The organism is Nonomuraea helvata (assembly GCF_039535785.1).
GTDB classification, from domain to species: domain Bacteria; phylum Actinomycetota; class Actinomycetes; order Streptosporangiales; family Streptosporangiaceae; genus Nonomuraea; species Nonomuraea helvata.
Map to the genome: position 1 here is coordinate 2775043 of NZ_BAAAXV010000001.1, position 56409 is coordinate 2831451.

55 protein-coding genes (2 of these 55 cut by a window edge) are annotated in these 56409 nt (G+C 70.9%); 28 read left to right on the top strand and 27 right to left on the bottom strand.

What is annotated here, in order from left to right:
* The 3 genes in view from ABD830_RS12840 to ABD830_RS12850 are tightly spaced (at most 27 nt apart) and all read left to right on the top strand, a layout consistent with a single transcriptional unit that may run on beyond the window.
* Positions 1 to 333, top strand: partial view of an ABC transporter substrate-binding protein gene (locus ABD830_RS12840; RefSeq protein ID WP_344986914.1) — the end only. The gene continues 609 nt to the left of window position 1, outside the view; 333 of the gene's 942 nt are visible here — the last part of the coding sequence; its start codon lies beyond the left edge, outside the window; its stop codon occupies positions 331 to 333.
* Positions 330 to 1955, top strand: a complete 1626-nt coding sequence (gene betA, locus ABD830_RS12845; protein WP_344986915.1) for a choline dehydrogenase — start codon at positions 330 to 332, stop codon at positions 1953 to 1955. The genes ABD830_RS12840 and betA overlap by 4 nt, the downstream gene beginning before the upstream one ends.
* A 27-nt stretch (positions 1956 to 1982) precedes the next feature.
* On the top strand, positions 1983 to 2420 hold the full coding sequence (locus ABD830_RS12850; RefSeq protein WP_344986916.1) for a GbsR/MarR family transcriptional regulator: 438 nt from the start codon (positions 1983 to 1985) through the stop codon (positions 2418 to 2420).
* A gap of 3 nt (positions 2421 to 2423) precedes the next feature.
* On the opposite strand, the gene ABD830_RS12855 is transcribed toward ABD830_RS12850, so the two are convergent.
* Positions 2424 to 3188, bottom strand: a complete 765-nt coding sequence (locus tag ABD830_RS12855) for a TetR/AcrR family transcriptional regulator (RefSeq protein ID WP_344986917.1) — start codon at positions 3186 to 3188, stop codon at positions 2424 to 2426.
* Positions 3189 to 3272: 84 nt separating this feature from the next.
* On the opposite strand from ABD830_RS12855, the gene ABD830_RS12860 reads away from it, so the two are divergent.
* Both ABD830_RS12860 and ABD830_RS12865 read left to right on the top strand, forming a co-directional pair.
* Positions 3273 to 4205, top strand: a complete 933-nt coding sequence (locus ABD830_RS12860; RefSeq protein ID WP_344986919.1) for an ATP-binding cassette domain-containing protein — start codon at positions 3273 to 3275, stop codon at positions 4203 to 4205.
* The gene (locus tag ABD830_RS12865; RefSeq protein ID WP_344986920.1) at positions 4202 to 4981 is read left to right on the top strand and encodes an ABC transporter permease; all 780 of its coding nucleotides are present in this window, start codon (positions 4202 to 4204) and stop codon (positions 4979 to 4981) included. The genes ABD830_RS12860 and ABD830_RS12865 overlap by 4 nt, the downstream gene beginning before the upstream one ends.
* Before the next feature lie 19 nt (positions 4982 to 5000).
* Here ABD830_RS12865 and ABD830_RS12870 read toward each other — a convergent pair whose 3' ends face one another.
* Complete coding sequence (locus ABD830_RS12870) at positions 5001 to 5453, bottom strand: MarR family transcriptional regulator (RefSeq protein WP_344986921.1); 453 nt, start codon at positions 5451 to 5453, stop codon at positions 5001 to 5003.
* A 71-nt stretch (positions 5454 to 5524) separates the two neighbouring features.
* Between ABD830_RS12870 and ABD830_RS12875 the strand changes: the two genes are divergently transcribed.
* Positions 5525 to 6313, top strand: coding sequence for a nitroreductase/quinone reductase family protein (locus ABD830_RS12875; RefSeq protein ID WP_344986922.1), 789 nt, complete (start codon positions 5525 to 5527; stop codon positions 6311 to 6313).
* A gap of 12 nt (positions 6314 to 6325) precedes the next feature.
* On the opposite strand, the gene ABD830_RS12880 is transcribed toward ABD830_RS12875, so the two are convergent.
* The 7 genes from ABD830_RS12880 to ABD830_RS12910 all read right to left on the bottom strand — a co-directional run bounded on the left by ABD830_RS12880 (position 6326) and on the right by ABD830_RS12910 (position 14681).
* Positions 6326 to 6877: a GTP-binding protein gene (locus ABD830_RS12880; RefSeq protein WP_344987674.1), complete on the bottom strand. Its 552-nt coding sequence runs from the start codon at positions 6875 to 6877 to the stop codon at positions 6326 to 6328.
* Between the two features lie 7 nt (positions 6878 to 6884).
* Positions 6885 to 7247 carry a DUF742 domain-containing protein gene (locus ABD830_RS12885; RefSeq protein ID WP_344986923.1) on the bottom strand — a complete coding sequence of 121 codons (363 nt, stop codon included), beginning with the start codon at positions 7245 to 7247 and terminating at the stop codon, positions 6885 to 6887.
* Between the two features lie 26 nt (positions 7248 to 7273).
* Positions 7274 to 7696 (bottom strand): roadblock/LC7 domain-containing protein, encoded by a 423-nt coding sequence (locus ABD830_RS12890; protein WP_344986924.1) that lies wholly within the window; start codon positions 7694 to 7696, stop codon positions 7274 to 7276.
* A gap of 21 nt (positions 7697 to 7717) precedes the next feature.
* Positions 7718 to 10498, bottom strand: coding sequence for a sensor histidine kinase (locus ABD830_RS12895; protein WP_344986925.1), 2781 nt, complete (start codon positions 10496 to 10498; stop codon positions 7718 to 7720).
* A gap of 225 nt (positions 10499 to 10723) precedes the next feature.
* Positions 10724 to 12949, bottom strand: a complete 2226-nt coding sequence (locus tag ABD830_RS12900) for a [protein-PII] uridylyltransferase (protein WP_344986926.1) — start codon at positions 12947 to 12949, stop codon at positions 10724 to 10726.
* A gap of 86 nt (positions 12950 to 13035) precedes the next feature.
* Positions 13036 to 13374, bottom strand: coding sequence for a P-II family nitrogen regulator (locus ABD830_RS12905; protein ID WP_344986927.1), 339 nt, complete (start codon positions 13372 to 13374; stop codon positions 13036 to 13038).
* A complete protein-coding gene (locus ABD830_RS12910; RefSeq protein ID WP_344986928.1) occupies positions 13371 to 14681 on the bottom strand; it encodes an ammonium transporter in 1311 nt (436 codons plus the stop codon). The genes ABD830_RS12905 and ABD830_RS12910 overlap by 4 nt, the downstream gene beginning before the upstream one ends.
* 205 nt (positions 14682 to 14886) lie before the next feature.
* On the opposite strand from ABD830_RS12910, the gene ABD830_RS12915 reads away from it, so the two are divergent.
* Positions 14887 to 15813: an ABC transporter substrate-binding protein gene (locus ABD830_RS12915; RefSeq protein ID WP_344986929.1), complete on the top strand. Its 927-nt coding sequence runs from the start codon at positions 14887 to 14889 to the stop codon at positions 15811 to 15813.
* 6 nt (positions 15814 to 15819) lie between these two features.
* Here ABD830_RS12915 and ABD830_RS12920 read toward each other — a convergent pair whose 3' ends face one another.
* Positions 15820 to 16593: an MOSC domain-containing protein gene (locus ABD830_RS12920; RefSeq protein WP_344986930.1), complete on the bottom strand. Its 774-nt coding sequence runs from the start codon at positions 16591 to 16593 to the stop codon at positions 15820 to 15822.
* Between the two features lie 10 nt (positions 16594 to 16603).
* Positions 16604 to 17407: an alpha/beta fold hydrolase gene (locus ABD830_RS12925; RefSeq protein ID WP_344986931.1), complete on the bottom strand. Its 804-nt coding sequence runs from the start codon at positions 17405 to 17407 to the stop codon at positions 16604 to 16606.
* A gap of 131 nt (positions 17408 to 17538) precedes the next feature.
* On the opposite strand from ABD830_RS12925, the gene ABD830_RS12930 reads away from it, so the two are divergent.
* A complete protein-coding gene (locus tag ABD830_RS12930) occupies positions 17539 to 18105 on the top strand; it encodes a TetR/AcrR family transcriptional regulator (RefSeq protein ID WP_344986932.1) in 567 nt (188 codons plus the stop codon).
* Positions 18106 to 18159: 54 nt separating this feature from the next.
* Here the strand turns inward: ABD830_RS12930 and ABD830_RS12935 are convergent, their stop codons facing one another.
* Both ABD830_RS12935 and ABD830_RS12940 read right to left on the bottom strand, forming a co-directional pair.
* Positions 18160 to 19218 carry a glycosyltransferase gene (locus ABD830_RS12935; RefSeq protein ID WP_344986933.1) on the bottom strand — a complete coding sequence of 353 codons (1059 nt, stop codon included), beginning with the start codon at positions 19216 to 19218 and terminating at the stop codon, positions 18160 to 18162.
* A gap of 25 nt (positions 19219 to 19243) precedes the next feature.
* Complete coding sequence (locus ABD830_RS12940) at positions 19244 to 19963, bottom strand: CPBP family intramembrane glutamic endopeptidase (RefSeq protein WP_344986934.1); 720 nt, start codon at positions 19961 to 19963, stop codon at positions 19244 to 19246.
* A 313-nt stretch (positions 19964 to 20276) separates the two neighbouring features.
* Between ABD830_RS12940 and ABD830_RS12945 the strand changes: the two genes are divergently transcribed.
* The 13 genes from ABD830_RS12945 (at position 20277) to ABD830_RS13005 (ending at position 33302) form a co-directional block, all read left to right on the top strand.
* A complete protein-coding gene (locus ABD830_RS12945) occupies positions 20277 to 21251 on the top strand; it encodes an LLM class flavin-dependent oxidoreductase (protein ID WP_344986935.1) in 975 nt (324 codons plus the stop codon).
* A 10-nt stretch (positions 21252 to 21261) separates the two neighbouring features.
* Positions 21262 to 22299, top strand: coding sequence for a daptide biosynthesis RiPP recognition protein (gene mpaB / locus ABD830_RS12950; RefSeq protein ID WP_344986936.1), 1038 nt, complete (start codon positions 21262 to 21264; stop codon positions 22297 to 22299).
* Positions 22296 to 23114, top strand: coding sequence for a daptide-type RiPP biosynthesis methyltransferase (mpaM, locus tag ABD830_RS12955; RefSeq protein ID WP_344986937.1), 819 nt, complete (start codon positions 22296 to 22298; stop codon positions 23112 to 23114). The genes mpaB and mpaM overlap by 4 nt, the downstream gene beginning before the upstream one ends.
* Entirely contained in the window at positions 23111 to 24379 is a 1269-nt protein-coding gene (gene mpaD, locus ABD830_RS12960) for a daptide-type RiPP biosynthesis aminotransferase (RefSeq protein WP_344986938.1), read from the top strand. Before mpaM ends, mpaD begins: the two co-directional genes overlap by 4 nt.
* Positions 24376 to 25611, top strand: a complete 1236-nt coding sequence (gene mpaC, locus ABD830_RS12965; RefSeq protein ID WP_344986939.1) for a daptide-type RiPP biosynthesis dehydogenase — start codon at positions 24376 to 24378, stop codon at positions 25609 to 25611. The genes mpaD and mpaC overlap by 4 nt, the downstream gene beginning before the upstream one ends.
* The gene (locus ABD830_RS12970; RefSeq protein ID WP_344986940.1) at positions 25608 to 25805 is read left to right on the top strand and encodes a daptide-type RiPP; all 198 of its coding nucleotides are present in this window, start codon (positions 25608 to 25610) and stop codon (positions 25803 to 25805) included. The genes mpaC and ABD830_RS12970 overlap by 4 nt, the downstream gene beginning before the upstream one ends.
* 48 nt (positions 25806 to 25853) lie before the next feature.
* Positions 25854 to 26027 (top strand): daptide-type RiPP, encoded by a 174-nt coding sequence (locus ABD830_RS12975; protein WP_344986941.1) that lies wholly within the window; start codon positions 25854 to 25856, stop codon positions 26025 to 26027.
* Between the two features lie 112 nt (positions 26028 to 26139).
* Complete coding sequence (locus tag ABD830_RS12980) at positions 26140 to 26325, top strand: hypothetical protein (RefSeq protein WP_344986943.1); 186 nt, start codon at positions 26140 to 26142, stop codon at positions 26323 to 26325.
* The gene (gene mpaP / locus ABD830_RS12985) at positions 26318 to 27964 is read left to right on the top strand and encodes a daptide biosynthesis intramembrane metalloprotease (RefSeq protein WP_344986944.1); all 1647 of its coding nucleotides are present in this window, start codon (positions 26318 to 26320) and stop codon (positions 27962 to 27964) included. Before ABD830_RS12980 ends, mpaP begins: the two co-directional genes overlap by 8 nt.
* A 15-nt stretch (positions 27965 to 27979) precedes the next feature.
* Positions 27980 to 30514, top strand: coding sequence for a class III lanthionine synthetase LanKC (gene lanKC / locus ABD830_RS12990; RefSeq protein ID WP_344986945.1), 2535 nt, complete (start codon positions 27980 to 27982; stop codon positions 30512 to 30514).
* 13 nt (positions 30515 to 30527) lie between these two features.
* Positions 30528 to 31445, top strand: coding sequence for an ABC transporter ATP-binding protein (locus tag ABD830_RS12995; RefSeq protein ID WP_344986947.1), 918 nt, complete (start codon positions 30528 to 30530; stop codon positions 31443 to 31445).
* A gap of 3 nt (positions 31446 to 31448) precedes the next feature.
* Positions 31449 to 32183 (top strand): hypothetical protein, encoded by a 735-nt coding sequence (locus ABD830_RS13000; RefSeq protein WP_344986949.1) that lies wholly within the window; start codon positions 31449 to 31451, stop codon positions 32181 to 32183.
* A 24-nt stretch (positions 32184 to 32207) separates the two neighbouring features.
* Complete coding sequence (locus ABD830_RS13005) at positions 32208 to 33302, top strand: DegT/DnrJ/EryC1/StrS family aminotransferase (RefSeq protein WP_344986950.1); 1095 nt, start codon at positions 32208 to 32210, stop codon at positions 33300 to 33302.
* Here the strand turns inward: ABD830_RS13005 and ABD830_RS13010 are convergent.
* Positions 33297 to 33896 (bottom strand): dTDP-4-dehydrorhamnose 3,5-epimerase family protein, encoded by a 600-nt coding sequence (locus ABD830_RS13010; protein ID WP_344986952.1) that lies wholly within the window; start codon positions 33894 to 33896, stop codon positions 33297 to 33299. The two genes, ABD830_RS13005 and ABD830_RS13010, sit on opposite strands and share 6 nt — an antisense overlap.
* Positions 33889 to 35106: a methyltransferase domain-containing protein gene (locus ABD830_RS13015; RefSeq protein WP_378520948.1), complete on the bottom strand. Its 1218-nt coding sequence runs from the start codon at positions 35104 to 35106 to the stop codon at positions 33889 to 33891. The genes ABD830_RS13010 and ABD830_RS13015 overlap by 8 nt, the downstream gene beginning before the upstream one ends.
* 14 nt (positions 35107 to 35120) lie before the next feature.
* Here ABD830_RS13015 and ABD830_RS13020 point away from each other — a divergent pair, with 14 nt between their 5' ends.
* Positions 35121 to 36395, top strand: a complete 1275-nt coding sequence (locus ABD830_RS13020) for an NDP-hexose 2,3-dehydratase family protein (protein WP_344986953.1) — start codon at positions 35121 to 35123, stop codon at positions 36393 to 36395.
* On the opposite strand, the gene ABD830_RS13025 is transcribed toward ABD830_RS13020, so the two are convergent.
* The 8 genes from ABD830_RS13025 to ABD830_RS13060 form a co-directional block, all read right to left on the bottom strand.
* Entirely contained in the window at positions 36346 to 37368 is a 1023-nt protein-coding gene (locus ABD830_RS13025; protein ID WP_344986955.1) for an NAD-dependent epimerase/dehydratase family protein, read from the bottom strand. The genes ABD830_RS13020 and ABD830_RS13025 overlap by 50 nt on opposite strands.
* Entirely contained in the window at positions 37329 to 38153 is an 825-nt protein-coding gene (locus ABD830_RS13030; protein ID WP_344986958.1) for a DivIVA domain-containing protein, read from the bottom strand. The genes ABD830_RS13025 and ABD830_RS13030 overlap by 40 nt, the downstream gene beginning before the upstream one ends.
* Positions 38150 to 39328: a globin domain-containing protein gene (locus tag ABD830_RS13035; protein WP_344986959.1), complete on the bottom strand. Its 1179-nt coding sequence runs from the start codon at positions 39326 to 39328 to the stop codon at positions 38150 to 38152. The genes ABD830_RS13030 and ABD830_RS13035 overlap by 4 nt, the downstream gene beginning before the upstream one ends.
* Before the next feature lie 171 nt (positions 39329 to 39499).
* Positions 39500 to 40441 carry a sigma-70 family RNA polymerase sigma factor gene (locus ABD830_RS13040; protein WP_344986961.1) on the bottom strand — a complete coding sequence of 314 codons (942 nt, stop codon included), beginning with the start codon at positions 40439 to 40441 and terminating at the stop codon, positions 39500 to 39502.
* 103 nt (positions 40442 to 40544) lie between these two features.
* Positions 40545 to 41693: an imidazolonepropionase gene (gene hutI, locus ABD830_RS13045; RefSeq protein WP_344986962.1), complete on the bottom strand. Its 1149-nt coding sequence runs from the start codon at positions 41691 to 41693 to the stop codon at positions 40545 to 40547.
* A gap of 66 nt (positions 41694 to 41759) precedes the next feature.
* A complete protein-coding gene (locus ABD830_RS13050; RefSeq protein ID WP_344986963.1) occupies positions 41760 to 43082 on the bottom strand; it encodes a formimidoylglutamate deiminase in 1323 nt (440 codons plus the stop codon).
* Positions 43073 to 44296: an allantoate amidohydrolase gene (locus ABD830_RS13055; protein ID WP_344986965.1), complete on the bottom strand. Its 1224-nt coding sequence runs from the start codon at positions 44294 to 44296 to the stop codon at positions 43073 to 43075. Before ABD830_RS13055 ends, ABD830_RS13050 begins: the two co-directional genes overlap by 10 nt.
* 26 nt (positions 44297 to 44322) lie before the next feature.
* On the bottom strand, positions 44323 to 45009 hold the full coding sequence (locus tag ABD830_RS13060) for an SDR family oxidoreductase (RefSeq protein ID WP_344986966.1): 687 nt from the start codon (positions 45007 to 45009) through the stop codon (positions 44323 to 44325).
* Positions 45010 to 45065: 56 nt separating this feature from the next.
* Between ABD830_RS13060 and ABD830_RS13065 the strand changes: the two genes are divergently transcribed.
* From ABD830_RS13065 to ABD830_RS13075, 3 genes are read left to right on the top strand one after another with little or no spacing between them, the layout of a single operon-like run.
* Positions 45066 to 45596: a PadR family transcriptional regulator gene (locus ABD830_RS13065; RefSeq protein WP_344986967.1), complete on the top strand. Its 531-nt coding sequence runs from the start codon at positions 45066 to 45068 to the stop codon at positions 45594 to 45596.
* A gap of 17 nt (positions 45597 to 45613) precedes the next feature.
* Complete coding sequence (locus tag ABD830_RS13070) at positions 45614 to 46567, top strand: ATP-binding cassette domain-containing protein (protein WP_344986968.1); 954 nt, start codon at positions 45614 to 45616, stop codon at positions 46565 to 46567.
* A complete protein-coding gene (locus tag ABD830_RS13075; RefSeq protein WP_344986970.1) occupies positions 46564 to 47313 on the top strand; it encodes an ABC transporter permease in 750 nt (249 codons plus the stop codon). Before ABD830_RS13070 ends, ABD830_RS13075 begins: the two co-directional genes overlap by 4 nt.
* Here the strand turns inward: ABD830_RS13075 and ABD830_RS13080 are convergent.
* The 3 genes from ABD830_RS13080 to ABD830_RS13090 all read right to left on the bottom strand — a co-directional run bounded on the left by ABD830_RS13080 (position 47293) and on the right by ABD830_RS13090 (position 51942).
* Positions 47293 to 48129 (bottom strand): MurR/RpiR family transcriptional regulator, encoded by an 837-nt coding sequence (locus ABD830_RS13080; protein WP_344986972.1) that lies wholly within the window; start codon positions 48127 to 48129, stop codon positions 47293 to 47295. The genes ABD830_RS13075 and ABD830_RS13080 overlap by 21 nt on opposite strands.
* Positions 48130 to 48337: 208 nt before the next feature.
* A complete protein-coding gene (gene hutU / locus ABD830_RS13085) occupies positions 48338 to 49987 on the bottom strand; it encodes a urocanate hydratase (protein ID WP_344986974.1) in 1650 nt (549 codons plus the stop codon).
* A gap of 248 nt (positions 49988 to 50235) precedes the next feature.
* Positions 50236 to 51942, bottom strand: a complete 1707-nt coding sequence (locus tag ABD830_RS13090; protein WP_344986976.1) for an ABC transporter ATP-binding protein — start codon at positions 51940 to 51942, stop codon at positions 50236 to 50238.
* Positions 51943 to 52170: 228 nt separating this feature from the next.
* Here ABD830_RS13090 and ABD830_RS13095 point away from each other — a divergent pair, with 228 nt between their 5' ends.
* From ABD830_RS13095 to ABD830_RS13105, 3 genes are all read left to right on the top strand, one after another.
* A complete protein-coding gene (locus ABD830_RS13095; protein ID WP_344986978.1) occupies positions 52171 to 53547 on the top strand; it encodes a DUF4331 domain-containing protein in 1377 nt (458 codons plus the stop codon).
* Positions 53548 to 53711: 164 nt separating this feature from the next.
* Positions 53712 to 54914, top strand: coding sequence for a tetratricopeptide repeat protein (locus ABD830_RS13100; protein ID WP_344986980.1), 1203 nt, complete (start codon positions 53712 to 53714; stop codon positions 54912 to 54914).
* Complete coding sequence (locus ABD830_RS13105) at positions 54911 to 56362, top strand: nickel/cobalt transporter (protein ID WP_344986982.1); 1452 nt, start codon at positions 54911 to 54913, stop codon at positions 56360 to 56362. The genes ABD830_RS13100 and ABD830_RS13105 overlap by 4 nt, the downstream gene beginning before the upstream one ends.
* A 23-nt stretch (positions 56363 to 56385) precedes the next feature.
* Here the strand turns inward: ABD830_RS13105 and ABD830_RS13110 are convergent, their stop codons facing one another.
* Positions 56386 to 56409: the 3' portion of a hypothetical protein gene (locus ABD830_RS13110; protein ID WP_344986984.1), read on the bottom strand. The gene runs 732 nt beyond the window's last position; 24 of the gene's 756 nt are visible here — the last part of the coding sequence; the start codon falls outside the window, past its right edge; its stop codon occupies positions 56386 to 56388.

A 56409-nucleotide genomic window follows, 5' to 3' on the forward strand; every position in this document is an offset into this window, starting at 1 on the left:
CCGCTGCTGATGTATTTCTACGAGCCGCAATGGCTCTTCACCAAGGTCAAACTGGCCAAGGTCGCGCTGCCGCCCTATGCCGTGGGCTGCGACGACGACGCGAAGAAGGTCGCCTGCGACTACCCGCCGTACCTGCTCGACAAGATCGTCAGCCGGCGGTTCGCGCAGACCGGCGGCAAGGCGTACGACCTGGTCCGCAACTTCACCTGGACCAACGACGACCAGAACGCGGTGGCCGGCGACATGATCAACGAGAAGATGACCGCCGAGCAGGCGGCGGAGCGGTGGGTGCAGGAGAACAAGATCATCTGGAAGGACTGGATCCCCCGTTGAGGTTCGACTACGTCATCGTCGGCGGCGGCAGCGCGGGCTGCGCGCTGGCCAACCGGCTGAGCGCCGACCCCTCGGTGTCAGTCCTGGTGCTGGAGGCCGGCCGGCCCGACCACCTGTGGGACGTGTTCATCCACATGCCCGCCGCGCTGATGTTCCCCATCGGCAGCCGCTTCTACGACTGGCGGTACGAGTCGGAGCCGGAGCCGTACATGGAGGGGCGGCGGATCTACCACGCCCGTGGCAAGGTGCTGGGCGGCTCCAGCAGCATCAACGGCATGATCTTCCAGCGCGGCAACCCGCTCGACTACGAGCGCTGGGCGGCCGATCCCGGCATGAGGCACTGGGACTACGCCCACTGCCTGCCGTACTTCAAGAAGATGGAGAACTGCCTGGCCGACCCGGGCACGCCCTTCCGCGGCGGCGACGGCCCGCTGAAGCTCGAACGCGGCCCGGCGCAGGGGCCGCTGTTCGAGGCCTTCTTCGAGGCGGTCCAGCAGGCCGGCCACCGGCTCACCGACGACGTGAACGGCCACCGACAGGAGGGATTCGCGGCCTTCGACCGCAACATCCACCGCGGCCGCCGCCTCAGCGCCGCCCGCGCGTACCTGCATCCGGTACGCGGCCGGCGCAACCTCACGGTCAGGACCCGCGCCTTCGTCGAGAAGGTCCTCTTCGAGGGCACGCGAGCCGTCGGCGTGCTCTGCGGCGGGAAGCGCGTGGAGGCCGGCGAGGTCATCCTGTGCGGCGGCGCGATCAACACCCCCCAGCTCCTGCAGCTGTCGGGTGTCGGCCCCAGGGCGCTCCTGGAGGGGGTGGGCGTGCGCGTGGTCCACGACCTCCCGGGCGTCGGGGAGAACCTGCAGGACCACCTCGAGGTGTACGTCCAGCACGCCTGCAGGCAGCCGGTCTCCCAGCAGTCGTCCCTGGCCCTGTGGCGCAGGCCCTTCATCGGCGCCCGCTGGCTCTTCCTCAGGGGCGGCCCCGGGGCCACGAACCACTTCGAGGCGGGCGGCTTCATCCGGTCGAACGACGACGTGGCGTACCCGAACCTGATGTTCCACTTCCTGCCGATCGCGGTCCGCTACGACGGCTCGGCCCCGGCCGGCGGCCACGGCTACCAGGTGCACATCGGCCCGATGTACTCCGACGCCCGGGGCTCGGTCCGCATCAGGTCGGCCGACCCCCGCGAGAAGCCGGCCCTGCGCTTCAACTACCTCTCCACCGACCAGGACCGCCGGGAGTGGGTGGAGGCCGTCAGGCACGCCCGGGCGATCCTGTCCCAGCCCGCCTGGTCGGACCTGGACGGCGGCGAGATCTCTCCCGGGCCAGGCGTGCGGACGGACGAGGAGATCCTCGCGTGGGTGGCCAGGGACGGCGAAACCGCCCTCCACCCCTCCTGCACCTGCAGGATGGGCACGGACGACAGGTCCGTCGTGGACCCCGGCACCATGCGGGTCCACGGCCTGGACGGGCTGCGCGTCGTGGACGCCTCGGTGATGCCGTACGTCACGAACGGCAACATCTACGCCCCGGTCATGATGCTCGCCGAGAAGTCCGCCGACCTCATCCTCGGCAACACACCTCTGCCCCCCGAGCCGGTGGAGTTCCACCGGCATCAGTGACAGACGGTTCAGCCTAAACTGAACGCCATGGCTCCTGACGACGACCGCGAGCGCATGCTCGAGTGGGTCGAGCGCGTGGCGATGTTCTGCGGCGACGCCTGGGGCCTGGCGCCCATCACCGGCCGCATTCTGGGCTGGCTGCTGATCTGCACGCCCGCCGAGCAGTCGGCCGGCGAGATCGCCGACGCGATCGGGGCCAGCCGGGCGTCCATGACGTCCAACATGCGCCTGCTGACCTCCGTCGGCCTCGTGCGCCGCCGCACCCGGCAGGGCGAGCGCACCACGTACTACCGGATCGAGGACGACGCGTTCGAGAAGGTCGTGCGCCAGAGGCTGGCCGCGTTCGCCGCGTTCGGGGAGATCGCCGAGGAGGCGCTGCAGTTCGGCGGGGAGGACGGGGAGCGCACCCGCCGCATCCGCTCGGCCCAGCAGTCCATCGCCCTCCTCACCGGCCCCGTGGCGTAGCGCTCACGCGGCGCGGCTGTTCACCAGGGTCTCGATGCCGTCGAGGACGCGCTGGAGGCCGAACTCGAAGGCGTGCTCCGGGCTGTAGGCCGCGTTGAGCGCCTCCCCTGCCGACTGGCCGACACGTGCGGCGACAGGGTAGCGGTCGGCGTCAGCGATCCGGCTCAGGAAGGGCGCGTGCGCGGCCCACCACTGCTCGTCGGTCATGCCCGTCTCGCTCTCGGCCTGCGCCGCCTCCACGGCGCCCCGCGCCGTCCCGTGCACGAAGCCGGTGATCAGCGTGATCACCGAGTCCATCTCGACGTCCGACAGCCCGATGCCGTCCACGGCCCGCAGCTCGTAGTCGTACTTGGCGGTGACGTTGGGCCCGAGCACCGGGCGGTTGGCCGCCACCTGCAGCAGCCACGGATGACGCAGGTAGAGCGCCCAGTTCTCCCTGGCGATCTGCTCCAGCCTGCCCCGCCAGCCGCCGGGCACGTCCTCCGGCTTGGCCGTCTCTCCGTAGACGGTGTCGAGCATGACGTCGAACAGCTCGGGCTTGCCCGGCACGTACGTGTAGAGCGACATCGTCCCGACGCCCAGCCGCTCGGCCACGCGGCGCATGGACAGCGCCTGCAGCCCTTCGGTGTCGGCCACGTCGATGGCGGCGCGCACGATGCGGTCGACGTTCAGCTCCGGCTTGCCCTTGCGGCTGACGCGCTCGCTGGTCCGCCAGAGCAGCGCCAGGCTGCGCGCGGGATCGCCCTTTCCCGAGTACTCAACGGTCACATGCGTACGGTACACCGTACGGTTGCGTGCGTGAACCCGTATCCTGTACGGTACGCCGTACGATCCAGGGGAAAGGGAGCACGTATGTCAGCGGTGCTCGCGCAGGACCTGCGCAAGACGTACGGCGAGAAGGCGGCGCTGGACGGCATCGATCTCGACGTGGGCCGGGGCACGGTCTGTGGCCTGCTCGGCCCCAACGGCGCGGGCAAGACCACAGCCGTCCGCATCCTCACCACGCTCCTGCGGGCCTCGGGCGGCCGCGCGGAGGTGGCGGGGTTCGACGTGGCGGCCCAGCCCCGCCAGGTACGCCGCAGCATCGGCCTGGTCGGCCAGCACGCGGCGGTGGACGAGATCCTGACAGGGCGGCAGAACCTCGAGCTGTTCGGCCGCCTCTACCACCTCGGCGCGAAGCAGGCCCGGGCCAGGGCGGACGAGCTGCTCGACCGGTTCGGGCTGGACCACAAGGGGCCGGCCAAGGAGTACTCGGGCGGCATGCGGCGCAGGCTCGACCTCGCGGCCAGCATGATCCTCGCCCCACCCGTGCTCTTCCTCGACGAGCCGACGACGGGGCTGGACCCCCGGAGCCGCACGGAGATCTGGCGCGCGGTGCGCGACCTCGTGGCGGGCGGCACGACCGTGCTGCTGACCACCCAGTACCTGGAGGAGGCCGACCAGCTCGCGGACCGGATCTCGGTGATCGACACCGGTCGGGTGGTGGCCGAGGGCACGCCGGACGAGCTCAAGTCCAAGCTCGGCGGCGACCGGCTCGACGTGGTCATCCACAACCCGGCGCGGCTGGAGGAGGCCGCCGGGGTCGTCGGGAGGGTGGCACCCGGGCCGGTCGAGGTCGACCGGGACACCCGGCACGTGAGCGCGCCGGTGAGCGAGCGGGTGCAGGCCCTCACGGAGGTGCTGGCGGCCCTGGCGGCGGCCGGGATCGAGGTCGAGGACGTCGCGCTGCGCCGCCCCACGCTGGACGAAGTCTTCCTGAACCTCACCAACAGGAGCACGAAATGAGATGGGCTCTGGTAGACGGCTGGACGGTCACCCGCCGCGACCTGATCCACTGGGCCAACCAGCCGATGACGGTGATCTTCGGGGTCCTCTTCCCCATCATGATCACGCTGGCCTTCGGCTACCTGTTCGGCGGCGCGGTGGAGGTGCCCTCGGGGGCCGACTACTTCGCCTTCCTCATGCCCGGCATGTACGGCATGACGATGCTCTTCGGGCTGAGCGCCACCATGATCGCCGTCACCACCGACGCGTCCAAGGGCGTCACCGACCGCTTCCGCTCGATGCCCATGGCACCCTCGGCGGTCCTGATCGGCCGGGCCGTCGCGGACCTGCTCAACTCGGTCCTGATCCTGGCCGGGCTCCTGGTCTGCGGCCTGGCGGTGGGCTGGCGCCCGTCCTCGCTCCCCGGCGCGCTGGGCGCGGTGGGCCTGCTGCTGCTCCTGCGCTTCGCGCTGCTCTGGGCCGGCATGTACCTGGGGCTGGTCGTCAAGGACGCGGGGGCGGTGGTGGCGGTGCAGACGCTGGAGTTCCCGGTCGGCTTCCTGTCGAACGCCTTCGTCGCGCCCGGCACGATGCCGGGCTGGCTCGGGGCGATCTCGGAGTGGAACCCGCTGTCGTCCACGGTCGCGGCGACCAGGGAGCTCTTCGGGAACCCGGGGTGGGGCGGGGACTCGTGGGTGGCCCAGCACGCGATCCTGATGGCGGTCGTCTGGCCGGTGGCCATCACCGTGGTCTTCTTCGTCCTGTCGGTACACCGCTACCAGTGCCTCGACCGCTGACTCCTGGAGGGTGGGGCGGTCAGGTGCCGGACAGTGCCTGCTCGTAGGCCAGGAGGGTGTCCACGAACATCCGGCGCTGCTCCGGTGTGAGCGGCTCCAGGGCCTGGCGCCAGGCTGTGGCGCCGTACCCGAGCCACTCGTTGATCGACTCCGCGTGCCGGTGGCCGATGCTCACGATCGTGCGGCGCCGGTCGGCATCGTCCTCGCGCCGGTCGAGGACCTCCTTCCGGCTCAGCTCCCCCACCATCAGGCTGACCGTCGCGGGCGCCACCTCCAGCCGCGACGCCAGCTCGTTCACCGTCATCGGCCCGTCGAAGAGCAGATACGCCAGCAGTGACAGATGCCGGGGCGCCAGCGAGAGCGACTGCAGCTCAGGGGGCACCCCCATGCGCTTGGCCCGTCCCACCATGCGCGGCATCAGCAGCAGCAGCGTCCTGATCCCGTCGTCCACGCTCAAGCCGTCAGTTGACATCCCCAATACCTTGCTGTCTAAATTAGCTTTGGTTGCAAAGCAAATACGAAGCCTCGTCCAAGGATAATGACGTGTCTGACTTCAATCAGCAGGTGATCGAGGAGTTCCGGGCGAACGGCGGCACGGTGGGCGGCATGTTCGAGGGCGCGCCTCTCGTCCTGCTCACCACCACCGGCGCCAGAACGGGCCGCCGCCGCACCAACCCGGCCGTCTACCTGCGGGACGGCGAGCGGGTCCTGGTGTTCGCCTCCAACGCGGGCGCCGACGCGAACCCGGCCTGGTACCACAACGTGCTGGCCAACCCCAGGGTGATCGTCGAGCTGGGAGCGGAGCGGTTCGCGGCCAGGGCGGTGCCGCTGGAGGGCGAGGAGCGCGACCGCATGTACGCCAGGCAGAGCGCGATCGACCCGGCCTTCGCCGCGTACCAGGAGGGCACCGCCCGGGTCATCCCGGTCGTCGCGCTCCATCCCGAGGCCGAGCGGCTGCAGGCGTTCGGGGACGAGCTGGTCAGGATCCACGACTACCTCAGAGGCGAGCTGGCCAAGGTGCGCGAAGGGGCGCCGGCAGCCGATCTGCGGGCGCACTGCCTGGCGTTCTGCGACGCGATGGCCTTCCACCACAACGGCGAGGACCGGGTGGCGTTCCCCCATCTGGACAAGCTCTTCCCCGAGCTGAAGGAGCCCCTCGACCGGCTGCGCGCCGAGCACGCGGTGATCGCCGAGCTCGTCGGGAAGCTGCGCGATGCGGTCGAGCCCGAGACGCTCGACCGCATCGCGAACGAGTTGGAGGCCCACTTCGCCTATGAGGAGGAGCGCCTGGTCCCGGTGCTCAACTCGCTGGAGAGCGTCCCCTGGGCCTAGCGGACGCGCTCCTTAACGTACGGGCGCGGCGCGCAGCCGTACGACGTGCTCGACCAGCGAGATCAGCGTCGCCTTGACCGACTCGCGGTGCCGGGCGTCGGTGCGCACGATCGGCACGTTCGGCGACAGCGCGAGCGCCTCCCTGACCTCGTCGTCGGAGTGCGGGAACTGCCCGTCCCAGCCGTTGATGCCGACCACGAACGGCAGCTTCGCCTCTTCGAAGTAGTCGATCGCGGGGAAGCTGTCGGCCAGCCGCCGCGTGTCGAGCAGCACCACCGCCCCGATCGCGCCGCGCACCAGGTCGTCCCACATGAACCAGAACCGGTGCTGTCCGGGCGTGCCGAACAGGTACAGGATCAGGTCACGGTCCAGGGAGACCCGGCCGAAGTCCATGGCCACGGTCGTGGTCTGCTTGTTCGGGGTGAGTCCGAGGTCGTCGATGCCCGCGGACGCGTCGGTCATCACCGCTTCTGTCGTGAGCGGGAGGATCTCGGACACCGCCCCCACGAACGTCGTCTTGCCGACGCCGAACCCACCGGCGACGACGATCTTCGTCGACGTCAGCCCGGGGCTAGAGCCTGCGTAGTCCACTGAGCACCCTTTCGAGCATGTTGAGGTCTGGCTGTCCCTGGCTGAGGCGTGGCTGGTGCAGGCGGACAAGCCCTTCGTCGGACATGTCCGCCACGAGCACCCTGGCCACGCCCAGCGGGACGCGGAGCAGGGCCGAGATCTCGGCGACCGACCGGAACGACCTGCACAGCTGCATGATGGCCTCCTGCTCGGGGGTGAGCATGGCCATCTCGTCGTCCGGGATCGACATCGACGAGATCAACGTCTCCATCGCTAGGTGATAGCGCGGCTCGGATCGGCCGCCGGTCACCGCGTAAGGACGGAACAGGGGCTCGTCGTCCCCGTTGCCGTCAACGCCATACACGGCCCGCTCCCATCAGTTCCATCACATCACCGGGTCCTGGCGGCCTGGAGCTCGGCCCGCAGGGCCGGTGTGAGCGCCTGTCCGGCTCTGTCCACCAGCAACGTCATCTGGTACGCCACCAGCCCCATGTCACAGTCGGGGCCCGCCAGCACCGTGAGCACGGAGCCGTCGCTGATCGCCATGACCAGCAGCAGGCCACGCTGCATCTCGACGACCGTCTGCGTCACCGCGCCGCCCTCGAACACCCTGGAGGCGCCCACGGTCAGGCTCAGCAGGCCGGCGGAGACGGCGGCGAGCTGGTCGGCCCGGTCCGGCGGGAAGCCTTCAGAGGCGGCCAGGCACAGGCCGTCGGCCGAGACCACGACGGCGTGCGCGACTCCGGGCGTGTTACGCACGAAGTCGGTGATCAGCCAGTCGAACCTGTTCGCCTCATGGCTAAGGGTTGTCACGCATCCTCCCCGGCGGGACGCTCACTCACTCTGTTCCTCCTGTCCACGAACTTCCTGGCGGCCCCGTCGCACACCCTGCTGGTAGCTGGCCATCCGGCTGCGTATCCGGTCCGCCGAGACCGGCGGGGTCGGAGCCGGCCGCTGCGGCTGCTGCGGCTGCGCCGGCTGGCTCGCCGTACCGGGAACCAGGTTGGCCTTGGGGGTGCGCTTCGGGAGCCCGGCGGCGGTGATGCCGCCGAGGCTGGGCTCGACGGCCGCGGCCGCCGCGCGCCAACCGGCGTCGGCCGCCGTCCGCCACGCTTCCTCCCCAGAGGGTACGGCTTGCGCGGACTTGTCCTCACCGGGACCTGCCGGCCGCGGCGCCGCCTCGCGCACCGGCGGCTCGTTGGGCGGCCTGCGGAACCAGGCGGACTCCACCGACGCGAAGATCGGCAGGTACTCCTCCTGCTCGGGCTCCATCGGCGACACGTCGACCGAGGGCGTGGGCTCCGGCCTGCGCACGTCGTTCGTGGAGAACGACGGAGCCGGCGGGGGCGTCTGGAACGCGCCATTACCGGATGGGCGCGGGGCCTGGTTCGGGAACGACGGGTAGGCGCCCGAGTCGAACGAGGCCGGCTGCCTGCGGTAGGAGCCGCCGTCGGTGTCGGCGCCGAAGCCGTTCACGCCGGCCCTGCCCGGGTCGGAGTGGAACGGCGCGCTGTCGAACGAGCGCGGCTCCGGCGTGCCCTGAGGGGGCCGGAAGCCGTGCCGGGGCGCGGGGGCGCCGGGCCGGGGGCCGGCGTCCAGGGAGTCGAAGCTGCCGAACGACCTGAAGGTCCCGTTCTGCACGGACGGGGCCGCCGGGGTCGGCACGGTGCCGCCGCCGAAGGCCGGCCGCTGCGGCATGGGCGGCTGCGTGCCGTCGCTGATGAGCGCGGGCGGGAGCAGCACCATGGCGATCAGCCCGACGCCCTCGCCCTTCCTGAGCTGCACCCGGATGCCGTGGCGCAGCGCCAGCCGGCCGACCACGAACAGGCCCATGCGCCGCGAGACCGACACGTCCACCACAGGCGGCTCGGCCAGACGGCGGTTGGCCTCGGCCAGCTCCTCCTCGGTCATGCTGATGCCGGCGTCGCTCACCGACAGCAGCGCGCCGCCGCCCTCGATGAGGCTGCTGGTGACCGTGACCTGGGAGTTGCTCGGGGAGAACTGGATGGCGTTCTCGACCAGCTCGGCGACCAGGTGGACCAGGTCGTTCGCGGCGCTGCCCAGGACCGAGGTGGCCCGGTGCACCTTGACCTGCACGCGCTCGTAGCCCTCGACCTCCGACAGCGCGGCGCGTACGACGTCGACCAGCTTGGCGGGCTGGCTGCGCCGGCGGGTGGCCTCGTGACCGGCCAGGACCAGGAGGTTCTCGGAGTTGCGGCGCATGCGGGTGGCCAGGTGGTCGAGCTTGAACAGGTCGGCCAGCCGGCCGCCGTCCTGCTCGCCCTTCTCCAGGCCGTCGATGAGCGAGATCTGCCGCTCGACCAGCGTCTGGGTGCGGCGCGAGAGGTTGACGAACATCGAGCTGATGTTGCTGCGCAGCTCGGCCTCCTCGCCCGCCAGGCGTACGGCCTGCCGGTGCACCTGGTCGAAGGCCCTGGCCACTTCACCGATCTCGTCGTTGCCCTCGACCTCGATCGGCCGGACGTCGGCCGTGGAGGCGTCGCCGTTGGCCCGCAGCCGGTGGACCACGTCGGGCAGCCGGAAGCCGGCCACCTCCAGCGCCTCCGTACGCAGCCTGCGCAGCGGGCCGACCATGGAGCGGGCGATGGCCACGGTGAGCAGCAGGACGAGCAGCAGCAGCGCCAGGATCAGGGCGCCTGCGATGATCGCGTTGCGGATCTCGGACTCGCGCAGCTCCTGGCTGCGCAGGCCCACCTGGCCGGCCAGCTCCTTCTCGATCCCGTTCAGCACCTTGATGGCGGCCGTGTTGTCGTTGAACCACTGGTCGCGGCTGCCGTTGGCGGAGATCAGGTTGTCGGCGATCCGCAGGCCCGGGGTCCGGTCGCGGGCCAGCGCCTGGCTGCTGACCAGCGTGACCGCGCGGGACTTGGTGAGCTGGGCGTTGACGTACTGGGTGTTGGAGGTGAGCGCCCTGGACAGCTTGAGGCCGACCTCGGCGCCGGCCTCCGCCCCGACGTCGGAGATGTCGCTCAGCTGGCGGGCGTTGGAGGCGATGAACCCCTCGACCTCCTTGGCGTCCACGTCATCGGGGTGGTACGAGGCCTTGAGCAGCTGGATGCGCTGCTGGGAGATCTCCTCCTTGGCCGCCGCGAGCGCGTTCAGGGCGCGGAACTGGCCGATGATCTGGGAGTCGTCGGACAGCAGGCTCAGCTCGTCGTGCAGCTTGAGCAGGGTGTCGGTGAGGAAGTCGTACCGGATCGTGTCGGCCTGGCCCTCGGCCCTGATCTGCGGCAGCCGGCTGAGGTCGTGCTTGGCCTGCTGGGCGGCCTTGACGATGCGGGGGCCGTACGAGTCGTCCATCGCGTCGAGGTCGGTGTTCACGACCTTGACCAGCGCGTCCACCGCTGCCTTGCGCTGCTCGAGCGGCCCGGCGAGCTTCTTGCGCATCGCGCGGCTCGCGCCGAGCCAGCCGCTCGTGTCACGCTCCAGACCGAGCGCCTGGACGAGGTCACGGACGTGGCCCGCCTGCTCGGCGCCGGTCGCCGTACGGTCGTAGTCGCCGATGCTCTGGACCGAGCCCACCACACGGGCTCCTCCGAGCACGACGCCGGCCATCGTGGGCACCAGGATGAGCGCGGTGAGGCGCCATCTCACGCGCCAGTTCCGCAGACCGAGGCGTGGCAGTGACCGCTTCCCGCGGTCCCGCTTCGCGGCGACGCCGCTGTCGGAGTTCCCCGTTGTCACTGCTTCCTGTACCCCTCAATCGTCCCGCCCGCCACGGGCCTTAAAGCCGTCACACAAGGTATCCGCAGCTACTGACTTAACCGGCAATTCGGACAAATTGTCGTAGAAATGTGACCGGCAGTCGTGTGCTGTTGGTTATCGCAGCGCGGCAAGGACCTGATCGCGGACTTGTGCCCTCTGCCCGGCGTCGCTGAGGGGGCGACCGGCGCGATCCACGACATAGAAGACGTCCACCGCCTCCGCGCCGAGAGTCTCTACGCGAGCGGCCCTCACGTCAAGACCACACTCCCCGAACGCCCGTCCAATACGCCACAGAAGTCCCGGTCTGTCATGGGCCCTGACTTCCACCACAGTGGCGGTCGCGGAGGCGTCGTCGACCAGTGTTACGCGAGGTGGAGCCACAGGCACCCGGGGCGGCCTCATGGAGCGGGCGCGGCGGGCCAATCTCTGTTCGATGTCAAGACGCCCAGCAAGGACGAGACGGAGATCGGACTCCAGCGTCGCGGGGTCCGGCGGGGAGCCGTACTCGGGGATGACCGAGAACTCGATCACCGCCGTGGAGCCCGCGGAGGCGGACGAGGCGGAGCGCACGATGAGCCGGTGCGCCGAGAGCACGCCGGCGGCGCTCCACAGCAGTCCCACCCGGTCGGGGGCGACGACCGTGACCGCTCCCCCGTTGACGCGTACGGCCCCGCCGCCGTGCCTGGCGAGCCCGGCCTGCTCGGGCGACAGGGTGGGCGGCTTGGGCGGCGGCGAGCCGGCCAGCACGGACCTGACGCGGCGCACGAGGTCGGCGACGAGCCCCGCCTTCCAGCCGTTCCAGGCGGCGGGACCGGTCGCGTGGCCGTCCGCGACCGCCAGCGCGGCCAGCAGGTCGAGGACCTCGCGCGTGCCGACGGTGGCGGCGACCTTCTCGATCGTGACGGGGTCGTCGAGGTCCCTGCGGGTGGCGGTCTCGGGGAGCAGCAGATGGTGGCGTACGACGGTGGCGAGGGTCTCGACGTCCTGCGGGGGCAGGCCGATGCGGGTGGCGATGTCGCGTACCACGACCTCGCCCGTGGCGGAGTGGTCCCCTGGCCAGCCCTTGCCCACGTCGTGCAGGAGCGCCCCGATCAGCAGGAGGTCCGGACGCGAGACGTCGCGGGTGTGGCTGGCGGCGTTCGCGGCGGCCTCGATCAGGTGCCGGTCGACTGTGAAGCGGTGGATGGGATTGCGCTGGGGACGGTGGCGTACGCGTTCCCAGTCAGGAAGGAGTTTGACAAGAATGCCCGCCTGGTCGAGCTCCTCCCACACGGGCACGGCGGCGCGGCCCGCGCCGAGGATCGACACCAGGCAGTCGCGCGCCTCTTCCGGCCACGGCACCGGCATGGGCGGTGACTGAGCTGCGAGTACGGAGACCGTGGCGGGGGCGAGCGGCAGCCCGGAGTCGGCTGCCGCGGCGGCGGCACGCAGCACCAGGACGGGGTCCTTGCGCGGATCGACCCCTCTGGCGAGCACCACCTCGCCGCCGTGCTCGACCACGCCGTCCGCCAGCGGGCGGCGGCCTCGTGGAGCGGGCCCTGACAGCAGCCTGTCAACGGTGCGCCAGGTGCCGTCGAAGGCGTGGGAGACGGTCCGGCCCGCCTCGGCCAGCCTGCGCATGAGCGCCTCGGCGTCGAGCAGGCCGAGCAGCCCGGCCACGGCGTCCTGCTCCTGGAGTACCAGCCGGTCGGTGCCGCGGGCGGTGACGACGTGCAGCGCGTGCCGCACGTCCAGGATGAACTCGTACGCCTCGCGCGCCCTGGGGCCGGGGGCCGAGGCGACCCAGGCGGCGGCCACCGCCTGCATGGCCTGGACGTCGCGGAGCCCGCCGCGACCGTCCTTGAGATCGGGTTCGAGCAGGAAGGCCAGCTCGCCGCTGACCTGGGCCCGCTTGTCGGACGCGTCACGCAGCTCGCCGAGCCTGCGCCGGGAGTCGGCCCGCCACTCGGCCAGCACCGCCTCCCTGGCCTTCCTGGTCAGCTCGGGGTCGCCGGCCACGTGCCTGGCCTGGATGAGGCCGAGCACGGCCTTCAGATCCTGCCTGGCGACGCTCACCGCCTCCTCGACCGTCCGCACGGAGTGGTCGAGATTGACCGCGGAGTCCCAGATCGGATACCAGATCCGGTCCGCGACCCGCGCCACGTCGGCCCGGCCGTTGTGCAGCAGGACCAGGTCGAGGTCGCTGCCGGGGGCGAGCTCGCCCCTTCCCAGGCTCCCGACGGCGACCAGTGAGACGTGGTCGCCGTCGCTCGCCGTTCTGAAGAGATCCTTGAGCCAGCGGTCGATGTCCGCCGCCCGCTCCTTGCGGGCCGCGGCGTACGAACGGGCCTCTCCCCTCACTACTGTGCCCCCTTGCCGAGCTCCGCCCGGACGCCGTCGTCCGGGCTTCGCGTTGTCATTGGCCTCACCCTCCGTCCGGAGGGCGTCTACAGGGCTTCCGGACCGCGTTCTCCCGTGCGTACCCGGACGACGGCGTCCACCGGGACGGACCAGACCTTGCCGTCGCCGATCTTTCCGGTGTGCGCCGCCTTGACGATGACGTCGATCACGTCCTCGGCGTCATCCTCTTCCGTGAGGACCTCCAGGCGGACCTTCGGCACCAGGTCGACCTGGTACTCAGCGCCGCGGTAGACCTCGGTGTGGCCGCGCTGGCGGCCGTAGCCGCTCGCCTCGCTGACCGTCATGCCCTTGATGCCGAACTGCTCCAGTGCGGCCTTCACGTCATCCAGCTTGAACGGCTTGATGATCGCTGTGATGAGCCTCATGCGTCCACCTTCTTAGCGGCCGGGGCGGTGGGCCCGTTGGGGGAGGTCACGCCGGAGGCGTAGACCGTGCCGAGGTCGTACCCGGTTTCGGCGTGCGTGGTGACGTCGATGCCGGTCATCTCTTCCTCGGTGGAGATACGGAAGCCCATCGTCTTGTCGATGATCTTCCCGAGGATCCACGTGACGATGAAGGAGTAGCCGCCGATGGCGACCGGGCCGAGGACCTGCAGGCCCAGCTGGCCGAAGCCGCCGCCGTAGAGCAGGCCCTTGCTCTGCTGGTCCAGGAAGGGGTACGCGGCCAGGAAACCGAGCGAGACGGCGCCGATGACGCCACCCACCAGGTGCACGCCGACCACGTCGAGGGAGTCGTCGAAGCCGAGCTTGTACTTCAGGCCGACGGCGTAGGCGCAGATGACGCCGGCGAGCAGGCCGATGAGGATCGCGGCCCACGGGTCCACGAAACCGCAGGCCGGGGTGATGGCGACCAGACCGGCGACCGCGCCGGAGGCGACGCCGAGGCTGGTGGCGTGCCCGTCACGCATCTTCTCCACGATGAGCCAGGCGCCCGCGGCGACCGCGGTGGCGATCTGGGTGTTCATGAAGGCGAGGCCGGCGGTGCCGTCCACGGCCAGCTCGGAGCCCGCGTTGAAGCCGAACCAGCCGAACCACAGCAGGCCCGCGCCGAGCAGGACGAACGGGAGGTTGTGCGGCCGCATCGGCTCCTTGCGCCAGCCGTGGCGCTTGCCGAGCACGAAGCACAGTGCCAGGCCCGCGGCGCCGGCGTTGATGTGGACGACCGTGCCGCCCGCGAAGTCCTCGATGCCCATCGTGTTGAGCCAGCCGGTGCCCCACACCCAGTGCGCGACCGGGAAGTAGACGATCGTCGCCCACAGGATGCTGAAGAGGATCCACGCGCCGAACTTCGCCCTGTCCGCGATCGCACCGCTGATCAGCGCGACCGTGATGATGGCGAACGTCAGCTGGAAGGCGGAGAAGACCAGGTTCGGCATGCCGGTGCCGTCGGTCTTGGTGGCGGTGTCCACCAGGCTCTGCAGGCCGAGCGCGTCGAAGCCGCCGACCACGTTGTTGATCGCCCCGATGGGGTTGTCGGTGAACGCCAGCGAGTGTCCGAAAAGCACCCAGGCGATGGTCACCGTGATGATGGCGCCGAACGACATCATCATCATGTTCAGGACACTCTTGGCCCTGGTCATGCCCCCGTAGAAGAAAGCGAGGCCCGGAGTCATCAGCAGCACCAAAGCGGTGGCCGCGAGCATCCAGGCTGTGGTGCCGCTATCGATCTTCACGACGCGACCCTCCTTACATGTGACGTGTGGCCACAGCGTGTTCGCCCGGGGTTTCATGGCTCGACCAGGCGTGTTTCACATTCGTGAATCTCGCCGGACGGGTGTTTCGCGTAGGTTTCGGAGTCCTCACTGATGCGTTTTCGGCTCGGCTATATCGGCCGTGAGATACTTAGGATTGCCTAACCTAAAAGATCAAGGAATGCCCATGCGCCTCCGCCTGGCCGTCGCCGCCATGCTCCCCGTCCTCGCCCTCTCCGCCTGCGGGACATCGACCTCCTCCCAGGAGACGGGCCCGACCCGGACCGTCAAGCACGCCATGGGAGAGACGAAGGTGCCGATGACCCCCAAGCGGGTCGTGGTCCTCGACACGGACAAACTCGACACGATGGTCTCGCTCGGCATGGCACCCATCGGCGCGGCGCAGGCCCAGGAGAACCAGAAGTGGCCCGCGTACCTCGGCTCGGCCCTGTCGGCCACCAAGGCGGTCGGCACCACGCAGGCCCCGAACATCGAGGCCATCATGGCGCTCAAGCCGGACCTCATCCTGGGCAGCAAGTTCCGGCAGGCGGCCTTCTACGACAAGCTCAGCAAGATCGCGCCGACCGTGTTCACCGAGAAGGTGGGCATCACCTGGAAGGAGAACTTCCTGCTCGACGCCGAGGCGCTGGGCAAGAAGGACCAGGCCCAGCAGCTGCTGTCGGCGTACGAGAAGCGGGCCGAGGAGGTGGGGGCCAAGTTCTCGAAGCTGCAGGTGAGCATCGTGCGGTTCATGCCCACGGAGATCCGCATGTACGGGCCCGAGTCGTTCAGCGGCATCGTGGTGGGCGACGCGGGCATCCAGCGGCCCGAGCCGCAGCAGCTGGCCGACCAGGCGGACAAGCGCTTCGGCAAGCTGAGCCAGGAGAACATCGCCAAGGCGGACGCCGACGCGCTCTTCTACACCGCGTACGGCGACGCGGCCGCCAAGGCGCAGGCCGCGGTGACCGGCGGGCCGCTGTGGAAGAACCTGAAGGCGGTCAAGTCGGGTAACGCGCACAACGTGGACGACGAGATCTGGATGACCGGCATCGGCGTCACGGCCGCCGGCAAGATCCTCGACGACCTGGACAAGTACCTGACGCCGCTGGTGTGACCCAGGTCAGGGGCGGTGGGCTGCGAGCCGTACCCGGTCGCCCCTCTTGACGCGGCCGGGCCGCAGCACTCGCGCGTACACCCCCGCGCACGGCTGCGCCCCCATCTCGAACACCGGCACCCGGTTGTGCCTGGCCACCGTGCGCAGTGCCTCCGTGTCGCGCTCCAGCGGCCCGTGCGCCAGGGTCGGCACGGCGCAGCGCGGGCTCGCCACGATGACCTCCAGCACCACCTCGTCGCCCACGCTCAGCTCCCGGCCCACCCAGTCGTTCTCCGGAAAGCCCTCCTCCTCCGTCCCGATGACCAGATTGGGGCGGTAGCGGAGGGCTTCGACATGCCCGCGCGGGCTGAGGGCCCCGATCCGCTCGACGGCGGAGGTGGTGATCAGGTGGATGGGCGCGAAGTCGAAGAACGTCCCTTCGGGAGCCGCGCCGCCGAGCCGGCCGACGGTGTGGGGCACCTCCGCGTCGATCCCCTCGGCCAGCACCTGTTCCGGCACCGAGCGCTCGAACTCGGCGCCCTCCGGTGGCACGTCGATCAGCCGTACCTCCCGCCCGAGCAGCGCCGACAGCTTGGGGTCCCCGGGGACGCGGGCGCCCTCGATCGTCAGCAGGCCGCGCCAGAGCCGCGGGTTCTTGGCGCTGGCGATCTTCCCGGTGGCGACGTCCAGCACCGCGTGCGCCCGGTCGCCGGCGAGCCCGCGCTCGGTGACCTCGCTCTCGGAGAGCTCCTCCCCCAGCATCGACTTGACGGGGTAGCGGAGCAGCGTCTCCAAGTGCATGCAGCCGATCTTAGGCCTGGGCCCAGAAGCGGCGCAGATGCGGCACCAGCTCGTCCGCCCGCTCGTCGGGGAAGAACAGCCTCCCGCCCTCGATCTCGACGATCTCCTTGACGCCGGGGATCGTGTCGCGCAGCCAGCGGGCCCAGCTCACGTCGAAGAACACGTCTCCCGTGCCCCAGACCACCAGCGTCGGCACGGTCAGCACGGTGAGCTGCGGCTCGATGGCGATCAGGTCCTTGGCGTCGACGGAGGTCAGCATCCGCTCGAAGGCACTGCCGCCGCCGGGCCTGGCGAGGATCGGCCGCAGGAACGCGTCCACCAGCTCCGCCGGATCATCGATCCGTTCGTAGCCCTCGCCGTACGCGGTCCGGGCCAGCAGTTCCGGCTGCTCCAGCACGGCCGCCGTCAGCGCGGCCAGCTCGCCCCTGGCGGCCAGCTCCACCGTGGGCCTGAACGCCTCGGGCGGGGCGTTGGTGTGGACGTCGCAGTTGGTGAGGGTGAGCGTACGCAGGCGCTCGCGATGGCGTACGGCGAAGATCTGGGCCACGGCGCCACCGGTGTCGTTCGCGACGAGATCCACCTCGGTGAGCCCGAGCCCGTCGCACAACTCCTCGACGGCCTCGGCCAGCGCGGGCATCGACAGGTCGTCGCGCGGGGCGCTGCCGCCGTGCGCCGGCAGGTCGATGGCCACGCAGCGGCGCTCCTCGCGGAACGCCTCGATGACGTGGCGCCACAGGTATGAGCTGGTGCCCACGCCGTGCACGAACAGGCTGACCGGCCCTTCGCCCACGTCCACGTAGCTGATGCCGTCCATGCGGATACTCCTTCGAGTTTTTCCAGACCGACTGTCGGTCTAGAAAATTACCGACTGACGGTCGGTTTGTCTACGGTGGGGCGCGTCCAGCGCACCACCGCAGGCAGCGTGGCCGCACCTAGAGTGGTCGCATGAACCTGAAGGCCGAGCGCGGAGCCGCCACCCGCGAGAGGGTCCTGGCGATCGCCACGCGGCTGTTCGCCGAGCGCGGCTACGACGACACCTCGATCGAGACGGTGCTGCAGGAGTCAGGCCTGAGCAGGGGGGCTCTCTACCACCATTACGCGGGCAAGGACGCGCTGTTCGAGGCGGTGCTGGAGGCCACGGAGTCGGACATCGGCCGCAAGATCGTCGAGGCGGTCCGCGGCATCACCGACCCGGCCGCCGCCCTGCGGACCGGCGTCCTGGCCTGGATCTCGCTCGCCGGGGATCCGGTCATCAAGCGCCTCGTCCTCATCGACGCGCCGTCGGTGATGGGGTGGGAGCGGTGGCGGGCCATGGAGGAGCGCTACTCGTTCGGGATGCTCAAGGCCGCGCTGGAGGCCACAGGAGCGGTGCCGGCCGAGTTCCTCGACCTGCACGCGCACATGCTGCTGGCGGCCGTCAACGAGAGCGCGCTGCTGGTGGCCAGGGGCGGCGAGCACGACACGGCGGTGGCCGCCGTGGAGGAGTTCCTCCGCCGCATCCTCGAAGGCTAGGGGCCCGCGTGCCGCTGTACCGGGCCTACGGCGAGTCCAGCGGGCCGACGCTCATCATGCGGTGACGCGCCCGCTTTCGAGCACGTCGGCGTAGAGCGCCATCTGGTGGCGCATGACCTTTCGCGTCAGGTCACCGATGCGCTGGGCGTGTTCGGCGGTCATGCTGGAGACCAGGTGCACCAGGGCGACATGGCCGTCCCGCTGCTCGATCGCCATGTCGGGCCACAGCTCCTTGCTGGTGATCGGCGTACGCGAGACGGTGTCGACCAGCGCCTTGTCGATCTCCGCCCGGTCGGTGTGCCACCCGATCGGCACGACCAGTTCCCCCTCGGCCGCCAGCGAGCCGTACCAGGCCCGTACGTCCTTCAGCATCGCCTCACGGGCCGCCTCGACCCGGCGCAGATCCTTCAGCGCCCGGTAGGCCGCCCGCGCGGCCAGCATGCTCTCGAACCTGGCGATCTCCCAGCCGTGCTCGGTGATCACCATGGACTGGCGCGTGCTCGGGTCGACCAGCTCCAGCACCGTCGCCTCCGCGACCGTCTGGCAGCGCGCGCCCGCGTCCGCCATCCGGAGCCACAGGTCCCAGTCCTCCAGCCCGGTCATGGACACCCGCCATCCGCCCACCTCTTCGGCCAGCCCGGCGACGTGAGCCGCCTGCGTCGGCTCGAACAACGCGTGCATCACCTGGAAGTCGGGGTGCCAGCACAGTTGGAGCGGCGGCGTGGTGTCGAGCACCGCGCCCGCCGCGTTCACCTTGGTCGCGGCCGTCGCCGCGAGCTGGGCGCCGCCGGCCAGCGCCCAGGTCAGGTGCTCGAGATGGCGTGGCAGCCACCGGTCGTCGTGGTCGATGTAGGCGATGACCTCGCCCTTGGACTCGGCCAGGCCGATGTTGCGGGGCTCAGAAGGATGACCGTGATGGCGGGTCCGGAGCAGGCGGACGCGGTCGTCCCGCTCGGCCAGCGATGACACCACCTCGTCGGTGTCGTCGTCGCTGCCGTCGGAGACCACGATCAGCTCCCAGTCACGCAGCGTCTGCGCCTGCACCGACGCGATGGTGTCGGCGATGGCGGCGCCACGGTTGTAGGCAGGACAGATCACCGAGACACGGGACACGTACGTTCCTCCTCATAGGGGGCCGTCAGGCCTTCGCCGGTGCGGGCTCCTGAACGCGACCGGGGTAGGGCATGACGACGAGCGCGATGATGTCGATCATGATGTGCACGAAGACCGGCGTGAGCAGGCTGCCCGTGCGCAGGTACGTCCAGGTGAGCAGGGCCCCGCTCACCAACGCCATCAGCGTGCCGACCGTGCCCTGGTAGATGTGCCCGAGAGCGAAGACCGCCACGGCGACCACGGCCGCGACGGGAAGAGCCAGCCCCAGCTCACGCCCGAGTCCGATGAACAGGCCGCGGAAGACCACCTCTTCGCACACCCCCGCGGAGACGGCGAGAAGGGTGGCCAGCCAGCGCTCGCGGGTGGTGCGTGCCATCAACCCGGAGGCGGCGGCGTGCCAGGGCATCGTGACACCCTGTTTCGCCAGCCAGCGCAGGACCAGCACGACCGGCGTCATCCCCAGCGGGAGCCCCAGCAGGGCGCCGTACGCGATCGCGGGGTCGGACGGTTCCTTGAATCCGATGTCGGCCGCGCCGATCGTCGGCGACAGCGCCACGACGAGGATCGCCACCGTCGCCCACACCCACATCTCCGCCGACAGGGCGGTGTAGTAGCGCGGGCGGGAGACCTCGCCGCGTACGAGGCGTGGATACGCCCGCCGGCCGAGGAACGGAGCGACGACAGCGAGATAGAGGACAAGAGCGGCAGCGAGTATCCAGGCCAGCGGTGCGGACTCGAACGGCACGGTTACCTCTCAGAGCTTCGCTGGGTACGACCGGCGCGGGACGATGCAGGAGCCGCGCGCCGGTCGTACGGAATACATGGTAGATGGCATGACCGCTCCTTTCGGGCGGGGTGGCTCTACCGTCAGTTTGTGCGGACGTCCTGGCTCCGAGTAGACGCCGAAGTCATCGTCGCCCTATGACATCTGTCATCCAAACCCCTCGGACCTGCGGGAATGCGGGCGAGGAAGCGGCGGGGAACTCAGCACCTCGTATAAATGCGACGTAAGCAAACTCCTCAGCAAACATCCGGAACATCGCACGATGGACTGATTAATGACCAAATACTCGGTGCTGGTCCCGTTTGTTACTCGAAGGCCTGAGCAGATTCTTCCCTACGCGGCATTGGTGGCCCTGAGCCGGGCACACGCGCTGTGGCAGGGGCAGTCCACGCTCATCGAGCCGCACCAGGGTTTCACCTACGCGGCCGGCGCCGGGTTCCGCTCCCCGGTGGGCTTCGGCGTCACCCTCATGCCGCTGCGGCATCCGTACGAGGCCGCGCTGCAGGCGCGATCGGTGGCCATGACCACAGGTCACCCCGTCGTGGCGGGCTTCGGCCCGGGCCCGGCGATCTTCCAGGAGAACATGCTCGGCCGGCCGTATCCGAGCCAGCTCACCGCGGTCAGGGAGTACGTCACCGTGGTGCGCGGGCTGCTCGGTGGCGGCGCGATCGACTTCAGGGGCGAGTACTTCGGGTACAGGGGCATCCTGCCGCCCGCCGTGGCGCCCAAGGTCGAGATCGGCCTCGGGGTGCTCAGGCGCGGCATGGCCAGGCTCGCCGGCGAGGTCGCGGACGTCGCGGTGACCTGGTTGACCCCCGCCGCCTGGCTGGCCGACACGATCATGCCCGCGCTGCGCGAGGGCGCGAAGGCGGCCGGGCGGGACATGCCCAGGGTGGCCGCGATGGTGCCCGTCGCACTGCGCCGTCCCGACCGCACGCCTGCGGAGCAGGCCCTGGCCAGCAATGCGATGCACCTGCAGGCGCCGCACTACATCGACATGCTGCGGAAGGCCGGCGTGGGGGTGACGGGCAAGAACACCGCGGCCGACGCGGCGGCGCTCGTCGAAGGCGGCGCCTTCGTGAGCGGCGACGTCGAGCAGGTCCTGACGGGGCTGAAGGAGTTCGAGCAGGCGGGCGCCGACGAGATCATCCTCAACCTGACCGGGGTCTACAACCTGCAGGGCCCCGACGAGACGACGAACGAACTCAAGTCCCTGCTGGGGGCACTGACCGGCCAGAAGCTGCGCTGAAGGGGGAGCGATGACTTCGACAAAGCGGAACCTGATGCACTGGGGCACCGGCCAGGCCCTGACTCCTGGCGAACCCCACCGTGTCTCCACCCTCGTCCTGGAGGACCCCGGCTACCTGCACGCGCTCCGCAGGTCGGGGCTGGTGGGCGCGACCAGCGTGGTCTTCCTGCCCGGCGGCCCGAGCGACGACGCGGGCCCGGTGGTGGTCGGCTACACGGGTTCGCTGCGCGAGGCCGGGAGCGAGATCTCCATCTCCGACTCGTTCTTCCTGCAGACGCAGGACTACTCGACCAGCGAGTTCATGTCGGTGATCGGCCCGACCTCCATCAGGATCTTCAACGAGGCCGACTTCGAGCTGTTCCTGGACGACGCCGACCGGGCGAAGAACGAGGGTCAGTTCCGCGAGTTCCTCATCCATCCCGCGGTACGGCTGGCCGAGCTGCCGGCTCTGGGCGCGGGCACCGACCGTGACGGCCCCCGGCACCGCCTCTATGTCACCGCCGACGGTGACATCCACACCTCACCCACCGGGAGCGCGATCGGCCACGCCGGCGACGACCTGCCGACCCTCGAGAAGGAGTGGGCCCGGCTCAACGCGGACAGCGACCAGCCGTGCGCCGTCTGCCTGGCGAAGGCGGTCCCGGAGGAGCGGCGGGCCGCCGAGCTCGCGTCCCGCCCCTGGCTCGGCCGCTACCACGGCGCGATCTCGGCCCAGCAGGATCTGCTGACCCGCGGCGAGACGGACTTCCGCGTCTCCGGTTTCGGCGGCCGGCTGGTGCGTGGCCTCGAGGAGGTCGAGAACCCGGCCGACCTGGTGACGGCGGGCCTGCCGCTGCTGCTGTGGACCGAGGAGTCCGCCTACGTGCACACTCCGTGGCCGTCGAGGACCTTCAAGATCGAGCACCGGGCGGGCCAGCTCGTGGAGGCGCTGCTGGTGCACGGATCGATGGAGGCGGCCGCCCGGCACGACGACCCCAGGGGCCTGGAGACCGTCTCGTCGTTCTTCGCCAAGGCGGGCGTGCGCCTGACCGCCGAGGAGGCGTCGTGACGTCGCTCGACGCCCCCGCGCTCGCCCGAGGCGCGGCCCATCTCCTGGCCGAGCTCGGGAACCGCGCGGAGGTCCACGACCTGTACAGCCCGGAGGGCGCGGCGGTCTATCACGACATGGCCGGCGGGGACACCCAGGAGGTGCGCGAACTGGTGACGCTGGTGCGCGCCCTCCCCGGTCCCGTCCTGGATCTCGCCGCCGGCTCCGGGAGGCTGACCCTGCCGCTGCTCGCGCTCGGCCGCGAGGTGACCGCGCTGGACCTGTCGGAGACCCTGCTGGCGCTGCTGAAGGAGCGGCTGGCACAGTCGCGGGGCAGGCTCGCCGAGCGCTGCACGGTGGTCCACGCCGACATGCGCGACTTCGCCCTCGACGAACGGTTCGGCGCGATCGTCCTTGGCACCTCGTCGATCTCGCTGCTCGACCCGGCCGGCCGCGCCGCGCTCTACCGCAGGGTCCGCGCCCACCTGCTGCCGCAGGGACGGTTCCTGCTGACCACCGTCGAGCTGCACGCCCCGCCCGGGCAGGAGGAGGCCGAGTTCGCCTTCACCGGTCCCAGCGGCCGCTCCTACCGCTTCTTCGAGCGCTGGGCGCGTGCCGACGGGCGCCGCGTGGTCGCCGTCTTCCCCGCGGAGACAGCGACGGAGACGGAGGCGGAGCAGCTCACCGTCTGCACGACCACGATCGGCGTGCTGCCCGCCGACCTCCTGGAGTCGGAGCTCACCGCGCACGGCTTCGCGGTGCGCTCCCGGATCCCGCTCGGCGACCAGAGCGGCAGGCACCGCGACGTGCTCATGGAAGCCGAGGTGGCCGCATGACGCCCGCCGGCCCGCCGCTCTGGCCCGCCCTGCTGCCACCGGACTCCCACGGCTCCGACGAGCTGTGCACCGTCTCCGCGAAGGGGGTCAGGGTCCGCTTCGCCGACGGCCGTGAGCTCCTGTGCGGCACCAGCGGCCTGTGGAACACCAACCTCGGGTACGGCAACGAGGCGATCGCGGAGGCGTCGGCACGAGCGCTGCGCGAGGCGTCGTACCTGAACGTCTTCCGCTACGAGAACGTCTACGCCCGCGAGGCGGCGGCGGCCCTCGTCGAGGTGTGCGGCCCCGAGCACTACGGGCGAGTGATCTTCTCCACCTCGGGCGGGGCGGCCAACGACGCGACGACGAAGATCGTCAGGCAGTATCACGCGCTGTCCGGCGCCCCCCAGCGCAAGATCGTCGTCGGGCTCCTGGGCAGCTACCACGGCCTCACCTTCGGCGGCTTCGCCCTCACCGGCGAGGATCTCGGGCAGCGGCTCTACGGAGTCGACCAGCGGCTGACCAGGCACGTGCCGCCGAACGAGCCGGCGGAGCTGGAACGGCTGATGTCCCGGCTGGGCGGGCAGGTCGCGGCGGTCGTCGTGGAGCCCGTGCTGGGCAGCGGCGCGATCCCCCTGGACGACGCGTACGTGGCCGCCCTGCTCCGCCTGCGCCGCGAGCACGGTTTCCTGCTCGTGGCCGACGAGGTCGCCACCGGGTTCTGCCGGACGGGGAGCTTCTTCGCCACGCAGGAGTGGCCTGAGCCGCCCGACCTGCTGATCACGTCCAAGGGGCTGACGAACGGCACGAGCGCCGCCGCGGCCGTGGTGGTCTCCCACGAGGTCGCCTCGGCGTTCACCGACGCGGGCGCGGTGCTGGCACACGGCGAGACGCAGGCGGGCACACCCGTCACGTGCGCCGCGATCCTGGCCACCATCAAGGAGATGCGGCGGCTGGACGCGGAGGGCATGAGCAGGCGGCTGTCCGCGCTCCTCGACGTCGAGCTGGCCGCGCTGGAGTCCGACCATCCGCTGGTGGCCGGGACCGTGGGACGGGGATGTTTCCGCTCGATCCGCCTGCTCGGGCCGGACGGCGCCCCGCTGCCGCAGACCGAGGTGCCCGGCGTGGTCGCGGCGATCCGCAGGGCGGGCGCGATCGTGCACTACGGGGTCAACGGCGTCCAGCTCTTCCCCGCACTCACCTACAGCGAGGCGGACCTGCGGGAGCTGATGGAGTGCGTACGCAAGGGACTGTCGGCGTACGCCGCCCAGGCGGTGTGCGCATGACACACGTCCTGTACGGCGCCGAGGGCCTCGCACCCTGGCTGGCCGGGAGCGGGCCCGCGAGCGGGGAGACGACCCTGCTCGTGGACGCCGCCGTGGCCCGGAACCCGATCACCGAGCGCGTCCGCCGTCAGATCGGGAGGGCACGACGCCAGGAGAGGCTCATCGAGCTGCACGGCCCCGGCGACGCGGACAGCGTACGTGAGCTGGCGGCCCGCCTGACCGGCACGGGACTGATCCTGGCCGTCGGCGGCGGCTCACTGCTCGACCAGGCCAAACTGGCGTCGCTGCTCTGCGGTGACGAGGACGCCCGGCGCCGCCTCATAGTCCGCCAGCGCAGCGGGCTGCTGCTTCTGCCGCCGCACACCAAGCGGTCCGTACCGCTGTTCGCGGTGCCGACGACGCTCGGCACCGGGGCGGAGGTCAGCACGGTCGCGTGCCTGGCCCACCCGGAGGGCAAACGACTGGTCACCGGCGCCGGCCTCCGTCCTGACCTGGCCGTGCTCGATCCGGTGGCGACCGCGACGCTTCCCGCGGAGCTGGTCTCCGAAGGCGTGCTGGAGACGCTCTTCCGGCTCACCAGCGGCTACCTCGGCGACCACGAGGACCGGCCGACGGAGGACGCTCTGGTGGAGACGCTGGCCGCGCGCGTGGCCGAGGAGGGTTACGCGGTGGCCCGTGCCCACGCGGCGGGCGGGCGGGTGGACGACGCGCTGCTGTTGGAGATCGCCAAGCTCAGCGGCCTCGCCCACAACGAGTTCATGCACTTCGGCAGGCCTTCCTTCGTCAACAAGGGCTGGCTGATCGCCAACGAGCTGTCCACCGGGCTCGGCGCGAGAAAGATGGCCGCGGTCGCCGTGATCATGCCGGAGCTGTGGCGGCGCGTCGCCGGGGGCGACCGCCGCCTGGGCTCGGCCCGGCGGCTGGCCAGGCTGTGGACCCGGATACGCGCGGCGGCCCCAGCCGGCCTCCCCGCCGACCCTGGGCAGGGCATCGCCGCCCTCATCGACGCATGGGGCGTGGACAGATCGCTCCGCGCGGACGGGGCCACGCTCGATCTGATCGCCGGCCGCATCGTCCGTTCCTGGGGCACGGGGCTGCCCATGCTCGGCGCTCTCACCAGGGACGACATCGACGACTTCCTGACACGCGCGGTCTCCGCCACCGCGCCTCACGACTTCCCTTGCCACACGGGCGCGGGAGATCACCACATGAGAAAGGAGGTGTGCAAATGAGCACAACGACAGCCGAAGCCCTCGACCTGTTCCCCCTGGAGCTTGGGATGCAGGAGCTGGAGCCGATGGATGCCCCCGGCTTCTGGTCCGGGTTCAAGATCGGCGTCACCATCTCGGGCGTCGCCCTCAGCTTCGGAGGCGCCGTTTTCGGCGGCACGGTGGCCCTCGCCACCGCGTCGATCATCTCGACGTGAGCGGCCACACCCTCATGAACCGCGACTCGGTCAGAAAGGAGGAAGGCCATGGAAACGATGACAGACCTACCCCTTGAACTGGGCATGCAAGAGCTCGAATCGATGGAGGCACCCTTCTGGGGAACCTTCTTCGGCGTCGCCACCGGTGTCTCAGTGGTGACCATTGTCGGATCGCTGGTCAGTTACGGCGTCAGCGCTGTCGTGACCGTTATCAGCACCTGACGGCGCCGCGATCGAGCTTTGATGCAGGAGCTCGAGCAGTGGTGACCAGCTGAGGTGCGGTGGCGGCGGTCACGCCGCCACCGCACCTCACCCCCAAACGTTAACGGGAGGCATGATGAACTCGACTGTGGTGTGGTGCATCGCCGCGAGCGTGGTGTGCGCCCTGGCGCTCCTGGTGATTGTCAACGTCGGCATGCCGGAACCGCTGCGCGTCACCCTGATGATCGTCGATGCGGTGGTGCTCCTGGCCTTCATCGGCCTCCTGGTCGCCGCGGCACTCGGCCAACGCAATGGTTGAGGTTACGGACACCGTGCTACGAAGAGAGCCGGACCTCGCCGTCCCCGCCAGACCCAGGCTCGCCGAGGGCGTCCAGGTGCACGCGCCGTCGGCCGAGGGCGCGCTGTGGATCATTGAGCGACCCGGTTCGTACATGAGAGTGGGAGCGGACCTCGCCAAGCTCGCGGGCGCACTCGACGGCGTCCGCGACCACGGGCAGCTCCTGTCCTACCTGGGCGCACAGTGGACCGGCGAGTCGCTGGCCTACGCGCTCGGTCAGCTCAAGCGGGCCGAGCTCCTCGACGACGGGCTGCGCAAGAAGCGTCGCATCCGGTGGGTGACCTACGTCCCACCGCTGACCGTGCAGGTCACGCTCCTGCGCCCGCATCGCCTGCTCACCGCCTGCGCGCCGCTGTTGGCCGCGCTGGCCAGGCGCGGCTGGGGGGTTGTCGCGGCGATGCTGGCGCTCGGCGGTCTGGCCGGGCTGGTGCTCATGAGCGGGACGCTGATCGACACGCTGAGCGGCCCCCTTGCGATGCCGGTGTACGCGGGCGTGGCGGTCGCCACCTACGCCGTCATCGTGCTGCACGAGTTCGCCCACGCGGCGGTGCTCACCTATTACGGCGGGCGGCCGAACCGTATGGGGTTCATGCTGCTCTACCTGCTGCCCGCGTTCTTCTGCGACGTCTCGGACGGCTGGCGGCTGGCCGAGCGCGGGCAGCGCGTCAGGGTGGCGCTGGCAGGCGCCGCCACCCAGTTCGTGGCCGCCGGGTCGGCGTCGCTGGCCGCGCTGTTCACGCCGGGTTCGGACCTGCGGACCGGCCTGCTGGTCTTCTCCGCGCTCAACTACGGCAGCGGGCTGCTCAACCTGCTGCCCTTCATCAAGCTTGACGGCTACCTGGCGCTCATGAGCCACCTGGACATCCCCGACCTGCGCAAGCGAGCGATGATCGACGCCCGCCGCCACACCGCCGGGCTGCTGTTCGGCGGGCGGTACGAGCGGGAGCTGCCGCAGCTGCGGTGGGCGGTGCCGTACGGGCTGGCCTGCCAGCTCTTCCCCATCTACCTCGTCGGCGGGCTGGCGCTCTCGCTCTGGGGCGACCTGCTGCTGAGCTTCGGCGTCGTCGGGACCGTCGCGCTGCTCGTCGTCGTCGGCCTGCTCATCGGCCGCCTCTGCCACGGCTATCTGGTGCGCCTGCGTGAGGCGAGACAAGCGGGCGCGCCGGCATGGCGGGCCGTCCTCGTCACGCTGGCCGTCGTCGGCGGAGCAGCCGCGCTGCTCGCGCTGGTCCAGGTTCCCTACTCGGTGGCCGGCGGCTACCGCTATCACGCGGGCAGGGCCGATCTCGTGCTCACCACCGACCCGGGTCCCGACGTGCTCAAGACGGGTGCGACCGTCCAGCTGCTGCGTAACGGGGTGGTGTTCAAGGAACGCGTCGGCACGGCCACGATCGCCGGGACCCACGCACGTGAGATATCCGTGCCGGTCTCGGTCCTGCTGCCGGTCCGCACCGACCTCGAGCTGCCCGGCACCGTCTCCGGCTACCCGCTCGAGATGACGACGGCGCCGCCGGACAGCCAGGGCGTGGCCCGGATCGAGGCGGGCCGCCGGCCGCTCGGCGTCTGGCTCTACCGCACTTATGTCTCCGCCGCCTGGTGAACAGGAGTAACAGTCATGGAGTTCATGCGATACATGGAGCACTCCCCGCCGGGTGTGCCTTTCTACGATGTCGTCGACCGGGGCGCCGACCACGAGTTCGCGCTCACCCGGCAGTCCCCGCCGCCGGGCTGGCAGCGCACCGAGAACTCCGAATGGGCCATTTACCGGGCGCCCGCGGAGAACCTCCTGAAACAGGGCTGGAAAATCCACGCGTCGGCCACGCCGGAGAACGCGGAGAAGATCCTGGAGACGGTGTGGGACTATTGCGTGCCGCGGCAGTTCAGTTTCAAGTTCCTGAAGTCCCCGAGAGTGCTCGCCGCCAGGAACGGCAAATATGGTGAACGCGGCAGCGCGGGTAAGTTCATCACCGTCTATCCCGCCGACGACCAGCAGCTCGAACAGATCCTGCACGAACTCGGCCCATTGCTGGACGGCGAATCCGGGCCGTACATCCTGAGCGACCTGCGCTGGCGCTCCGGACCGCTCTACGTCCGCTACGGCGCGTTCGTCGAGCGCACCGTCAAAGGCGAGAACGGCGAGACCGTGTACTGCATCGAGGACCCGGACGGCCGGCTCGTGCCCGACGTCAGGGGACCGTCGTTCCGCCCTCCGGCGTGGGCGACCCTGCCTGCCTGCCTGGAGGAGGCGGTGGCGGACCGGAACAAGGGGACGCTGCGCGACTTCCCCTTCCGCGCCACCAAGGCCTTCCACTTCTCCAACGGCGGCGGCGTCTACTACGCCACCGACACCAGGACGGGCGAGGCCGTCGTGATGAAGGAGGCCAGGCCGCTGGCGGGGCTCGACCAGCAGGGCCGCGACGCGGTCGCCCGGCTGGAGCAGGAGCACTGGGCGATGCGGAAGCTGGAAGGGCTCCCGTGGATCCCCAAGGTCATCGACTACCGCATCGGTCACGAGCACTACTTCCTGGTCCGCGAACACGTGGACGGCCAGCCGCTGGCCAAGGAGATCGACCGCCGCAATCCGCTGATGCGCGAGCACCGGGCCGCCGGGGACTTCGCCGCCTACGCCGCATGGGCCACGAAGATCATCGCAACGGTCGAGGAGGCCGTCGAGGCCATGCACGGGCGTGGCGTGGTCTTCGGCGACCTGCATCCCGCGAACATCCTGATCCGTCCCGACGACACGATCGCCTTCATCGACCTGGAAGCCGCGACGGAGGCGAGCGAGAACGCCACGCAGCCGATGGCCGCGCCCGGTTTCGTCGCCCCGCCCTCTTACCGGGGCACCGCCATCGATCGCTACTGCCTCGCCTGCCTGAAGATCGCGTTCTTCCTGCCGATGACCCCGTTGCTGCCCTGGGGCACCGACAAGGGCGACCGCCTGCTCAAGGCCATCACCGATCACTTCCCGCTGCCCGACGGCTTCGCCGAGCAGGTACGCGCCGATCTGGGCCCCGACGCCCACTGGGCGCCCCTGGTGGGCCTGACCGCCGCACCGCAGCCACTGAGCTGGCCGGAGGCCGGCCCCGGCGCCTGGCCTGAGCTCCGCGCGGGCCTCGCGGGCGGCATCCTGGCCGCGGCCACCCCCGAACGCGCCGACCGCCTCTACCCCGGCGACATCAGCCAGTTCCTCGGGCCCTACGGCGGGGTCAACTTCGCCCACGGCGCGGCGGGCGTCCTGTGGGCGCTGCGTCAGGCCGACGCGGAGGTCCCGGAGGAGCACCTGCGGTGGTTCGCCGACCACGCGCGCGCTCTCAAGGAGGCGCCGCCCGGCTTCTACGACGGCTGGTCCGGCATCGCCTACGCGCTGCACGAACTGGGACTGCCCGACGAGGCCCGGGGACACCTCGACCGGGTGCACGGGCTGAAGCCGGAGCAGGCACCCGTCGGCGGGCTGTACTCCGGGCTGCCGGGAGTGGGCCTGACGCTGCTGCACTTCGCCGCGGAGACCGGAGCCGAGGAGCTTCACGAGCAGGCAGGGACGCTGGCCGAGTGGCTGATCGACCACCCGCTCCCTCCGCGGGGCCCGGTCCTGCCCGGCCTGATGCACGGTGGCGCGGGCATCGCGCTGTTCCTGCTCCGCCTGTACGAGACCAGCCCCGATCCCCTGCTGCTCCAGCACGCCGAGGCCGCGCTGCGCCGTGACCTGAAGGTGGCGGGCGTGGGCGGGCCGACGCCGCCGATGGAGGCGCCGTGGCGCGCGCCGGTGCTCGCCGCCGGTGGCGCGGGCCTGGCCCTGGTGGCGGACCTGCTGGTCGGGCACCATCCCGATCCGGAGCTGATCGAGCTACGCGACGAACTGCGCCGCAGGGTCGACAACCACGTCGTGACGGGCGCCGGGCTGTTCAACGGCCGGGCGGGCGTCGTGCTGACCCTCGCGAACCTGACCGGGGCCGTACGCGCGCGCCACCTGAACGACCTGGCCTGGCACGCCGTGGCACGTGACGGCCACATCGCGTTCGTCGGCGAGCAGGCGCTGCGGCTGTCAGCCGACCTGGCCACCGGCGCCGCCGGCGTGCTCTTCGCGCTCCGCTGCGCGCTCGACGACGACCGCGCGAGCCTTCCCTTCTTGCGCCCACGAAACCTGTAAGAGAGGACGAACCATGAAACAGATGTTGAAGGCGGAGGGCCTGACCAAGCGGTACGGCCCCGTGGTCGCGCTGAGCAACGCCACGTTCTCCGCCCGGGCGGGGGCCATCACCGGCTTCCTCGGCCCCAACGGCGCGGGCAAGTCGACCGCGATGCGCCTGTTCCTCGGACTCGACCGGCCCACCAGCGGGACGGCGCTCATCGACGGCAAGCGCATCGACGAGTGGCCCATCCCGGCCCGGAAGATCGGCGCGGTGCTCGACACGCAGTGCGCGCATCCCAGCCGCAGGGCGATCGACAGCGTGCGGTGGGCGGCCAAACTGGCCGGGGCGGGCCAGGGGCAGGCCGAGAGCCTCCTCGACCGGGTGGGGCTGACCGACGTGGCAGGGCAGCGGGTCGGCAGGTTCTCGCTCGGCATGCGCCAGCGCCTGGCCCTGGCCATCGCTCTGGTGGGCAATCCCGAGATCGTCGTGCTGGACGAGCCGATGAACGGGCTCGACCCCGACGGCATCGCCTGGCTGAAGGCGCTCCTGCGGCAGTTCAGGGATCAGGGCAGGACGATCTTCCTCTCCAGCCACCTGCTGGCGGAGATGGAGGACCTGATCGACGACCTGGTGGTGATCGCCCAGAGCAAGATTGTCGGCGCGGGCTCCGCCGAGTCGTTCATCAAGCGGTTCCAGAGCCACACGGTCAGCGTCGAGTGCGACAACCCGGAGGCGCTGGGCGCCGCCATCTCGAAGGCCGGCGGCCGGGTGCTCGGCGTCGTGGGCTCGCAACGACTGCAGGTCACCGGGATCACCCCCGTCATGGTCGGTCAGATCGCCAGGGACAGCCGCATCGCGATCTTCGGGCTGAAAGAAGAGCACAACCTGCAGCGGGCCTTCGCACAGGCGACCGCCGACAAGACCGGCATCCGAGGAGAGGTGGGCTGAGCCATGTCATTCGCTAATCTCTGGTCGGCGGAGATCATCAAATTCCGCACGCTGAGGAGCTATCTGATCACGGTGATCGCGTCCATCGCCGTCGCCGGCATCGCCGCCGCCCTCGTCGGCACCGGAGTCGACGCCAAGGGCAACATCCCCGGGATGGGCACGTCGATCCAGGCCGTCGCCTTCCCCATGGAAGTGGTCATCTACGCGATGATGGTGCTCGGCGTGCTCATCGCCACAGGCGATCTGCGCAGCGGCACCTTCCGCATCACCTCGATCATGTCGCCCTGGCGCCGGCAGGTGCTGACGGCCAAGTTCACCGCGGCCGCGGTGATCGCGCTCGCGGTCGGCGTCGTGTCGACGGCTCTGGCGTACGTGGGCGGGCTGCTGACAGGCGGCAGCGGATACTCGCCGCTGAGCGGTGACGGTGGGCTGCTCGTGCTGACGACCCTGATCGCGGTCCCGCTGGCCACCATCCTCGGCACGGCCATGGGGCTGCTGCTCAGGAGCACCGCGGGCGCGGTCGCGCTGCTGCTGGTGTGGGCGCTCGGCATCGAGGCGGTCTTCGCCTACACCGTCCCGCCGGAGGTCGTGGCCTTCCTGCCGTTCAAGACGGTCGGGGCGGCCGTCGCGAACCTGCCGCTCGGCCCGCTGCCCGGACTGGGGATGTTCACCCTGTACGTAGCGATCGCCACCGGTCTAGCGATCTTCGTGTACGAGCGACGCGATCTCGGTACGTGACGACACCCCAGGAGGAGACGCTCCATGCACGTATGGGATTACCTGGCCGAATACCACGCCGAGCGAGAGGACATCCTCGACGCGGTCGAGCAGGTCTTCGAATCCGGCAGGCTCATCCTCGGCCAGAGCGTGCTGGGCTTCGAGTCCGAGTTCGCCGCCTACCATGGCCTGCGCCACTGCGCGGGGGTCGACAACGGCACCAACGCGATCAAACTCGCCCTCCAGGCGCTCGGCGTGGGCAAGGGTGACGAGGTCATCACGGTGTCCAACACCGCGGCGCCGACCGTCGTGGCCATCGACGCGGTCGGCGCCGTCCCGGTCTTCGTCGACGTGCACCCCGGCACGTACCTCATGGACGTGGACCAGGTGGCCGCCGCCATCACGCCGAGGACCCGCTGCCTGCTGCCCGTGCACCTGTACGGGCAGTGCGTGGACGTGGCGCCGCTGCGGCGCCTGGCCGACCGGCACGGCCTGGTGATCCTGGAGGACTGCGCGCAGGCGCACGGGGCCCGCCGGAACGGCGTGATCGCCGGATCCACGGGCGACGCCGCCGCCTTCTCCTTCTATCCGACCAAGGTCCTGGGCGCCTACGGCGACGGTGGCGCGGTTCTCACCGACGACGACGCGGTGGACCGCGCCCTGCGCCGGCTGCGTTACTACGGGATGGAGGAGCGCTACTACGTCGTCGAGACGCCCGGCCACAACTCCCGGCTGGACGAGCTCCAGGCGGAGATCCTCCGCCGCAAGCTCCGCAGGCTCGACGGCTACATCGCCGGACGCCGGGCCGTGGCCGCGCGCTACGCCGACGCGCTCGGGGACACCGACCTGGTGCTGCCCGCCACCGACCCCGGCAACGACCACGTGTACTACGTCTACGTCGTACGGCATCCGCGCCGTGACCAGATCATCCAGGCCCTCGCGGACGAGGGCGTCCACCTCAACATCAGCTATCCATGGCCGGTGCACACGATGACGGGCTTCGCCCATCTGGGCTATCGGCAGGGCAGCCTGCCGGTGACCGAGCGCCTGGCCGGCGAGATCTTCTCGCTGCCGATGTACCCCTCGCTGTCGCAGGAGAAGCAGGAACGGGTGATCTCGGTGCTGCGGAAGGTGCTATGACCAGGCATGCCGCACCGCTTCGCACGCGGCGTGATCGGGCAGCAGGCCGCGCTCCGCGGCCTGCGCGAACGTGGGCGCGGCACGGTCGCGCTCGGACAGGACGGGCTCCAGGTCCCGCGGCAGCGGCAGGCCGAGCTCCGGGTCCAGCACCGAGAGTGCCAGCTCGTTGCGCGGCTCGTACTCCTCCGACAGCAGGTAGGAGATGATCGTGTCGTCCTCCAGCGCCACGAAGGCGTGCCCGACGCCGGGCGGCAGGTAGACGGCGCAGTGACCGCTCCCGCTGAGCTCCACCTGGTCGACCCGGCGAAAGGTCGGCGACCCGAGCCGCAGGTCGACCACCAGATCGAGCGCCCTGCCGCGGACACACCGCACGTATTTGGCGGTTCCCGGCGGCGCCGGCGTGTAGTGCAGGCCGCGCACCACGCCGCGCCGGGAGGTGCTCTGGCTGGCCTGCGCGACGGGGAAGAGCGGATGCCCGAGCGCGGCCACGAAGTCCGCGCGCTGGTACGCGGTGACGAACTCGCCGCGCTCGTCGGGGTAGGCCGTCGGCTGGAAGGCGAAGGCGCCGCGGACCTCGAGCTCCCGGCTAAGCAACGTGGACCTCCGGCACGTAGAGGATCCACTGCCCGCCCGCCTCGCGGAACTCACGCTCCTTGGCCATGATCTCCGCGGCGTGGTTCCAGGCGAAGAGCACCGCGTAGTCGGGGTAGGGATCGCGGAAGGCCTCCGGCCCCCTGATCGGGATGTGCGAGCCGGGAGTCAGCCTGCCCTGCTTGGCCGGGGTGGTGTCGACGATGAACGGGATCAGGTCGGGTCCGATCCCGCAGTAGTTGAGCACGGTGGCGCTCTTGGCGGTGGCGCCGTACCCGGCGACGCTCGCGCCGCGCTCGCGCAGCTCGGTGAGCAGCGCGACCAGGCGGTCACGGTTGTCGGCGGCGCGGCCCGCGAAGGCACGCAGCGCGGCGGCGGTCGCGATGCCCTGCGCGGCCTCATCGGCGAGCAGGTCACGCACGGCGGCGCTCTGCTCCCTGGCTCCCTTTCCGGCCAGCGTGTATCTCACCTCTCCCCCGTGGACGTCCAGCCGCTCGACATCGACGAGCTCCAGCCCGTACGGCGCGGCCATCCGCTGCACCGAGCCGGCGGAAAAGAGGAAGAAGTGCTCATCGTAGATCTGGTCGAAGGAGGTCAGGCGGACGACGTCGCCCAGATAGGGGTCCTCGAACACGAAGACGCCGTCGGGGCCGAGCAGCGTGGCCACGCCGCGCAGGATCGAGCCGATGTAGGGGATGTGGCACAACGTGTTGGCCGCGTAGATCACATCGGCGGGTCCGTCGGTGGCGCGGATCCGCTCGGCGACGCCCGACTCGAAGAACTCCTTGCAGACCCGTACCCCTTGGGCCGCGGCGCGGTCGGCGACGCCTCCCGACGGCTCCACGCCCAGGTGCCTGACGCCCGCGCGAGCGAGGTTGCCGAGCATGACGCCGTCGTTGCAGCCCAGCTCGACCACGAACGGATCGCTCCGTTCGCTCATGACCCGCTGGGCGAAGCCGGCGAAGTGCTCGCGCATCACCGACGAGCCCGAGGACAGATAGGGATAGCCGTCGTGGAACATGCGTTCCCGCGGGACCTCCTCCATGAGTTGCACCATGGAGCACGAGCCGCATACGCCGACGGCGAGCCGGAAAAAGAACTCCGCCCGTTGTTCGGCCGGTTCTCTGAATGCGTCGGACAAAGGCTGCCGCCCGAAGTCGGCGACCTGTTCCAACCGCCCGGAACAGATTCGGCAACGCATCTTAATTTCCATGGAGCCACTATATTATGAATGCCCTCCGCTGGCTTTCCGCGCACGGCTCGATGAAAGCCGAAAGAATTCCGCTGGACGAACTCACCGGCTGGCGCCGCGACCCCGGCACCGGCAATCTGGTGCATGCGAGCGGAAAATTCTTCAGCGTCGAGGGGGTGGACGTCCGCTACCCCGACGGGCCTGTGTCACGGTGGGCGCAGCCCATCATCAACCAGCCCGAAGTGGGCGTGCTCGGCATCCTCATGAGACGGCTCGACGGTGTCCCCCAGCTGCTGCTTCAGGCCAAGCACGAGCCCGGCAACGTCAACGGCGCCCAGCTGTCCCCGACCGTGCAGGCCACCCGGAGCAACTACACGCGCGTGCACGGCGGGCGTCCCGTGCCCTACCTGGACAGGTTCCGCTCCCCGGACGGCCGGGTGCTGAGCGACGTGCGGCAGTCGGAGCAGGGCAGCTGGTTCTACCGCAAACGCAACAGGAACATGGTCGTCGAGATCACCGACGACCTCGCGCCGTCGGCGGGCTTCCGCTGGCTGGCCCTGGATGACGTGCTCGACCTGCTGTCGGTGCCCGACGTGGTGAACATGGACACCAGGACCGTGCTGTCCTGCCTGCCGCCGTCCGTATGGGGCGACGAATACGCCATGTCCGGCCGTTCCCGGCACGACATGGGCGAGATCCTGAGCTGGATCACCCAGCGGCGCTCGACGGTCGAGATCCACGTCGAGCGGATACCGCTCGACCGGGTCGGCGGCTGGCGGAGGGAGCGCGGCGCGATCGCCCACGAGACGGGCAGGTATTTCACCGTGATGGGGGTGAGCGTGACCGCCAGCGACCGTGAGGTGGGCGCCTGGACGCAGCCGATGATCGAGCCGACCGCGACCGGCGTCGTGGCGTTCCTGCTCAACCGGTTCGACGGCGTGCCGCACGTGCTGGTCAGGGCACGCGTCGAACCTGGATACGCCGACGTCGCAGAGCTGGGGCCGACCGTGCAGTGCGCGCCCGCCAACCACGACACGCCGCCGCCGTACCTGGAGGAAGTGCTCGGCACGCCGCCCGGCCGGGTGCTCTTCGACACCATGCTGTCGGAGGAGGGCGGGCGTTTCCACCACGCGCGCAACCGTTATCTCATCGTCGAGACCGACGCCGACCATGCGCACCCGGACTTCCGCTGGGTCTCCCTGCCGCAGCTCACCGAGTTGCTGCGGCACAGCCACTACCTCAACGTGCAGGCCAGGACGCTCATCGCGTGCTTGTACAGCGTGGTGCGAGAGATGGTCGCAGCGCGTTAGCCACGGTCTCCCTGAGCCCCTCGCTCAGCTCGACGAGCGGGCTCCAGCCGGTCACGGCGGTGAAGCGCGACGCGTCGATCTCCACGTCCATGAGGTCCCCAGAGGTGGCATGCGCGGGCGGCGGCACGGATCGCAGCGGCACCGGGTGCCGGCCCGTGTGCTCGGCGACCGTCCTCGCGACCAGCCCGAACAGGGTGGCGACCGCCACCGGGCGTCCCGTGCCCACCACCCAGTGCCGTCCCGCCAGCGTGCCGGCGTGGTCGAGCGCGGCCACCAGGGCGCCTGCCGCGTCGCGCGCGTGCAGCAGGTCGCGTCTCATCCGGCCGTCTCCCCACATCTGCAGCGGCTCGCCGGTCAGGGCCCGGCGCGCCATGGCGGACACCACGCCGCGTTCGGCGCCGTCGGGGCGGCAACCGTACACGGTGGGCAGCCGTACGGAGACGCCGTGCGCGAGCCCGGCCGACGTCGCGCGCATGAGCGCGGTCTCGGCGGCCAGCTTCTGCCGGTCGTAGAGGCTTGCCGGACGGTCCGGTTCGGTGCCGTCGATGCGGCCCGCCGCGCCGGACTGCGACGTCGAGCCGGCGAACACCACGACGGGTCTCGCGGGCCCGGTCGCGGCGAGCACGTCGCTCAGGACGCCGACGTTGATCCGCTCGCCCGCGTCGTCGCCCTCGGCCACCCGCCAGGCGCGCGTGCCGTCGTGGCGGGCCACGAGGTGGAGGACGGCGTCGGCGCCCGCCACCGCCGCGGCGACCTGGCCAGGAGCGGTGAGGTCCGCGGCGAGGGTCTCCGCCTCCGCCCTGCCCGTGAGCCGCGGCGGCTCGTGCGAGGCGACCAGGCGCAGCCTGATGTCCCGGTCCGCGAGCAGGTCGGTGACCTGCGAGCCGATCAGCCCCGTGGCCCCGAGGACCACGACGAGGCGCCGGTGCGCGGTCACGCCGAGCCGCCGCCGATCCCTTCGGCCGTCTCCCACTCGTCGAGGTTCATCAGCATCAACTCGAAGTGGTCGCGCAGCTTGCCGCGATACGCCTGGTTGGCCGCGCGCAATCGGGCGATCTCCCGGCCCACCGACTCGTCACCGGCGACGCCCTGCTCCCCGGCCGCCTTGGCCAGCATCGCGCCGCGCCTGAGCAGCGCGTCCTCGATCAGCTCACGGCTGTAGCGCTGCGCGTCCTGGATGTACTGGTCGGCGGTCTGCTGCGCCTGCGAGAGCAGGCTCGCGGCGTACACATGCGCCTCCTGGACGCGGCTGGCCACCGTACGCGACGCTGCCTGCTCGGCCGGGTCGACGCGCGCCAGCCCGGTCTCCCTGGCCTTGGGCTGCTCCCTGGGAGGTTCGGCGGGGGCGGCGGGCTCCGGCCCGCTCTGCGCCTGCCGCGTCGCGGTGTCACGCAGCAGCTTGACCTCGGCCTCCAGCGCCTTCTTCTCCTGTGTCAGCCGTACCAGCTCGGTCTCGACCCGGTCGAGGAGGTTGTTCACCTGGTTCTCGTCCAGGCCGCGCTTGCCCAGCGGAGCGCGGCGGAACACCACCGAACGCAGCGCCGCCGGGGTCAGCCGCTCGGCGGAGACGTCATCGCCCGCCGTCTGGGGCTCGTCCCACTGCGGCTCCTCCCAGGCGTCCTCGTGCCATCCGCTGTTGGCGTCGCTGTTGTCACCGGGCGTTTCCTCGGTCCACGGCATCAGGTCCTGGGCCGCGCGGTGCCCGTTGCCGTTCAGCGACTGGCCCGGCGGGGGAAACGGTTCCATCGAGTCATTCATGTGGCAAACCTCCGGGAAGGCGTGACGGCGGTGGCGAATCTCTCCAGCCGGATGCGGTTGTCGCTGAAGCCGTTCGCCAGTAGCATGGCCACCGTGCTGTCGACCATGCCCGGCGGGCCGCACACGTAGGCGTCGTAGCCCTCCCAACGGCCATAGCGGCTGACGGCCTCGCTCACCGTACCCGTGGTGGCCACGCTCTGGTCCTCCAGCTCCGACAGCGCCGCGCGGACAGTGAGCCAGGGGAACTTCTCCTCCCAGCCACGCAGCGCGTCGAGGTCGTACAGCCCTTCGGGCTCGCGCGCACCGACGAACACCGACACCCACGGCGGCACCGGGAGCTTGGTGACGTGCTCGAGAATGGCTTTGATGGGGGCGAATCCGGTGCCGCCCGCGATGAGCAGGATGTTGCGCCCCGTGTTCGGGTTGAGCGTGAGAGTGCCGACGGGTGCGCCCAGCTTGACGACCTCGCCCTCGCGTACGTCGCGGACCAGCGTGCGACCCACCGCGCCGTCCGCCTTGACGTGCAGCTCGATCGTGTTGTCCCGGCGCGGCAGGTTGGCCATCGAGTAGTAGCGCCACATGTTGGGCCACTGCTTGACCTCCACGGGCGCCGACTGTCCTGGGACGTATTTGAAGGGCCGGTCCACCAGCAGCCGCAGCACCGCCACGTCCACGCTTCTCCGCTCGTGGCTGATCACCTCGGCCGTCCAGTACGCGGGCCGGAGGCTGGCGTCCTGCCGCGCCCCTTCCGCCAGCGTCCGGGTCAGCAGCGACAGGAAGTCCCGCCACTCCTCCTCGACCGCCTCATTCCACACGTTTCCCGAAAAGCGCTGCATGGTGTGCACCAGGCTGGCGCCCCACTGCTCGTAGTGCTCACTCTGGATGCCGGACTTCCGGTGGCTACGGGCGAGCTGGTGCAGGTACGGCGTGATCTCCGACAGGTTCTGCGCATGCTCCACGGCGTACGACAGCGCCGTCATCAACCGGTCGCGCTGGCGGCGCATCTGGACCGGGAACAGCTCACGCAGCGCGGGAGCGCGGAGGAACAGGTCGGAGAACAGGTAGAGCGGCACGTTGTCGCCGTATTTGGCGACGAGCTCGAAATTGGCTTTCACCTGGGTGAACGCGGGGGCGCTCGCGCCATGGGGCGACAGCTCGACGCTCATGCCCGGCATGTGGCCTCCAGCCTTCTGTCAACGCTCCGACTTCCCATCAGTCTCGCGTCGGCTGGGACGATCTTGTAGTCGCCTGAGTCATGGGCCCCATATGACATCTGTCACCCGCCGGCCCGGGCAGCGGGCGCAACGCAAAGGGCGCCCCGGTTACTGGGGCGCCCTTTGCGAGGATCAGGCGGCGGCGGTGGCCATCTTGCGCAGGCGGGCCAGCGCGTCGCGCTCGATGCGGCGCGCCCGGTCGCGGCCGATGCCGTAGCGTTCGCCCACCTCCGTGAGCGTGTGCTCGCGCCCGTCCACCAGCCCGTACCGCCAGCGCAGCATCTCGCTGGTGGGCCCCTCGAGCCCGGTCAGCCACTGGTCCAGGCGCTCGCGCTCCAGGATGTCGATGGCCTGCTGCTCGGGGTCGGCCCACGTCTCGTCGGCGATCATGTCGCCGAGCTCCGTCTCGTCCTCGTCACCCACACCGAGCTGGAGCGAGACCGGGTCGGACGCCCACCGCCGCAGCTCGCGCACGCGCTCGATCGGCAGGTCGAGGATCCCGGCGAGGTCGTCGTCGGTCGGCTCGGCGTCGAACTCGGCCAGCATGTCGCGCCGGACCCGCATCAGCCGGGTCATCTGCTCCCCCGCGTGCGTGGGCAGGCGTACCGGGCGGGCCTGCTCGTGGATGGCGCGGCCCACCGACTGCCGGATCCACCACGTCGCGTACGTCGAGAACTTGTACCCCCGCCGGTAGTCGAACTTCTCGACAGCGCGCACCAGCCCGAGATTGCCCTCCTGCACCAAGTCGATCAGCGGCATCCCCCGCCCCGAGTATTTCCTGGCCACCGCCACCACCAGGCGCAGGTTGGCCTGGATGAACTCGTCCTTCGCCCGCTGGCCCGAAATGGCCAGCCGCTCCAGCTCCTCGTCGGCCGCGTCCCCGATCCGCGGCTCCGAGCCCCCGCTGTCGAGCAGCTGCTCGGCGAAGAGACCCGCCTCTATCCGCTTGGCGAGCTCCACCTCTTCCTCCGCCGTGAGCAGTGGGACCCGGCCGATCTCAGCCAGATATGTCCCCAGCAGATCGCGCTCCGCGACGTGCTGCTCCTGCGTGCGACTCCCCGTAGGCCTTGCCATCCCCAGGCACCTCGTTCCGCAGCTGCGTTCTATATCCGGCCAACGTCCGGCCAGAAGCAAAGATTCCCTAAAGCACTACGTCCGAGGGATGGTTCTGGATGTCCTACTCAAGGAGGAGACCGTCGTGAAACACCTGGTGAACGAGGGGGACGCCAGGCCGGTAGGCCAGGTGTACATAGGAGGGGGCGTCGAGCACGACCACGTCCGCGCGGGCTCCGGGCCGCAGCGAGCCTACGTCCGTACGCCGTAGCGCGCGTGCCCCGCCGTACGTCGCCGCCCTGACCGCCTCCAGCGGCGTCATCCGCATCTCGCGTACGGCCAGCGCCACGCAGAACGCCATCGACGACGTGAACGACGACCCCGGGTTGCAGTCGGTCGCCAGCGCCACGGTCGCGCCCGCGTCGATCAGCCGCCGCGCGTCGGGGTACGGCGAGCGCGTCGAGAACTCGGCCCCCGGCAGCAGCGTCGCCACGGTGTCCGAGGAGGCCAGCGCGTCCACGTCGTCCGGCGTCAGGTGGGTGCAGTGGTCGGCGGAGGCCGCGCCCAGCTCACAGGCGATCCGCACGCCAGGCCCCTCTCCGAGCTGGTTGGCGTGCACGCGCACCCCCAGCCCCGCCTTCAGCCCGGCGCCCAGGATCTCGCGCGTCTGGTCGCCGTCGAACGCACCGCGCTCGCAGAAGACGTCCACCCATTTCGCGTACGGTGCGCACGCCTCGAGCATCTCGCCGGCGACGAGCCGTACGTAGGAGTCGGCGTCCATGTCCGCGGGCACGACGTGCGCCCCCAGGAACGTGGTCTCATCGGTCAGCCTGGCGGCGATCCGCAGCGAGCGCCGCTCGTCCGCGACGGTCAGGCCGTACCCGCTCTTGATCTCCACGGTGGTCGTGCCCTGGGCGAGCATCTCGTTCACCAGGCCCAGCGTGCGGGCGGCCAGCTCGGCGTCGCCGGCCCGCCGGGTGGCGGCGACCGTGGTCCTGATGCCGCCGCCGGTGTACGGCTCGCCGGACATGCGGGCCTGGAACTCGGCCGTCCGGTCACCGGCGAAGACCAGGTGGGCGTGGCTGTCCACGAAGCCGGGGATGACGGCCCGGCCCTCGACGTCCACGCGCTCGTCGGCGTCGGGAGCCTGCGACGACGGCCCGACCCACGCCACCACGTCGTCGTCCAGGACGAGGGCCGCGTCCTCGATCTCCTCGCGCTCGGGGTCGCCCGTGTAGAGCAGCCCGATCCCGTCGATCAGCGTCGTGGTCATCGCACCCTCTCCATCACCTCGGCCAGCGTGGTCATCGCAACCTCTCCATCGCCTCGGCCGGCGTGGTCATCGCACCCTCTCCATCGCCTCGGCCAGCAGGGATCCGACGTCGCCGAGCTCGTGCCGGCCGTCCGTGACGATCCGGCGGCCGCCGGAGACCACCGAGTGCACGTCCGCCGCCGTGGCCGCGAACACCACGGCCTCCAGCCCGCGGGCGCCCGCCGTACGCACGGAGTCGAGCCGTACCGACACCAGGTCGGCCCAGGCGCCGGGCACGAGCAGGCCCGCGTCGGGAAAGCCGAGCGAGGCGTGGCCCGCGCCCGTGGCGGCGGCGAGCAGCTCGGCGGCGCTCCAGTTGCCGCGCTTGCCACTGCTCAGCCGCTCGTCCAGCTCCACGGCCCTGGCCTCCTCGAACAGGTCGATCATGGCGTGGCTGTCGGAGCCGAGCGTGAGCTGCGCGCCCCGGTCGGCCGCCGCCCTGGCCGGGCCGATGCCGTCGGCGAGGTCGCGTTCGGTGGTGGGGCACATGCAGATGTACGTGCCGGACTGGGCGATCAGCTCGATGTCCACGTCGGTCAGGTGGGTGGCGTGCACCGCGGTCGAGCGCGGGCCGAGCGCGCCCCGCTCGTGCAGCACCTGGACCGGCGTGGCCGCGTACATCTCCACGCACGCGGTGTTCTCCGCCGGCTGCTCGGACACGTGCATGTGGAGCGGCGCCGCGAAGCGGTGGGAGAACTCGGCCACGACCGGCATCTGCTCGGGCGGCACCGCGCGTACCGAGTGGATGGCCGCGCCGATCTCCACGTCGGGCTGCCCCTCGTACGCCGCCGCCAGCTCCTCGGCCCTGGAGGCCCAGTCCTCCGCGGACCCGTCGGTGAAGCGCAGCTGCGCGCCGGAGAGCGGGGCGCCGATGCCGCCGGACAGGTAGCACGTGTCGAGCAGCGCGATGCGCAGGCCCGCGTCGCGGGCCGCGCGGATGAGGGCGTGGCCCATCGCGTTGGAGTCGTCGTACGGGCGGCCGTCCGGCGCGTGGTGCAGGTAGTGGAACTCGCCCACACAGGTCACCCCAGCCAGCGCCATCTCGGCGTAGACGGCCGTGGCCAGCCGGAGGTAGGAGTCGGGGTCGAGCGCCGCCGCCACTTCGTACATCTGGTCGCGCCATGTCCAGAAGTCGCCCTTGCCCTCCTGGGCGCTGCCGCGAAGAGCGCGGTGGAAGGCGTGGGAGTGGGCGTTGGCCAGCCCGGGGACGGTGAGCCCTGGCAGGCGCACGGCCGGGCCCGGCGGCCCCTGGCCGACGCTCGCGATCCTGGCGCCCTCGACCTCGATGAGCACGCCCTCCGCGACACCGTCGGGCAGCCAGGCGTGCTCGCACCAGTAGGTCAGCGACACAGATCCTCCAGCACGTCCGCGAGTGCGATGACCCCCGCCTCGCAGTCTGCCTGCTCGGCGTGCTCGTGGGGAGAGTGGGACACGCCGGTGGGGTTCCTGACGAACAGCATCGCGCTCGGAACGCCCGCCGCGGCCAGGATTCCCGCGTCGTGGCCCGCGCCCGTGGGGAGGATCGGCGCGGGCGTGTCGCCCCCGGCCACCCGGGCCAGCCGCTCTCCGAGCGCCGCGTCGAAGTCGACCACCGGCGTCCACGACTCCTCCCGGACCTCGACCCGCGCGCCTGCGCCGGTGCCTGTGCCGGGGCCGCCGCCCGCTCCGGAGGTCGCCTCGCGCTCCAGCTCGGCGACGAGGTCGCGGACGGCGCTCTCCTCCGCCCCGCGGGCGTCGAGCCAGGCCGAGACGAGGCCGGGGATCGCGTTGGCGTTGCCGGGCGAGACGCGTACCTTGCCCACCGTGGCCACCACCCCGCGCTCCGCCGAGGCCGTGCGGGCCGTCAGCACCATGCGGGCGAACGGCAGCATCGGGTCGTCCCGGTCGGCCAGCCGCGTGGTGCCCGCATGGTCGGCCCGGCCCCGGAAGTCGAAGCGCCACCGCCCGTGCGGCCAGATCGACTGAGCCACCCCGACGGGCCGCCCCTCGTCGACGAGGCCGCGGCCCTGCTCGACGTGGAGCTCCACGAACGTGCCGACCATGGCGAGCGTCTCGTCGTCCCGCCCGATCTCGTGCGCCGCCCGCCCCGCCTTCGTCAGGACGTCGGCCAGCGTGTCGCCGGAGTCGTCCGTGAGCGCGAGCGCCCTGTCGGGCCCCAGCACGCCCGTGAGCAGCCGCGACCCCATGCACGGCACCCCGAACCTGGCGCCCTCCTCGTCGGTGAAGCACGCCACGCCGACCGGCACGGCAGGCCGCGTCCCCCGTTGCCGGAGGAGGTCCAGCGCCGCGAAGGCCGACACGACACCTAGCGGCCCGTCGTACGCGCCGCCCTGCCGTACGGAGTCGAGATGGCTCCCCGTGACCACCCCCGGGCGATCCCGCGAAGGGGAGCCCCACCACGCCCAGAGGTTGCCGTTGCGGTCCTCGCGCAGGTCGAGCCCCCTGCGCCGGGCCTCGCCCGCGAACCACTCGCGCAGCTCCATGTCAGCGTCCGACCAGGCGTCCCTGACGTAGCCCCCGGTCGCCGGATCCCGTCCTATGTGCGCGAGTGGTTCAAGAAGCATGGCCCCACTGTAATGAATGGATCCATTCAGTTCACGGGGCCGCCCCTGGGCCGCAGGGTCAGCTCGGTGAGGTGGGCGTCGGGACCTGCGGTGACGGCGGCGAACACGGCCCGCGCCACGGTCTCGGGCTGGAGGTACTTCTCGGGCTCGAACTCGCCGCCCTCGTAGCGGCGCAGCTCGCGCTGCATGTCGGTGGCCGTACGGCCCGGGTAGACGGTGGTGACCCTGAGCTCGGGCTCCTCCAGCCGCAGCGCGTCGGCGAACGCCTTCAGCGCGAACTTGCTGGCCGCGTACGCGGCCCACTCGGGGTTGGCCCGCTGCCCGGAGCCCGAGTTGACGCAGACGACGTGCCCACCGGCCCGCCTGAGCGCGGGCAGGAGCAGCCTGGTCAGCTCGGCCACCGCGACGACGTTCACCTCCAGCGTCTGGCGCCACGCGTCGGCGGCCAGGTCGGCGATCCTGCCCATGCGGTTGATCCCGGCGCTGTGCACCAGCACGTCGAGCCGGTCGATCCCCGCGACGTCCGGCTCCGCGACCTCCGTCAGCTCCACCGGCCAGGGCCGCGCGTCGGGGAGCCCGGCCGCCACGGCGGCCAGCGACTCCTCGTCCCGGCCGTTGAGAATCACGTGATGCGTGGGGCCGAGGGCCTTGGCCACGGCCGCGCCGATCCCCCGTGAAGCGCCTGTGACCAGCGCCGTCGGTCGTTCACTCATGGAGATCAGCTTATTGAGGTTGACGGTTGCTCAAATTTGAATACAAACTTGTACCCATGTCTTCGACGCGCATCCTCATCCTCGGCGCCCTGCTCGACGGCCCGATGAACGGTTACGGGGTCCGGCGGCGACTGGAGGTGATGGGCGCCCACCAGTGGGCGAACGTCGCCTTCGGGTCGATCTACCACGGGCTCAGCAAGATGGCCGACGAGGGCCTCCTGGAGATCGTCGAGGCGGGCAAGGGCGGCAAGGTCGTCTATGAGCTGACCGAGCATGGCCGCAAGGAGTTCCACCGGCTGCTGATGACCGCCTGGCACGAGGTCGAACCGATCGTGGACCCGTTCCAGGTGGCGCTGACGTTCATGGACCGGCTGGAAAAGCAGGAGATCCTGGACGCTCTGTATGGCAGGATGCAGCAGCTCAGGATGCGCGTCGAAACCATCGGTCACATCTTCGGCGTCAAGCAGCGCTATGGCGCCCCCAAGCACGTGGACGAGAACCTCCGCCTGAGCAGAGCCATGCTCCAGGCCCAGCTCGACTGGGTGGAGAAGGCCATCAAGCAGGTGGAGGCCGACGAACTGCCCTAAGGAGCTGGGACCCCCCAATGATCATTGAGGCACACGGCTTAAGAAAGACGTTCACCACCAGGAGCAGGAAGGGCACGCAGACCGTCGAGGCGGTCCGCGGCGTGGACCTCGAGGTGGAGAAGGGCGAGATCTTCGGTGTGCTCGGGCCCAACGGCGCGGGCAAGACCACCACGATCAGGATGCTCGCCACGCTGATCACCCCCGACGCGGGCACGGCCACCGTCGCGGGCCACGACCTGCTCAAGGAGCCCGCCGCGGTGCGGACCAAGCTCGGGTACGTGAGCCAGGCCGGCGGCGTGGAGGACACCACGAGCGCCAGGGCTCAGATCATGATGGCCGCCAAGATCCACGCCATGGCGGATCCGAAGCGGGCCGCCGCCGAGGTGCTGGAGCGCTTCGACCTGACCGAGATGGCCGACCGCCCCGGGCGTACCCTGTCGGGCGGGCAGAAGCGGCGCGTGGCCATCGCGCTCGGCCTGGTGCACAACCCGCCGCTGCTCTTCCTCGACGAGCCCACCACCGGCCTCGACCCGCAGAACCGCGCCAACCTCTGGGACCGCATCAGGCAGCTGCGCGAGTCCGGCACGAGCGTGCTGCTCAGCACCCACTACCTCGACGAGGCCGACGCGCTGTGCGACCGGCTGGTGATCGTCGACCACGGCCAGATCGTGGCCGAGGGCACCCCCGGCGACCTCAAGCGCGAGGTCTCCGGCGACGTGATCACGCTCAGGGTGGACGACCCTGAGCGGGCCGCCGACACGCTCAAGCCGTACGCCCGCGAGACCCGCGTCGACGAGGACCTCCTGCGCGTCTACGTCGACGACGGCGAGCACACGCTGCCCGCGCTGCTGCGGGCGCTGGAGGAGCAGGGCCTGGGCCTGAGCTCGATCGCGCTCGACCGGTCCACGCTCGACGACGTCTTCCTGGCCAAGACCGGCCGCACCCTCCGCGACGCTGGAGCCGCCGCATGATCCGCCACATCGCCCTGTTCACCGGCTACGAGCTGAAGAAGTCGTTCAGCAACCCGATCTGGCCGCTGTTCGGCATCATGCAGCCAGTGCTGTACCTGCTGATGTTCGCGCCGCTGCTGAAGTCGCTGACGCCGGGCGGCACGACGACGGACGCGCTGCGGATGTTCACCCCGGCGTCGATGATGATGATCGCGGTCTTCGGCTCGCTCTTCTCCGGGTTCGGGCTGATCGCCGAGCTGCGTAACGGCTCGCTCGAACGGTACGCCGTCAGCCCCGCGTGGCGGCCGGCCATCGTGCTCGGCCGGGTGGCCAAGGACATGGTCGTGCTGGTGTGCCAGGCGATCCTCGTGCTGATCGTGGCGATCGCGATGGGCGTGCGCATCGGGGCCGTCGAGCTGCTGCTGGTGCTGCTGCTCATGGCCGCGACCGGGCTGTTCGCCTCGGGGCTGTCGCAGGGGCTCGCGCTGACCGTACGCGACGAGAACGGCATGTCGCAGACGCTCAACCTGTTCATGCTGCCGATCATGCTGCTGGCCGGGCTGTTCATCCCGATCTCGTTCGCGCCGGACTGGATGCAGGTCGTCGCCCCGATCAACCCGCTCTACCACGCGGTCGAGGCGGGGCGGGCGCTGTTCGCCGGGCGGCTGTCGGACTCGTCGATCCCGATCGCTTTCGCGGTGTTCATCGTGCTGGCGGTGCTCACCACGATCTGGTCGATGCGATCGCTACGCAGGATCGCCGGGTAGGAACGCACCGGTCTCGTCGGTCATCCGCTCGTACTCCTCCAGCCGGGCCTGGGTGCGCAGCGGCGCCGCGTCGGCCATGGCCTCGACCAGGGCCATGGCCAGGGCCAGCGGCGCCGCGTGCGAATCGAACACGAGCCGGTCGCCGACGGGCGCGTCCAGCACGACCTCGGCCGGGAAATCGGATTTATCGGTTATGGCCGCCACGCGCAGGCCCAGCTTCTCCGCGTACTCCAGGGCCTGCACCGCCTCCGTGGGATAGCGCGGCAGCACCACGGCCACCACCCACTCCGCGCCCGCCCTGCGGGCGGCGTGCAGCCCGTCCACCAGCTCCGACCCGCCGTGCGTGAGCAGCCGCACGTCGGGGTGGATGCGGCGGGCGTAGTAGGCGAAGGTGGTGGCCAGCCCGCACGAGACCCGCAGCCCCAGCACGGGCAGCGGCTCGGTGGCGGCCAGCTGCTCGCCCAGCTCTTTCAGCGGGAACGTCGACAGGCGCTCCCTGACGAGCGCGAGATTGCGGATCTCACAGTCGATGGCCCCGCGCAGCAGGCTCTCCTGCGGGCCCTCCACCCCGCCGCCGCCCAGCACCAGGGGGCGCAGCGCCTGGCGCAGCTCGGGGTATCCGGCGAACCCCAGCACCATGGCGAACCGGGTCACGGACGGCTGGCTCACCCCTGCCCGTTCGGCCAGCTCCACGCTGGACAGGAAGATCGCCTCGTCGAGATGCTCGCTGAGGTAGTGCGCGATCCTCCGCTGCACGGGCGACAGCCTCCGGCCATCCAGCAGCACACCCAGCCCACCGTGATATCCGTCCGCCACGCCCATCTCCAACGTCTGCCACCCCACATCTCATCCCGCTCGGAGGCCACAATCGCCCCATGGCCCCCAGGCCCGACCAGCGGACCCCGCCCTCAACGCCCGCGCTGCGAACGGGCCCCCGCTCTCGGGGCGCCGCGTCGGGGAGGCGACGTGCGGCGGCGCCCGGCGCGACGCGGACGGCGGGCCAGGGTAAGGGCCAGGGCCGACGTCAGGACTCGCGCATCGGGATGCGGACGCCGCGCGTGGCGGCCACCTCGGCGGCCTCCTCGTACCCCGCGTCCACGTGCCGCATGACCCCCGTCCCAGGGTCGTTGGTCAGCACCCGGTTCAGCTTCTCCCCCGCCAGGGCGGTCCCGTCGGCCACCGTCACCTGGCCGGCGTGGATGGAGCGCCCGATGCCCACCCCGCCACCGTGGTGAATGGAGACCCAGGCCGCCCCCGAGGCGGTGTTCAGCATGGCGTTGAGCAGCGGCCAGTCGGCGATCGCGTCGGAGCCGTCGGCCATGGCCTCGGTCTCGCGGTACGGCGAGGCCACGGACCCGCTGTCGAGGTGGTCGCGCCCGATCACGATGGGCGCCCGCAGCTCACCGGAGGCCACCATGTCGTTGAAGCGCTCCCCGGCGACGTTGCGCTCGCCGTACCCGAGCCAGCAGATCCGCGCCGGCAGCCCCTGGAAGTGCACCTTCTCCCCGGCCTTCCTGATCCACCGCGACAGGCCCTCGTTCTCGGGGAAGAGCTCCAGGATGGCCCGGTCGGTGGCGGCGATGTCGGCGGGATCGCCACTCAGCGCCGCCCACCGGAACGGCCCCTTGCCCTCGCAGAACAGCGGCCTGATGTACGCGGGCACGAACCCCGGGAAGTCGAAGGCCCGCCCGTATCCGGCCAGCCGCGCCTCGCCCCGGATGGAGTTGCCGTAGTCGAAGACCTCCGCCCCCGCGTCCTTGAACCCCACCATCGCCTCCACGTGCCGCGCCATCGAGGCCCGCGCCCGCTCCGTGAACCCGGCGGGATCCTTGTCCCGCTCCGAGGCCATGTCCTCGAAGGCGACCCCCAGCGGCAGGTACATCAGCGGATCGTGCGCCGAGGTCTGGTCGGTGACGATGTCGATCTCGGCCCCGCGTGCCAGCAGGGCGGGCACGGCCTCGGCCGCGTTCGCCACGACCCCGATGGACAGCGGCTCACGGGCGTCGCGCGCCGCGTACGCCAGCCGCAGCGCCTCGTCCAGCGACGCGGCCTCCACGTCGAGGTAGCGGTGCTCGATCCGCCGGGCGACCGAGCGCGGGTCGCAGTCGATGCAGATGGCCACCCCGCCGTTCATGGTGATGGCCAAGGGCTGGGCTCCGCCCATCCCTCCGAGCCCGGCCGTCAGCGTGATCGTCCCAGCCAGCGAACCCCCGAAGCGCTTCTCGGCCACCGCCGCAAACGTCTCGTACGTGCCCTGCAGGATGCCCTGCGTGCCGATGTAGATCCACGAACCGGCCGTCATCTGCCCGTACATGGTCAGCCCGGCCGCCTCCAGCCGCCGGAACTCCTCCCAGTTCGCCCAGTCGGGCACCAGGTTGGAGTTGGCGATGAGCACCCGGGGCGCCCACTCGTGGGTGCGGAACACACCCACCGGGCGCCCCGACTGCACCAGCAGGGTCTCGTCGCCCTCGAGCGTCGTCAGCGTCCTGACCAGCGCGTCGAACGACGCCCAGTCACGCGCCGCCTTGCCCGAGCCGCCGTAGACGACGAGTTGCTCGGGGTGTTCGGCGACCTCCGGGTCCAGGTTGTTCTGGAGCATGCGGAGCGCCGCCTCCTGCGGCCATCCCTTGGCGGTGATCGTCGTGCCTCGCGGCGCGCGCACGCTGCGGCTCATCGTGACCCTCCTGAATGAAAACATTCATCTTTGTCACCGCAGAGTACAACGGGCCGCGTTCAGCGGTCCGTTGCAGGTAGCGGAGCCTGCACCTACAACGGGCCGCGTTCAGCGGTCCGTTGCAGGTAGCGGAGCCTGCACCTACAACGGGCCGCGTTCAGCGGTCCGTTGCAGGTAGCGGAGCCTGCACCTACAACGGGCCGCGTTCAGCGGTCCGTTGCAGGTAGCGGAGTCCGCACCTACAACGCCTAGCTGACCAAGAACTGGGTGGCGGCCAGCTCCCGATAGAGCTCGTCCTCGCCGACCAGCGAGTCGTGCGTCCCGACCGCCCGTACGCCACCGCCTTCCATGACCACGATCCGGTCCGCGTTCGTCACGGTGGACAGCCGGTGGGCGATCACCAGCACGGTGGTCTCCTGGGCCACCTCGGCGATGACCTCGCGCAGCCGCAGCTCGTTGACCGCGTCGAGCTGCGAGGTGGCCTCGTCGAGCAGCAGCAGCCTGGGTTTGCGCAGCAGCGCCCTGGCGATGGCCACCCGCTGGCGCTCGCCGCCCGACAGCAGCACGCCGCGGTGCCCGACCGGCGTCTCCAGCCCCTCGGGAAGCCTGGCCACCAGGTCGTCGAGCCTGGTACGGGCGACGGCCCGGCGCAGCTCCTCCTCGGTGGCGTCCTGGGCGGCGAAGAGCAGGTTCTCCCGGAGCGTGCCGGCCAGCACGGGAGCGTCCTGCTCGACGTACCCCAACGCGGCCCGCAGCTCGCCCAGCGGCCAGTCGCGGATGTCGCGCCCGCCGATCTCGATCGTCCCGTCCTGGTGGTCGTAGAAGCGTTCGAGCAGCGCGAACACCGTCGACTTGCCCGCCCCCGACGGCCCCACCAGCGCGGTCAGGCCGCCTGGCGTCACCTCGAAGCTGACTCCGTCGTGCACGATCGGCCGGTCGTCGCCGTACCTGAAGACGACGTTCTCGAACGTCACCCCGACCGGTTCCGCGGTGCCCGCGACGGCGGCGCCGGCCGGCTCGGCGGGCAGGTCCTCGATCTCCTTGATCCGCTTCATCGCCGCCAGCCCCTGCTGGAGCTGCACCCCGCCCTGGACGAGCTGCCCGATCGGCGGCACGAGGTAGAAGAGGTACAGCAGGAACGCGATCAGCGACGACACCTCGAGCGCCCCCGAGGAGACCCTGGCCCCGCCGATGGCCAGCACGGCCAGGAACGCGATCTGCACCGACATCCACGTCGCCACTCCCGCGAGCGACGTCCACCCGGCCACCTGCAGCCCCCTGTCGCGGGCTCGCGTCGCGGCGTCGCCCACCACCGCGATCTCCCGCTCTTCCGCGCCGCTGGCCTTCACGGTCCTGTACGCCTGCAGCGCCCGGTCCAGCACGGAGCCCATCTCGCCCACGGCCTCCTGGGCCTGGATCTGCGCCCGACGGATCTTCGGCATGATCAGCGCGACCAGCCCGCCGACCACCACCACCACGAGCAGCGTGACCAGCAGCAGCACGGCGTCCATGGTCGCCATCATGACGATGGCCCCGACCAGCATGAACGCGGCGCTGACGGACTCGACGATCCCGTTGGTCAGCACGGAGCGGAGCAGCGTCGTGTCACCGGTCACCCGCGACAGCAGGTCGCCCGGCTTGAGCCGGTCCACGTCCGCGACCCTGAGCCGCAGCATCCGGTCGACCAGCCTGCGCCTGGCGCCGAGCACGATGCCCTCGCCCGTGCGCTCCATCAGATAGTTCCCCCCGGCCGACACGGCCGCGCCGACCAGCACCGCCGCGGTCAGTCCTAACAGCGGGCCGGCCACCGATCCTGCCTCGCCGAACGCCTCCACCACGTACTTGGCCAGCAACGGCATGGCGAGGCCCGCGGCCGAGCCGATCAGTCCCAGCAGCCCACCCAGGACCAGGATCTTCCGGTGCGGGCGGATGTAGGCGAGCAACTCCTTGACCACCGCATCTCCTCTCACGACATATCCCGACTTATCTCCAACGAACGGAACGGCGGATCCGCACCGCCCCGGCAGGGTCAACCTAAATTGACGACCTAAGTATGTCAACTTTGGTTGACCCTCATTCCTGAGGAGGAGACGACATCCGGCGACCGCCCACAGACGAATAGGGCGTCGAGGAACCCGGCCGGAACCTCGCAACACCTGATCAGCCCTTCGAAAGGACCGAAAATGGAGCTCCGGATCAACCGGCGCGCTCTAGTCGGACTTGGCCTCGCCGCAGCGGTCGCCGCGTCGTCGTTGGCCGTGCTCCGTACCGACTCCGGCATCGCTTCCTCGCACCGCGAGGCGCCCATGATCGCGGGCGACCCGCAGCACGACAACACGGACGTGTACGCGTTCGTGAGCCCTGACAAGGCCGACACGGTGACCTTGCTGGCGAACTGGATCCCGTTCGAGGAGCCCCAGGGCGGCCCGAACTTCTACCCGTTCGCCACGAGGTCCCGGTACAACATAAAGATCGACAACGACGGCGACGCCCGGCCCGACATCACCTACGAGTGGACGTTCCGCAACGAGGACAAGCGCGGCACCACCACGTTCCTCTACAACAACGGCCCTGTCACCTCGCTCGACGACCCGAACCTGCTCTTCCGCCAGCGCTACACGCTCAGGAAGATCACCCCCGGCGGCACCAGGACGCTGGTCGGCGACGGCATCGTCGCGCCGAGCAACGTCGGCCCGGCCTCCATGCCCGACTACGGCACCCTGCGCGCCCAGTCCCTCAGGAGCCTGCCCGGCGGTGGCAAGGTGTTCGCCGGGCAGTCGGACGAGGCGTTCTTCCTCGACCTGCGCGTGTTCGACCTGCTCTACGGCGGCAACCTGTCCGAGGTCGGCCAGGACACCGCCAAGGGCTACAACGTCAACACCGTGGCCATCCAGGTGCCCGCCAAGGAGCTGGCACTCAAGGGCGACGTCAGGCGCAACCCCGTGATCGGCATCTGCTCCACGACCGACAAGTTCAACGGCAGCAGGTACGTCCAGGTCTCGCGCCTGTGCAACCCGCTGGTGAACGAGGTCGTCTCGCCCGCCGGGCTCAAGGACGCCTTCAACGCCCTGCCCCCGGAGAAGGACGCCGACGTGGCGCCGCTGGTCAAGCGGGTCACCGACCCCGAGGTGGCCAGGCTGCTCGAGGCCGTCTACGGCATCAAGGCCCCCGCGACCCCGCGCAACGACCTGGTCGAGATCTTCCTGACCGGCATCGCCAAGCAGAACGGCCCGATCAAGGCCGACCTGAACTCGCAGGTGCTCAACAAGGACGCGGGCAAGCTGCGCCCCTCCGAGATGCTGCGGCTGAACATGGCGGTCCCGCCCGCCAAGGACCCGAACCGCCTCGGCGTGCTGGCCGGTGACCTGCAGGGGTTCCCGAACGGCCGCCGTCTCTCCGACGACGTCGTGGACATCGCGCTGCAGGCCGTGGCCGGCGCCGCGCTGACCGGCAAGCTCGTGCCAGGGCTGACGGACAAGGTGGACGGGAACGACAAGCCGTTCCTCCAGTCGTTCCCGTACATCCCGCTGCCCAGCAACGTCGCGGTGAACCGGCGCTGACCCTCTGGCCGGCCTGCTCCCTCTCCAAGCAGGCCGGTCCGCCCCAGGCGGCAGACTTCCCGTCTCCCACCGTCTGCCGCCGGCAAACGGCCGGCCGCCCGTGGTCCCCGTCACGGCCGGCCGGCCGTCACCCCTTGAGGTCCCTCAGCACTGGAGCCCTGGACATGCGTTCCCTCGCCGTACTCGCCGGACTGGCCCTTCTCGGGGCCATGGCCTTCACGATCTTCTCGTTCTCGGCGGCGCCATCGGAGGCGCCGGTGGCGCAGGCCGCGCCGGCCGCCGAGACGCTGCAGGAGCGGCTCAGGCGCCTGCCGGGCGACCACCGCGGCTGGGCCGAGCTCGCCTCCCAGTACGTCGACCAGGCCAGGATCACCGGCGACCCGTCGTACTACACCAAGGCCGAAGGCGCGATCGCCACGGCCGCCAAGCTCAGGGCCGGTGACGACGCGGTGCTCACCGGTCAGGCGGCGCTCGCCGCGGGCCGCCACGAGTTCGCCGACGCGGTACGCCTGGCCGAGCGCGCCGTGAGCGTCAACCCGTACGGCGCGGCGGCCTACGGCGTGCTGGCGGACGCGAGGACGCAGCTCGGGGACCTGCGCGGGGCGCGGCGCGCCGTGGACCGGATGATGGACCTGCGGCCCGGGGTGGCCGCGTTCGCCCGCGCCTCGTACGCGGCCGAACTCCGCGGCGACCTGGCCGGCGCCCGGAAATATCTGGAAATGGCGGAGGACGACGCCTGGTCCCCCGCCGACGTCGCCTACGCCCGCTACTACCTGGGCGAGCTGGCGCTCCACTCCGGCGACCTCGCCACGGCGGCCGACTGGTACGCCAAGGCCCTGCAGGCGTACCCAGCCTACCCGCCGGCGCTCGCGGGCCAGGCCAGGACCGCCGCGCTGAGCGGCCGCCTGACCGAGGCGCTGACCCTGTACGACACCGTCGTCGAACGCCTGCCGCTCCCCCAGTACCTGATCGAGCAGGGCGAGACCCGGATCAAAGCGGGCCAGGCCCCCGACTGGACGCTGCTCAGGGCGCAGCGCAAACTGTTCCAGGCCGCGGGCGTGCGCGACGACCTGACCTGGGCCGAGTTCGAGGCCGACCACGGGGACCCGGCGTCGGCCGTCGAGCACGCCAGGGCCGAGTACGCCCGCAACCCGAACCTCGTCGCCGCCGACGCCCTGGCCTGGGCCCTGTTCAAGGCGGGCAGACCGGCCGACGCGCTGCCGTACGCGAAGAAGGCCACCGCCACCGGCTGGCGGAACCCGCTGCTGACCTACCACCGCGCCAGGATCGAACAGGCGCTCGGCCGGCCCGTGAAGGTGGACGCCGGCTTCGACCCGACGCTTCCCGCATTGGCGAGGTTCTCATGAGACCGGTCCGGCTCGGCCTGCTGTCCGCCCTGCTGTCCCTCTGCGCGAGCCTCCTGCTCGGCACGGGAGCCGCCCAGGCCGCCCCAGTGATGCTCCACCCGCTGGGCAACTTCACCGTCAACCACTACAACGGCCTGCGCATCTTCCCCTCCGAGATACGCAACCTCGCCGTCGTGGACCTGGCCGAGCTGCCGACGCTGCAGGCCCGCCCCCAGGTGGACGGCTCGTACGCGGCCCGCCGCTGCGCCGCGCTGGCCGCTGCCCAGCGGCTCGAGGTGGCGGGCGGCGCGGTGCCGTGGCGGGTCGCCGGTTCCTCCTTCGCGTACGCCCCTGGTCAAGGGGGCCTCCGGACCAGCCGCCTGTCCTGCCGGCTCGTGGCCGACGTCCGCGCCGCGGGGGCCCTGCGGTTCCGCCTGGCGTTCACGGACGGGTTCGAGCAGGACAGGATCGGCTGGCGCGAGATCACCGCCGTGGGCGACGGGGTGCGGCTGGTCCGCTCCTCGGTGCCCTCCGTGAGCGCGAGCAGGGAGCTGCACGCGTACCCCGAGGACCTGCTGGCGAACCCGCTCGACCAGCGCACCGCGACGCTGACCGTCGCCCCCGGCCCGAGCCTGCCCGCCTCCGGGACTCCCGGCGGCGCGGCGCCGGGCGGGATCGGAGGCCCGATAGGTGACGCCTTGGGCGCCCTGGACCGGATGTTCACGGGGCTGATCGGCTCCGACTCGCTGACGGTCCCGCTCGGGCTGCTGGCGGTCGGGCTGGCCGTGGTGCTCGGGGCCGGGCACGCGCTGATCCCGGGGCACGGCAAGACCATCATGGCCGCGTACCTGGCGGGGCGGCGCGGGCGGCCCCGCGATGCGGTCGTGGTGGGCGCGACGGTGACGGCCACGCACACGGTCGGGGTGCTGGTGGTGGGGCTCCTGCTGAGCGTGTTCACGGCGCTGGCGGGCGAGTCGGTGCTGGCCTGGCTGGGGGTGGCCAGCGGCGCCCTGATCGCCGCCATCGGCCTCCGCCTACTCCTGAACGCCCGCCGCCGCCCCGACGCCGACCTCCACGGCCACGGGCACGGGCACGGGCACGGGCACGGGCACGGCGATGAGGGCGAGCACGGGGGCGAACGAGGGACAAAACGGGCAAGCCTGGTGGGCCTCGGCATCGCGGGCGGGCTCGTCCCCAGCCCCTCGGCCCTCGTCGTGCTCCTCGGGGCCATCGCGCTCGGCCGCACCTGGTTCGGCGTGGCGCTGGTGACCGCCTACGGCCTCGGCATGGCGGCCACCCTCACCGTCACCGGCCTGCTCCTGGTCAAGCTCGTGGACCGCCTGGAACGACGCGCCTCGGCGGGCCGCCGCCTGGCCGCCCGGCTCTCCGGCCTGGCCCCGGTGGGCACGGCCGCGATGGTGATGCTGCTCGGCGCGGGCCTGGCCCTCCGCTCGGTCGCCACCCTCTAGCTCCTTGAAGGAGGCGCCGTGGCTCAGGTATGCCGACGGCCACGCCG

Excerpts from the sequence above, each read along its gene's own strand:
- ABD830_RS12975 (WP_344986941.1), top strand. The coding sequence starts at position 25,854 with ATGGAAACGATGACAGACCTACCCCTTGAACTGGGCATGCAAGAGCTC.
- ABD830_RS12925 (WP_344986931.1), bottom strand. The coding sequence starts at position 17,407 with ATGGACGGCATCAGCTACGTGGACGTGGGCGAAGGGCCGGTCAGCCTG.
- mpaP (WP_344986944.1), top strand. The coding sequence starts at position 26,318 with ATGGTTGAGGTTACGGACACCGTGCTACGAAGAGAGCCGGACCTCGCC.
- ABD830_RS12860 (WP_344986919.1), top strand. The coding sequence starts at position 3,273 with ATGTCAGCGGTGCTCGCGCAGGACCTGCGCAAGACGTACGGCGAGAAG.
- ABD830_RS13095 (WP_344986978.1), top strand. The coding sequence starts at position 52,171 with ATGGAGCTCCGGATCAACCGGCGCGCTCTAGTCGGACTTGGCCTCGCC.
- ABD830_RS13065 (WP_344986967.1), top strand. The coding sequence starts at position 45,066 with ATGTCTTCGACGCGCATCCTCATCCTCGGCGCCCTGCTCGACGGCCCG.
- ABD830_RS12930 (WP_344986932.1), top strand. The coding sequence starts at position 17,539 with ATGAACCTGAAGGCCGAGCGCGGAGCCGCCACCCGCGAGAGGGTCCTG.
- ABD830_RS13105 (WP_344986982.1), top strand. The coding sequence starts at position 54,911 with ATGAGACCGGTCCGGCTCGGCCTGCTGTCCGCCCTGCTGTCCCTCTGC.
- ABD830_RS12915 (WP_344986929.1), top strand. The coding sequence starts at position 14,887 with ATGCGCCTCCGCCTGGCCGTCGCCGCCATGCTCCCCGTCCTCGCCCTC.
- ABD830_RS12865 (WP_344986920.1), top strand. The coding sequence starts at position 4,202 with ATGAGATGGGCTCTGGTAGACGGCTGGACGGTCACCCGCCGCGACCTG.
- ABD830_RS13000 (WP_344986949.1), top strand. The coding sequence starts at position 31,449 with ATGTCATTCGCTAATCTCTGGTCGGCGGAGATCATCAAATTCCGCACG.
- ABD830_RS12970 (WP_344986940.1), top strand. The coding sequence starts at position 25,608 with ATGAGCACAACGACAGCCGAAGCCCTCGACCTGTTCCCCCTGGAGCTT.
- ABD830_RS13040 (WP_344986961.1), bottom strand. The coding sequence starts at position 40,441 with ATGGCAAGGCCTACGGGGAGTCGCACGCAGGAGCAGCACGTCGCGGAG.
- mpaC (WP_344986939.1), top strand. The coding sequence starts at position 24,376 with ATGACACACGTCCTGTACGGCGCCGAGGGCCTCGCACCCTGGCTGGCC.
- ABD830_RS12920 (WP_344986930.1), bottom strand. The coding sequence starts at position 16,593 with ATGCACTTGGAGACGCTGCTCCGCTACCCCGTCAAGTCGATGCTGGGG.
- ABD830_RS12905 (WP_344986927.1), bottom strand. The coding sequence starts at position 13,374 with ATGAGGCTCATCACAGCGATCATCAAGCCGTTCAAGCTGGATGACGTG.
- ABD830_RS13070 (WP_344986968.1), top strand. The coding sequence starts at position 45,614 with ATGATCATTGAGGCACACGGCTTAAGAAAGACGTTCACCACCAGGAGC.
- ABD830_RS13060 (WP_344986966.1), bottom strand. The coding sequence starts at position 45,009 with ATGAGTGAACGACCGACGGCGCTGGTCACAGGCGCTTCACGGGGGATC.
- hutU (WP_344986974.1), bottom strand. The coding sequence starts at position 49,987 with ATGAGCCGCAGCGTGCGCGCGCCGCGAGGCACGACGATCACCGCCAAG.
- mpaB (WP_344986936.1), top strand. The coding sequence starts at position 21,262 with ATGACTTCGACAAAGCGGAACCTGATGCACTGGGGCACCGGCCAGGCC.
- mpaD (WP_344986938.1), top strand. The coding sequence starts at position 23,111 with ATGACGCCCGCCGGCCCGCCGCTCTGGCCCGCCCTGCTGCCACCGGAC.
- hutI (WP_344986962.1), bottom strand. The coding sequence starts at position 41,693 with ATGACCACGACGCTGATCGACGGGATCGGGCTGCTCTACACGGGCGAC.
- ABD830_RS13035 (WP_344986959.1), bottom strand. The coding sequence starts at position 39,328 with ATGCCGGGCATGAGCGTCGAGCTGTCGCCCCATGGCGCGAGCGCCCCC.
- ABD830_RS12980 (WP_344986943.1), top strand. The coding sequence starts at position 26,140 with ATGATGAACTCGACTGTGGTGTGGTGCATCGCCGCGAGCGTGGTGTGC.
- ABD830_RS13055 (WP_344986965.1), bottom strand. The coding sequence starts at position 44,296 with ATGCTTCTTGAACCACTCGCGCACATAGGACGGGATCCGGCGACCGGG.
- ABD830_RS13100 (WP_344986980.1), top strand. The coding sequence starts at position 53,712 with ATGCGTTCCCTCGCCGTACTCGCCGGACTGGCCCTTCTCGGGGCCATG.
- ABD830_RS12850 (WP_344986916.1), top strand. The coding sequence starts at position 1,983 with ATGGCTCCTGACGACGACCGCGAGCGCATGCTCGAGTGGGTCGAGCGC.
- ABD830_RS13030 (WP_344986958.1), bottom strand. The coding sequence starts at position 38,153 with ATGAATGACTCGATGGAACCGTTTCCCCCGCCGGGCCAGTCGCTGAAC.
- ABD830_RS13020 (WP_344986953.1), top strand. The coding sequence starts at position 35,121 with ATGAATGCCCTCCGCTGGCTTTCCGCGCACGGCTCGATGAAAGCCGAA.
- ABD830_RS13015 (WP_378520948.1), bottom strand. The coding sequence starts at position 35,106 with ATGGAAATTAAGATGCGTTGCCGAATCTGTTCCGGGCGGTTGGAACAG.
- ABD830_RS12945 (WP_344986935.1), top strand. The coding sequence starts at position 20,277 with ATGACCAAATACTCGGTGCTGGTCCCGTTTGTTACTCGAAGGCCTGAG.
- ABD830_RS12995 (WP_344986947.1), top strand. The coding sequence starts at position 30,528 with ATGAAACAGATGTTGAAGGCGGAGGGCCTGACCAAGCGGTACGGCCCC.
- ABD830_RS13005 (WP_344986950.1), top strand. The coding sequence starts at position 32,208 with ATGCACGTATGGGATTACCTGGCCGAATACCACGCCGAGCGAGAGGAC.
- lanKC (WP_344986945.1), top strand. The coding sequence starts at position 27,980 with ATGGAGTTCATGCGATACATGGAGCACTCCCCGCCGGGTGTGCCTTTC.
- ABD830_RS12870 (WP_344986921.1), bottom strand. The coding sequence starts at position 5,453 with ATGTCAACTGACGGCTTGAGCGTGGACGACGGGATCAGGACGCTGCTG.
- ABD830_RS13075 (WP_344986970.1), top strand. The coding sequence starts at position 46,564 with ATGATCCGCCACATCGCCCTGTTCACCGGCTACGAGCTGAAGAAGTCG.